The sequence below is a fragment of the Nocardia sp. IBHARD005 genome, from assembly GCF_052814245.1.
The window spans coordinates 2742731-2800401 of sequence record NZ_CP199935.1 but is presented as its reverse complement, the minus strand read 5'-3'; the positions used below and the strand labels follow the sequence as shown (position 1 = coordinate 2800401).

General features: G+C 68.2%; 57 protein-coding genes (2 of these 57 running past the window's edge). 28 read left to right on the top strand and 29 right to left on the bottom strand.

The genetic code is table 11. The features are described from left to right. Positions 1–992 carry the 3' portion of an AMP-dependent synthetase/ligase gene (locus ACTWPB_RS13105; protein WP_446225919.1) on the top strand. 805 nt of this gene lie to the left of the window's left edge, so only the last 992 of its 1797 coding nucleotides appear in the window; the start codon falls outside the window, past its left edge; the stop codon is at positions 990–992. Positions 993–1049: 57 nt separating this feature from the next. On the opposite strand, the gene ACTWPB_RS13100 is transcribed toward ACTWPB_RS13105, so the two are convergent. Further along, on the bottom strand, positions 1050–1760 hold the full coding sequence (locus tag ACTWPB_RS13100; RefSeq protein WP_446225918.1) for a cutinase family protein: 711 nt from the start codon (positions 1758–1760) through the stop codon (positions 1050–1052). Positions 1761–2127: 367 nt separating this feature from the next. Here ACTWPB_RS13100 and ACTWPB_RS13095 point away from each other — a divergent pair, with 367 nt between their 5' ends. From ACTWPB_RS13095 to ACTWPB_RS13085, 3 genes are all read left to right on the top strand, one after another. Then, positions 2128–2439: a hypothetical protein gene (locus ACTWPB_RS13095; RefSeq protein ID WP_446225917.1), complete on the top strand. Its 312-nt coding sequence runs from the start codon at positions 2128–2130 to the stop codon at positions 2437–2439. Positions 2440–2483: 44 nt separating this feature from the next. Beyond that, complete coding sequence (locus ACTWPB_RS13090; RefSeq protein WP_446225916.1) at positions 2484–4139, top strand: molybdopterin-dependent oxidoreductase; 1656 nt, start codon at positions 2484–2486, stop codon at positions 4137–4139. Positions 4140–4224: 85 nt separating this feature from the next. After that, positions 4225–4848 carry a Uma2 family endonuclease gene (locus ACTWPB_RS13085; RefSeq protein WP_446225915.1) on the top strand — a complete coding sequence of 208 codons (624 nt, stop codon included), beginning with the start codon at positions 4225–4227 and terminating at the stop codon, positions 4846–4848. A gap of 11 nt (positions 4849–4859) precedes the next feature. Here ACTWPB_RS13085 and ACTWPB_RS13080 read toward each other — a convergent pair whose 3' ends face one another. Further along, positions 4860–6332, bottom strand: coding sequence for a DHA2 family efflux MFS transporter permease subunit (locus tag ACTWPB_RS13080; protein ID WP_446225914.1), 1473 nt, complete (start codon positions 6330–6332; stop codon positions 4860–4862). 27 nt (positions 6333–6359) lie between these two features. Beyond that, entirely contained in the window at positions 6360–7034 is a 675-nt protein-coding gene (locus ACTWPB_RS13075) for a PadR family transcriptional regulator (protein ID WP_446225913.1), read from the bottom strand. A gap of 186 nt (positions 7035–7220) precedes the next feature. On the opposite strand from ACTWPB_RS13075, the gene ACTWPB_RS13070 reads away from it, so the two are divergent. Together ACTWPB_RS13070 and ACTWPB_RS13065 are read left to right on the top strand one after the other, a co-directional pair. Next, a complete protein-coding gene (locus ACTWPB_RS13070; protein ID WP_446225912.1) occupies positions 7221–7514 on the top strand; it encodes a hypothetical protein in 294 nt (97 codons plus the stop codon). Between the two features lie 37 nt (positions 7515–7551). Next, positions 7552–7695: a hypothetical protein gene (locus ACTWPB_RS13065; RefSeq protein WP_446225911.1), complete on the top strand. Its 144-nt coding sequence runs from the start codon at positions 7552–7554 to the stop codon at positions 7693–7695. A 26-nt stretch (positions 7696–7721) separates the two neighbouring features. Here ACTWPB_RS13065 and ACTWPB_RS13060 read toward each other — a convergent pair whose 3' ends face one another. Further along, positions 7722–8330 carry a hypothetical protein gene (locus ACTWPB_RS13060; RefSeq protein WP_446225910.1) on the bottom strand — a complete coding sequence of 203 codons (609 nt, stop codon included), beginning with the start codon at positions 8328–8330 and terminating at the stop codon, positions 7722–7724. A 247-nt stretch (positions 8331–8577) separates the two neighbouring features. Between ACTWPB_RS13060 and ACTWPB_RS13055 the strand changes: the two genes are divergently transcribed. Genes ACTWPB_RS13055 through ACTWPB_RS13040 form a run of 4 tightly spaced genes read left to right on the top strand, consistent with a single transcriptional unit; the run spans position 8578 to position 12010 of the window. Then, a complete protein-coding gene (locus ACTWPB_RS13055) occupies positions 8578–9462 on the top strand; it encodes an ABC transporter substrate-binding protein (RefSeq protein ID WP_446226324.1) in 885 nt (294 codons plus the stop codon). Positions 9463–9489: 27 nt separating this feature from the next. Further along, positions 9490–10638, top strand: coding sequence for an ABC transporter ATP-binding protein (locus ACTWPB_RS13050; protein WP_446225909.1), 1149 nt, complete (start codon positions 9490–9492; stop codon positions 10636–10638). Further along, on the top strand, positions 10635–11294 hold the full coding sequence (locus ACTWPB_RS13045; protein ID WP_446225908.1) for an ABC transporter permease: 660 nt from the start codon (positions 10635–10637) through the stop codon (positions 11292–11294). The genes ACTWPB_RS13050 and ACTWPB_RS13045 overlap by 4 nt, the downstream gene beginning before the upstream one ends. Further along, complete coding sequence (locus ACTWPB_RS13040; protein WP_446225907.1) at positions 11291–12010, top strand: ABC transporter permease; 720 nt, start codon at positions 11291–11293, stop codon at positions 12008–12010. Before ACTWPB_RS13045 ends, ACTWPB_RS13040 begins: the two co-directional genes overlap by 4 nt. 42 nt (positions 12011–12052) lie before the next feature. Here ACTWPB_RS13040 and ACTWPB_RS13035 read toward each other — a convergent pair whose 3' ends face one another. From ACTWPB_RS13035 to ACTWPB_RS13015, 5 genes are all read right to left on the bottom strand, one after another. Further along, positions 12053–12262 (bottom strand): hypothetical protein, encoded by a 210-nt coding sequence (locus tag ACTWPB_RS13035; RefSeq protein ID WP_446225906.1) that lies wholly within the window; start codon positions 12260–12262, stop codon positions 12053–12055. 69 nt (positions 12263–12331) lie between these two features. Then, positions 12332–13552, bottom strand: coding sequence for an NAD(P)-dependent malic enzyme (locus ACTWPB_RS13030; RefSeq protein WP_446225905.1), 1221 nt, complete (start codon positions 13550–13552; stop codon positions 12332–12334). A gap of 420 nt (positions 13553–13972) precedes the next feature. Continuing rightward, positions 13973–15529 carry an FAD-binding protein gene (locus ACTWPB_RS13025; protein WP_446225904.1) on the bottom strand — a complete coding sequence of 519 codons (1557 nt, stop codon included), beginning with the start codon at positions 15527–15529 and terminating at the stop codon, positions 13973–13975. Between the two features lie 51 nt (positions 15530–15580). Then, positions 15581–15838 carry a hypothetical protein gene (locus ACTWPB_RS13020; protein ID WP_446226323.1) on the bottom strand — a complete coding sequence of 86 codons (258 nt, stop codon included), beginning with the start codon at positions 15836–15838 and terminating at the stop codon, positions 15581–15583. A gap of 5 nt (positions 15839–15843) precedes the next feature. After that, complete coding sequence (locus ACTWPB_RS13015; protein WP_446225903.1) at positions 15844–16698, bottom strand: PHP domain-containing protein; 855 nt, start codon at positions 16696–16698, stop codon at positions 15844–15846. Between the two features lie 69 nt (positions 16699–16767). On the opposite strand from ACTWPB_RS13015, the gene ACTWPB_RS13010 reads away from it, so the two are divergent. After that, a complete protein-coding gene (locus ACTWPB_RS13010) occupies positions 16768–17853 on the top strand; it encodes a magnesium and cobalt transport protein CorA (RefSeq protein ID WP_446226322.1) in 1086 nt (361 codons plus the stop codon). Here ACTWPB_RS13010 and ACTWPB_RS13005 read toward each other — a convergent pair. From ACTWPB_RS13005 to ACTWPB_RS12995, 3 genes are all read right to left on the bottom strand, one after another. Continuing rightward, on the bottom strand, positions 17850–18431 hold the full coding sequence (locus ACTWPB_RS13005) for a suppressor of fused domain protein (protein WP_446225902.1): 582 nt from the start codon (positions 18429–18431) through the stop codon (positions 17850–17852). The genes ACTWPB_RS13010 and ACTWPB_RS13005 overlap by 4 nt on opposite strands. Before the next feature lie 4 nt (positions 18432–18435). Beyond that, on the bottom strand, positions 18436–18930 hold the full coding sequence (locus ACTWPB_RS13000; RefSeq protein WP_056813349.1) for a general stress protein: 495 nt from the start codon (positions 18928–18930) through the stop codon (positions 18436–18438). Positions 18931–19003: 73 nt separating this feature from the next. After that, positions 19004–19933 carry an HpcH/HpaI aldolase/citrate lyase family protein gene (locus tag ACTWPB_RS12995; RefSeq protein ID WP_446225901.1) on the bottom strand — a complete coding sequence of 310 codons (930 nt, stop codon included), beginning with the start codon at positions 19931–19933 and terminating at the stop codon, positions 19004–19006. A gap of 52 nt (positions 19934–19985) precedes the next feature. Here ACTWPB_RS12995 and ACTWPB_RS12990 point away from each other — a divergent pair, with 52 nt between their 5' ends. From ACTWPB_RS12990 to ACTWPB_RS12950, 9 genes are all read left to right on the top strand, one after another. Next, positions 19986–21287 carry a magnesium transporter MgtE N-terminal domain-containing protein gene (locus ACTWPB_RS12990; RefSeq protein WP_446225900.1) on the top strand — a complete coding sequence of 434 codons (1302 nt, stop codon included), beginning with the start codon at positions 19986–19988 and terminating at the stop codon, positions 21285–21287. A 2-nt stretch (positions 21288–21289) separates the two neighbouring features. Beyond that, entirely contained in the window at positions 21290–21880 is a 591-nt protein-coding gene (locus ACTWPB_RS12985) for a DUF1003 domain-containing protein (RefSeq protein WP_446225899.1), read from the top strand. Positions 21881–22060: 180 nt separating this feature from the next. Next, on the top strand, positions 22061–23371 hold the full coding sequence (locus tag ACTWPB_RS12980) for a lytic murein transglycosylase (protein WP_446225898.1): 1311 nt from the start codon (positions 22061–22063) through the stop codon (positions 23369–23371). A 96-nt stretch (positions 23372–23467) separates the two neighbouring features. After that, on the top strand, positions 23468–24331 hold the full coding sequence (locus tag ACTWPB_RS12975; RefSeq protein ID WP_446225897.1) for a lytic transglycosylase domain-containing protein: 864 nt from the start codon (positions 23468–23470) through the stop codon (positions 24329–24331). 73 nt (positions 24332–24404) lie between these two features. Next, a complete protein-coding gene (locus tag ACTWPB_RS12970; protein ID WP_446225896.1) occupies positions 24405–25541 on the top strand; it encodes an Mrp/NBP35 family ATP-binding protein in 1137 nt (378 codons plus the stop codon). Positions 25542–25661: 120 nt separating this feature from the next. Continuing rightward, on the top strand, positions 25662–25982 hold the full coding sequence (locus ACTWPB_RS12965) for a DivIVA domain-containing protein (RefSeq protein ID WP_446225895.1): 321 nt from the start codon (positions 25662–25664) through the stop codon (positions 25980–25982). Continuing rightward, complete coding sequence (locus ACTWPB_RS12960) at positions 25979–26611, top strand: DNA-3-methyladenine glycosylase I (protein ID WP_446225894.1); 633 nt, start codon at positions 25979–25981, stop codon at positions 26609–26611. The genes ACTWPB_RS12965 and ACTWPB_RS12960 overlap by 4 nt, the downstream gene beginning before the upstream one ends. A gap of 106 nt (positions 26612–26717) precedes the next feature. Next, on the top strand, positions 26718–26885 hold the full coding sequence (locus ACTWPB_RS12955; protein ID WP_011211259.1) for a DUF3117 domain-containing protein: 168 nt from the start codon (positions 26718–26720) through the stop codon (positions 26883–26885). After that, the gene (locus tag ACTWPB_RS12950) at positions 26882–27820 is read left to right on the top strand and encodes a putative RNA methyltransferase (RefSeq protein ID WP_446226321.1); all 939 of its coding nucleotides are present in this window, start codon (positions 26882–26884) and stop codon (positions 27818–27820) included. Before ACTWPB_RS12955 ends, ACTWPB_RS12950 begins: the two co-directional genes overlap by 4 nt. Before the next feature lie 4 nt (positions 27821–27824). Here the strand turns inward: ACTWPB_RS12950 and fxsT are convergent, their stop codons facing one another. From fxsT to ACTWPB_RS12905, 9 genes are all read right to left on the bottom strand, one after another. Next, positions 27825–30824 (bottom strand): FxSxx-COOH system tetratricopeptide repeat protein, encoded by a 3000-nt coding sequence (gene fxsT / locus ACTWPB_RS12945; RefSeq protein ID WP_446225893.1) that lies wholly within the window; start codon positions 30822–30824, stop codon positions 27825–27827. 2 nt (positions 30825–30826) lie between these two features. Then, positions 30827–32023, bottom strand: a complete 1197-nt coding sequence (locus ACTWPB_RS12940; protein WP_446225892.1) for an aKG-HExxH-type peptide beta-hydroxylase — start codon at positions 32021–32023, stop codon at positions 30827–30829. Positions 32024–32030: 7 nt separating this feature from the next. Continuing rightward, on the bottom strand, positions 32031–33647 hold the full coding sequence (locus tag ACTWPB_RS12935) for a chloride channel protein (RefSeq protein ID WP_446225891.1): 1617 nt from the start codon (positions 33645–33647) through the stop codon (positions 32031–32033). Continuing rightward, positions 33644–35980 (bottom strand): SAV_2336 N-terminal domain-related protein, encoded by a 2337-nt coding sequence (locus tag ACTWPB_RS12930; protein ID WP_446225890.1) that lies wholly within the window; start codon positions 35978–35980, stop codon positions 33644–33646. The genes ACTWPB_RS12935 and ACTWPB_RS12930 overlap by 4 nt, the downstream gene beginning before the upstream one ends. A gap of 3 nt (positions 35981–35983) precedes the next feature. Next, on the bottom strand, positions 35984–36997 hold the full coding sequence (locus ACTWPB_RS12925; protein WP_446225889.1) for an AAA family ATPase: 1014 nt from the start codon (positions 36995–36997) through the stop codon (positions 35984–35986). Further along, positions 36994–38877, bottom strand: a complete 1884-nt coding sequence (locus ACTWPB_RS12920; RefSeq protein WP_446225888.1) for a S1 family peptidase — start codon at positions 38875–38877, stop codon at positions 36994–36996. Before ACTWPB_RS12920 ends, ACTWPB_RS12925 begins: the two co-directional genes overlap by 4 nt. Before the next feature lie 13 nt (positions 38878–38890). Then, positions 38891–39241: a CU044_2847 family protein gene (locus ACTWPB_RS12915; RefSeq protein WP_446225887.1), complete on the bottom strand. Its 351-nt coding sequence runs from the start codon at positions 39239–39241 to the stop codon at positions 38891–38893. 87 nt (positions 39242–39328) lie between these two features. Further along, complete coding sequence (gene glgA / locus ACTWPB_RS12910) at positions 39329–40483, bottom strand: glycogen synthase (protein WP_446226320.1); 1155 nt, start codon at positions 40481–40483, stop codon at positions 39329–39331. A 126-nt stretch (positions 40484–40609) separates the two neighbouring features. Beyond that, on the bottom strand, positions 40610–42058 hold the full coding sequence (locus tag ACTWPB_RS12905; protein ID WP_446225886.1) for an RNA-guided endonuclease TnpB family protein: 1449 nt from the start codon (positions 42056–42058) through the stop codon (positions 40610–40612). A 114-nt stretch (positions 42059–42172) separates the two neighbouring features. On the opposite strand from ACTWPB_RS12905, the gene glgC reads away from it, so the two are divergent. Next, positions 42173–43390 carry a glucose-1-phosphate adenylyltransferase gene (gene glgC, locus ACTWPB_RS12900; protein WP_446225885.1) on the top strand — a complete coding sequence of 406 codons (1218 nt, stop codon included), beginning with the start codon at positions 42173–42175 and terminating at the stop codon, positions 43388–43390. A gap of 116 nt (positions 43391–43506) precedes the next feature. Here glgC and ACTWPB_RS12895 read toward each other — a convergent pair whose 3' ends face one another. Beyond that, positions 43507–44139 carry an O-methyltransferase gene (locus ACTWPB_RS12895; RefSeq protein WP_446225884.1) on the bottom strand — a complete coding sequence of 211 codons (633 nt, stop codon included), beginning with the start codon at positions 44137–44139 and terminating at the stop codon, positions 43507–43509. Between the two features lie 376 nt (positions 44140–44515). Here ACTWPB_RS12895 and sigE point away from each other — a divergent pair, with 376 nt between their 5' ends. From sigE to ACTWPB_RS12860, 7 genes are all read left to right on the top strand, one after another. Next, positions 44516–45178, top strand: coding sequence for an RNA polymerase sigma factor SigE (sigE, locus tag ACTWPB_RS12890; protein WP_446225883.1), 663 nt, complete (start codon positions 44516–44518; stop codon positions 45176–45178). Positions 45179–45397: 219 nt separating this feature from the next. Beyond that, entirely contained in the window at positions 45398–45766 is a 369-nt protein-coding gene (locus ACTWPB_RS12885) for a hypothetical protein (RefSeq protein ID WP_446225882.1), read from the top strand. 10 nt (positions 45767–45776) lie between these two features. Next, entirely contained in the window at positions 45777–47309 is a 1533-nt protein-coding gene (locus ACTWPB_RS12880; RefSeq protein WP_446225881.1) for a trypsin-like peptidase domain-containing protein, read from the top strand. Positions 47310–47342: 33 nt separating this feature from the next. Continuing rightward, on the top strand, positions 47343–47762 hold the full coding sequence (tatB, locus tag ACTWPB_RS12875; RefSeq protein ID WP_446225880.1) for a Sec-independent protein translocase protein TatB: 420 nt from the start codon (positions 47343–47345) through the stop codon (positions 47760–47762). 181 nt (positions 47763–47943) lie between these two features. After that, positions 47944–48801 carry a hypothetical protein gene (locus tag ACTWPB_RS12870; RefSeq protein WP_446225879.1) on the top strand — a complete coding sequence of 286 codons (858 nt, stop codon included), beginning with the start codon at positions 47944–47946 and terminating at the stop codon, positions 48799–48801. Positions 48802–48917: 116 nt separating this feature from the next. Beyond that, entirely contained in the window at positions 48918–49484 is a 567-nt protein-coding gene (locus tag ACTWPB_RS12865) for a hypothetical protein (protein ID WP_446225878.1), read from the top strand. Between the two features lie 91 nt (positions 49485–49575). Then, entirely contained in the window at positions 49576–50667 is a 1092-nt protein-coding gene (locus tag ACTWPB_RS12860; RefSeq protein ID WP_446225877.1) for an XdhC family protein, read from the top strand. Between the two features lie 268 nt (positions 50668–50935). Here ACTWPB_RS12860 and ACTWPB_RS12855 read toward each other — a convergent pair whose 3' ends face one another. The 7 genes from ACTWPB_RS12855 to dapE form a co-directional block, all read right to left on the bottom strand. Next, the gene (locus tag ACTWPB_RS12855) at positions 50936–51874 is read right to left on the bottom strand and encodes a glucosyl-3-phosphoglycerate synthase (protein WP_446225876.1); all 939 of its coding nucleotides are present in this window, start codon (positions 51872–51874) and stop codon (positions 50936–50938) included. After that, entirely contained in the window at positions 51871–52737 is an 867-nt protein-coding gene (gene folP, locus ACTWPB_RS12850) for a dihydropteroate synthase (RefSeq protein WP_446225875.1), read from the bottom strand. The genes ACTWPB_RS12855 and folP overlap by 4 nt, the downstream gene beginning before the upstream one ends. A gap of 6 nt (positions 52738–52743) precedes the next feature. Beyond that, positions 52744–54516, bottom strand: coding sequence for a long-chain-acyl-CoA synthetase (locus tag ACTWPB_RS12845; protein WP_446225874.1), 1773 nt, complete (start codon positions 54514–54516; stop codon positions 52744–52746). An 11-nt stretch (positions 54517–54527) separates the two neighbouring features. Beyond that, positions 54528–55079, bottom strand: coding sequence for an LOG family protein (locus tag ACTWPB_RS12840; protein WP_446225873.1), 552 nt, complete (start codon positions 55077–55079; stop codon positions 54528–54530). Continuing rightward, positions 55076–55867, bottom strand: coding sequence for an LOG family protein (locus ACTWPB_RS12835; RefSeq protein ID WP_446225872.1), 792 nt, complete (start codon positions 55865–55867; stop codon positions 55076–55078). Before ACTWPB_RS12835 ends, ACTWPB_RS12840 begins: the two co-directional genes overlap by 4 nt. Before the next feature lie 71 nt (positions 55868–55938). Then, on the bottom strand, positions 55939–56766 hold the full coding sequence (locus tag ACTWPB_RS12830) for a TIGR02452 family protein (protein ID WP_446225871.1): 828 nt from the start codon (positions 56764–56766) through the stop codon (positions 55939–55941). Positions 56767–56809: 43 nt separating this feature from the next. Then, on the bottom strand, positions 56810–57671 hold the 3' portion of the coding sequence (dapE, locus tag ACTWPB_RS12825) for a succinyl-diaminopimelate desuccinylase (protein WP_446225870.1). The gene runs 233 nt beyond the window's last position; only the last 862 of its 1095 coding nucleotides appear in the window; the start codon falls outside the window, past its right edge; it ends in the stop codon at positions 56810–56812.

Genomic DNA, 57671 nt, shown 5'->3' with positions numbered 1-57671 from the left:
CGGACTTCATCCTCTCGGTGCCGCGCGTGTTCGAGAAGGTGTTCAACTCCGCCAAGCAGAAGGCGCACGACGGCGGCAAGGGCAAGATCTTCGACGCCGCCGCGGAGACCGCCATCGCCTACAGCACCGCGCTCGAGACCAAGGGCGGTCCCGACCTGCTGCTCAAGCTCAAGCACTTCGTCTTCGACAAGCTGGTCTACAGCAAGCTGCGCGCGGCCCTCGGTGGCCAGTGCCTGGCGGCTGTCTCCGGTGGTGGCCCGCTGGGCGCGCGCCTCGGCCACTTCTTCCGTGGCGCCGGCGTGACGATCTACGAGGGCTACGGCCTGACCGAGACCACCGCCGCGTTCACCGTGAACACCCCCGCGTTCATCCGGGTCGGCTCGGTCGGTCGCCCGATCCAGGGCCACGCGGCCAAGATCGCCGAAGACGGCGAGCTGCTGCTCAAGGGTTCGGTCGTGTTCGACGGCTACTGGGGCAACGCCGAGGCCACCGAGGAATCCTTCGTCGACGGCTGGTTCAAGACCGGCGACCTCGGTGCCATCGACGCCGACGGCTTCGTCACCATCACCGGTCGCAAGAAGGAAATCCTGGTCACCGCGGGAGGCAAGAACGTCTCCCCCGCGATCCTCGAGGACTCCCTGCGCGCGCACCCGCTGATCAGCCAGGTCATGGTCGTCGGCGACGGCCAGCCCTTCATCGGCGCGCTGATCACCCTCGACCCGGAGGCCCTGCCGGGCTGGAAGGATCGCAACGGCATCGCCGCCGACACCGCGATCGAGACCCTGATCGAGAACCCGACGCTGGTGGCCGAGGTGCAGGCCGCGATCGACGAGACCAACAAGAAGGTCTCCAAGGCCGAGGCGATCAAGAAGATCCGCATCCTCCCGGTCGACTGGACTCAGGAGGGTGGCGAGCTCACCCCGAAGATGTCGCTCAAGCGCGCCGTCGTGATGAAGCAGTACGCGGGCGAAGTAGACAAGATCTACTCCTGACCCTGACCTGAGAAAGGCCGGTTGCACGTCGCAACCGGCCTTTCTTGTGTCTGGGGGCTAGAACCGTTGCGCCGCGAATTGTGCTGCGGTGATGGTCATTCCGTTGATGCCGTAGAGCGTGTGCACGGCATTGGGCTGGGCGAGTGGAGAACCGTCGCAGATGTTGTCCGCCTGGATACACAGGTCGATGGTCTTGTCCGCATACGGTGCGCCGATCGACACGGCAGGCGCGTCGGCATCGCGCATGAACCGATCCGACGGTTTACCGAACAGCGCGACCGCCGCGACGTGCTCGGCTACCTCGGGTGACATCGACTCGGGCAGATACGACTCGTACTCGGCCGGCACCCCTTCGGGCACACCGGTGCCGGTCGCGAACCCGGCCAGCGCCGCGCCCTGGGAGTATCCGCCGAGGACGATCCGGGCACTCGGGCAGTTCGCCGCTATGTACTCGACCCGCCGCTGGGCATCGCCGATCCCCCGCACAACGGTGTGGGCGAAAGCGAGCCGGTCGGCGAAGTCACTGCTTGCCGGGTAGTCGACGCCATACGCGCCGACCGAGCGACCTCCGGCGTTCGCGCGCAGCGCTTCGACGAAGGACATACCGGTCAGACCGAGTTCGCCACCAGGCTCGGCGGTCCCGCGAGCGAAGACCACCTCGATGTCGGAACAGGGCGCGGCGGTAGCGGATTGGATGGGCGATACCAGGGGAATCGCGGCTGCCAGGAAGACTGCAGACACGAATCGCGAGAAGGAACGTGCTGTCATGCCGCGCAGACTACCGACCGCGAGCGTTCACCAGCACCTTGGCCACCGGCGCGCCGATCACCCAAGCCAGTCGCATTACGATCGTGGTACGCTGTGTCGTGTTCGATGACATCCTGTGGACACCAGCGTCCGAAGCTCATATCGCTCGACACCAAGTCGAGCCGCACGAGGTGAGGGAGGCAACTGAGCGGCCGTTCCACACGATGTCCGGCCGAGAAGGCACCACACTGCTCCTCGGTCGCACGTATCACGGCCGGTACCTGCTGGTCGTGTTCGCGTCCGCCCAAGACGGTCGGGCCTATGTAGCAACTGCGCGCGACATGACCGATGCGGAGCGGCGGGCGTACACCCGGAAAGCGAGATGACCATGGGTGATGTAGACAAGGCACGCGACTACTACGACAGCAACGACATCGCCGACGAGATCGAAAAGGCCTATCTGACAGCGCATCCCGGCAATGCCCCCGGTAGTGCGATGGCTTCGTACAGCGTTCGCATGCCCGCCGCCGTACTCGAGGAAGCCCGCGAGATCGCGAAGGTCCGCGGCATGACGACTGGCGCGTGGTTGCGAGAAGCCATCGAGGCCATGATCTCGCGAAACCGCGACGACGAGGAATCGGTCCCGATCTCTGTGCTGCTGGCGGCCGCTGAGGAGTACCGGCACCGAAAGGCTTCCTGACCGCGACCCAGCCCGGCGATCGGGCCGCGACGTAGGCTCGGTCCATGGCGTTCTTGCGGGCAGTGGCCGGGATCGTGGCCGCTGCGCTGGTACTCGGCGTGGCGGAGTTGGTCGCGGTGTTCACCGGGGCCGGTAGTGCGCCCGCGTACGCACTCGGGGCGACGGTTGTCGACCACACACCCGATGGGGTCAGGGAGTGGGCGATCTCGACCTTCGGGACGAACGACAAGGCCGTGTTGTTCGTGTGCATGGGCATTGTCGCGGTCGTCGTCGCGGGGCTCGCCGGGGTCTTCGAGCGAACGTCTCGGCCGATCGGGTCGGTCGCGTTCGCGATTTTCGGGGTGGTCGCGGCCGTCATCGGCGCCGGGAGAGTTGGCGGGTTCGCCGGTGCGCTGCCCGCACTGATCGGTACCGCCGCTGGAATTCTCGCGTTGCGCGGGCTGACCAGGCGGATCGACGACATATCCGATTCGCCGCGCGCCGCAGCGGAATCCGCTGATGCCGGATCCTCATCGACGGTCGGTGGCGCAGCGAACTCCGGCGAAGTCACGGCCGGCTTCGGCGAGGCCACCGCGACGTCAAATGTCAGCAGCGATGAAAGTCCGTCCCACACCGGCGCATCGATCGCGGGGGCCGGGCGGCGGCGGGTGCTCGGCGGGATCGCGGCGACCGGGGTGCTCGCTCTCGGAGCCGGGCTCACCGGCCGGCTGCTCGGCGGTGCCCGCCGTGATGTGACAGCCGAGCGCGAGACCGTCGAATTGCCAAGGGCGGCAACACTGTTGCCGGAACTCCCGCCGGACGCCGACCTTCGGGTGCCCGGACTCACCTCGTACATCACCCCCAACAGCGACTTCTATCGCATCGACACCGCGCTGATCGTTCCCCAGGTATCCACAGACTCCTGGTCGCTGCGCATCCACGGCATGGTCGAACGTGAAATCCGGCTCAGCTGGGACGACCTGCTGCGCCGCACGCCGGTGGAGCACCTGGTGACGCTGGCCTGCGTCTCCAACCCGATCAACGGCGACCTGATCGGCAACGCCCGCTGGCTCGGCTACCGCCTCGACGAACTGCTCGCCGAAGCAGGCCCGCTCCCCGAGGCCGACATGGTGCTGTCCCACAGCAAGGACGGCTGGACCGCGGGCAGCCCGCTGTCGGTGCTCACCGACGGCCGCGACGCGATCCTGGCCATCGGCATGAACGGCGAACCACTGCCCGTCCAGCACGGCTATCCCGCACGGCTGGTCGTCCCCGGCCTCTACGGATACGTCTCCGCCACCAAATGGGTCACCGAACTCGAGGTGACCCGCTTCGACAAGGCCACCGCCTACTGGACCCGCCGCGGCTGGTCGGCGCAGGGCCCGATCAAAACCGGCACCCGCATCGACACCCCCCGCGGCCGCGGCCGAATCCCGCAGGGCCGCACCGTGATCGCCGGTGTCGCCTGGGCCCAGCATCGCGGCGTCACCGGCGTCGAGGTGCAGATCGACGACGGCGACTGGCGGCCCGCCCGCCTCTCGACCGAGGTCTCCACCGACACCTGGCGCCAATGGGTCTACGACTGGGACGCCACCCCCGGCCAGCACACCCTGCGCGCCCGCGCCACCGACACCACCGGCCAACCCCAAACCGCCGTCGAACAAGACGTCATCCCCGACGGCGCCACCGGCTACCCCACCCTGACCATCCAGGTCAAGTAAAGCCGGGAACGTGCAGGAAGATGCCGCATGGCCCTGGCAAGATGGGCCTTATTCGTGCATCACCGAGCACAACCCAGGAGCGCACGTGTCCGCCATCTTCGACTGGGCGACCAGTGGCAACCTGCAACCGGAGCCGGTGACCCTGGAGATCTGGCGCAAGCTGCCGGAGGACTACTGCCGCCAGGTCGAGGTGGTCAACGGCGACATCGTGCGGGCTGAATCACCGAATCGCGCGCACCAGAAAGCCACGCGACGACTGACCGATCTCATGGAGGCCGCCGCACTCGCACATGTCGGCCAGTACGGCGGCTGCCTGGATGTCGGCACGGACTTCGACGTGGTGCTGTGGGAGTTTCCGCGAGCCACCATCCGCAGACCCGACGTCGCACTGTTCGACTGCGCTCCGAACGACCTGCGCCCGCTCCCCGCATCGCTGGTGAAGATCGCGATCGAAGTGGTCTCACCGGGCACGGAAATGGTCGATATCGCCGACAAGAAGTCCGAATACGCCCTGGCGGGAATCCCGTGGTATTGGCTGGTGTGGGTGGCCGGCAACAGCGTCAGCATGATCAAGATCTTCGTCCTCGATCACGTACTCGGTCAGTACGTCCCACACCTCGAGTTGCGGCCCTCGGGTGACGAATCGGTCGTCGAGGCGCCGGTCCGCTGCCAGATCGATTGGCAGCGGTTGAGTGAGCTGGTGCGGTGACCTCGTCTGCATCAGGCCGAAGCGTCGGCCCTCTCCCGTGCAGTAGCCTTACCCGCCGACTTCCCATGGCCCACGAACAGGGCCGAGGCGATGATGCCGATCACCAGGATCGAGGCGGGCAGGATCATCGACTGGGCCAGTGCGGCGCTGAATTCGTCGACGATCTGGGGCGGGAGCGGGCCGGTGGCCGCGCCCTCCCCGACCGGGCCGCCACCGCCGAGACCGTTGGCGGTCAGGCGGGCGGCGATCAGGGCGCTGATCGCGGCACTACCGAGAACCGAGCCGACCTGGCGGGTGGTGTTGTAGACACCGGCGCCGGCACCTGCCCGGGCGACCGGCAGGTTGTGGGTGGCGGTGGTGGCCAGCGGCGCCCAGATGCACGCGTTGGCCAGACCGGCGACGCCTGCGGCGATCAGGAACCAGATGATCGACGAATCCGGCGTCATGAGCACGCCGAAGCTGAAGACCGAACCGGCGAACAGGGTGAAACCGATGCTCGGCAGCAGGCGCGGTGGCAGCCGGTCCGAGATCTTGCCGATGAACGGCGCGGCGAAGCCGGTGATGATCGCCATCGGCGCGAAGACCAGCGCCGAGACGGTCGGCGACATCTCGCGCACCGACTGCAGATAGAAGTACGTGGGCACCATCATCGAGGTGACCGCGGCGCCCATCGCGGCGATCGCCAGGTTCGACAGCGCGAAATTGCGGTCGCGGAACAGACTCAGCGGCACCAGCGGTTCACCGGAGTTGCGCGCCTGGTTGATCACGAACACGACCAGCATCACCACACCGAAGCCGATCAGCAGCCAGATCCGCAACGACCAGTCCTGCGAATTGCCCTCCTGGATACCGAAAACCAGAGCGAGCAAGCCGACGCCGCTGAGGATCACGCCGACGATGTCGAACTTGTGGTCGCTGGTCGGCAGCGCAGGCACCAGCCACACGGCCAGCCCGAACGCGATGATGCCGACCGGCACATTGACGAAGAAGATCCACTCCCAGCCCAGGTTGTCGACCAGCACACCACCCAGAATCGGGCCGATCAGCGTCGCCAGCCCCGCGACACCGCCCCACAGGCCCATCGCGGCACCGCGCTTGTCCGGCGCGAAGGTGCGGGTGATGACGGCCATCGTCTGCGGCGTCATCAGCGCGGCGCCGATGCCCTGGGCGGCGCGGGCGGCGATCAGCATGCCGATGCTGCCCGACAGGCCGCACCACAGCGAGGCGGCGGTGAAGATCGCCAGGCCGATCAGGTAGATGTTCTTCGGCCCGAATTTGTCGCCCAGACGGCCGGTGACCAGCAGCGGCACCGCGTAGGTGAGCAGGTAGGCGCTGGTCACCCAGATGACGTTGGAGATATCGGTGCTGAGCTCGGTCATGATGACCGGATTGGCGACCGCGACGATCGTCATATCCAACAGGATCATGAAGAACCCGACCACCAGCGCGAAGAGTGCTAGCCACGGATTGCGTTGGGCGGTCATCGAATTCGTTCCAATCGCGGGAGGGATTCAGCTTCGGGCAGCCCAGCGGGGCCGGGGCGCGGTGCGATCCCCCTCCGGCCATTCGTGGGCGTGATCGTCGGTGATCCGTTCGCCGGTGACGGCGTCGAATTGCTCCCATGGCACGGCTCCGCCGCCGAGCTCGGCGGCGAAGTCTTCGATCCACGTGAGTTCGGCGTGGACAGTGGCGCGAATGTATTCCAGGACAACGTAATAGCGGCGCGGGATGGCACGGCTGCGCGTCACGTCGAGCAGCACGTCCAGGTCGGTCCGTGACTGGCTCAGGTACGCCACGCGCTCATCGAGCAACGCGACGACCTGCTCCTGCGGGAGGGTGTGCGCCTCGGCCAACGCCACCCGGAAAATCGGATATTCCTGCACCGGCGTGCACAGCAGCTCGGCGATCCGCCCCCGCAGCGCGGTACGCCCGGAATCGGTGATCCGATAGGTGGTCCGCTCGGGCCGATTCCCGGCCCGGCCGACCCCTTCCGCCACCACCATCTCGTCGTCGCCCAGCCGGGCCACCACGTGATACAGCGACCCCGGCCGCACCTTGACCAGCAGATCCTCCCGCCGAGCGATCAACAGCTGATACATCTCGTACGGATGCATCGGCCGCTCATCGAGCAACGCGAGCACCGCGATAGCCAACGGCGTCATCACATTCCGCCCAGGCTGCCCCACCCCGCCACCTCCATTCAGCTCGCTATTCCAGACCGAATACTCCAGTAGGAATATACGGAGCGGAACATATGTCGGCAAGGTCGAAACCGGCAGATGTGCCAGAACCGCCGTAGACTTACAGCAGTCGAACATGACGATCTGGGGGATCAGATGGGGGCATATCGATTCCGGTCCACAGCCGCCGCGTTGCTGGCTGTCGCCATCACAACCACAGGCTGCGCCGATCTGGAACGAGCACTCAATCGCGGCGGCGACACCCTCTGCCACGACTACCTCGATCAGAACGCGGACGACCAGCGCATGACGATCACCAAGTTCATCCAGGAACGCCGCAACAACGACGGGGACCTGCCTCCGGCGACCATCGACGTCGCGCGAGGCGGCGTCAACATGCTGTGCTCGATCCCCTCTAACGCCGACGTCCCCATCGAGGACGCCACCCTGAAGGGTCTCGAAATCCGCATCATCCCGACCCGCTGAGGTCGCCGAAAGACCTGCCCGGGCGTTCTGGGGTTGGGTGGTTCCGATCGCCTCGCTGTGGTGCCCCGCTCTGTTCATCCACGATGTCGACAAAGCGTCGGCACTGCAGCCAGGGACTGATGGCGATCTGGTGGATCACCTGGGTCCGCGCCCGGATCGCTGGTCCAACACTGCTTCCTGACCCTGCCGCGTGTTCTGCGGGCTGCGCTACAGGCTGTGGGCGTCCAGCCAGGATCTGGCCGCGTCGGCGGGAGGGGTGCCGGTTTCGATCTGGTTGATCGACTCGATCAAGCCCTCGGTGGTCAGTTCGCCTGCTACGTAGTTGAGCTTTTTCAGCTGTTGACGGTCGAAGATGCCGGTGCGGTAGAGGGCGAGGATGTTCTGGGCGCGGAGGGTGTAGCCGGGGTCGGGGAGGGCGGCGCGGGGGCGCAGGTCGGTGCCGTCCGCCGCGTCGGTTACCGAAAGGCCCTGTGGGAGTGCGGCGTTGACTGCGGCGGCGACCTCGTCGGGTTTACGCGCGGGCGAGGTCGGGTTCCAGCGGTCCAGAAGGGCGCCGTTGCGGGCGGGCAGGACCGCGATGCGGCCTGCGTCGAGATCGGCGAGGGGGGTCGTCAATCCGGCCACGACAGTGGATTCGGTGCCCGTGCGAGCCAGTGCCTGGGAATAGATCTCGGCGAGCAGAACCGATTCCGTCGACGAATCCGCGCCGACCGCGACCACCGTCTTCGGGTCGTCGGATGCGCAGGAAATGGTGGTGAAAGCGCAGGCTGCGACCAGGATCGCGGCGGCGGTACGACGCACGGCGACCGAGTGCATCCGGCGACACCAACTTTCTGTATTTGCCGTCAACCCGCGCAATTCGGCCCGACGGCGGGCAGTATGAACTACCAGAATGTACCTGTGGCCCCCGGGTCGCACGCACCGCGCACTGCCCGCCTTTGCCGGAAGGACACCAGTGAAAACAGCCTTCGCCTCCTCATCACCAGGACAACGTCGGCCGGCACGCCGCCTCGCAGCGCGAGCGGGCCGGGTGCTGGTTGCCGCGGTGGCGCTGGCCGCCGCCATGATCGTCGCCGCCTGTGGCAACAGCGATCCGCTTGCCGCCAAGGGCGATTGCGCGAGCGATGCGTTGATCGTCGGGTCGGCCAACTTCCCCGAGTCCGAGACCGTCGCCAATATCTACACCGAGGTGCTGCGGATCAACGGCTTCAAGGTCGACACCAAGTTCGATATCGGCTCTCGCGAGGCCTACATTCCCGCACTGCGTCAGTGCGCGATCTCGCTGATCCCGGAATACACCGGCAACCTGCTGCAATACCTCGACAAGGACGCCACGGTCACCGCCGCGCCCGAGGTGAACGCCGCACTCGCCAAGGCGCTCGGCGACGACCTCGCCATCGCGACGCCAGCCCCCGGCGAGGATTCCGACGCGGTGGTCGTCACCCGCGCGACAGCCGACAGGTGGGGCTTGAAGTCCATCGCCGATCTCGCGCCGCACTCGGCGGAGGTGAAGTTCGGCGGGATGGCCGAATTCGCGCAGCGCCCAGGTGGACTGCCGGGTTTGGAGAAGACCTACGGCCTCGATATCAGCGACGCCAATTTCGTGCCGATCGCCGACGGCGGTGGCCCCGCGACAGTGCGCGCGCTGGTCGAGGGCCAGGTGAACGCGGCCGACATCTTCACCACCTCGCCGGCGATCGCGCAGAACGACCTGGTCGTGCTCGCCGATCCGAAGCACAATTTCGCGGCCCAGAACGTGGTACCGCTGTTCAATGCCGCGAAGAAGACCGACAAGGCCGTCGCCGTGCTCGACGCGGTATCGGCCAAACTGACCACCACCGAACTGATCTCGCTGAACACCGCCGTCTCGGGCGAGAGCAAGATCGAACCGAAGGCCGCCGCGCTCGCCTGGATCACCGCGCAGGGTTTGAACTCCCCCATCGGTTAGGAAACCTGCGCATCGAGGAGAAAAACATTGTCCGACATCGTATTCCGCGGTATCGACAAGACCTATCCGAACGGCACACACGCGGTGCGCGACCTGAACCTGCACATCGACTCGGGCTCGTTCACCGTCTTCGTCGGGCCGTCCGGCTGCGGCAAGACCACCTCGATGCGGATGATCAACCGGATGGTCGACCCCACCGCGGGCACCATCACCATCGACGGACGCGACATCGCGACGGTCGATCCGGTGAAATTGCGCCTCGGCATCGGCTACGTGATCCAGAGCGGCGGGCTGCTGCCCCACCGCAAGGTGGTCGACAATGTGGCGACCGTGCCGATCCTGCTCGGGCAATCACGCAAGGCCGCCCGCGCGGGGGCGCTGGAGGTCATGGACCGGGTCGGACTGGATCGCGCTCTGGCCGAGCGGTATCCGGCGCAACTCTCCGGTGGTCAGCAGCAGCGGGTCGGGGTGGCGCGGGCGCTTGCCGCGGACCCGCCGGTGCTGTTGATGGACGAGCCGTTCAGCGCGGTCGACCCGGTGGTGCGCGCCGAACTGCAATCGGAGATGCGGCGGCTGCAAGCGGAGCTGAACAAGACGATCGTGTTCGTGACCCACGACATCGACGAGGCGATCACCCTCGGCGACAAGATCGCGGTGTTCGGGCGCGGTGGGGTGTTACAGCAGTACGACACCCCGGAGCACGTATTGGCCCAGCCCGCAACGGATTTCGTCGCCGGATTCGTCGGAAGGGATCGCGGCTATCGAGGGCTGTCGTTCCGTAGTGCCGAAGCTGTTGCGCTGGAACCGATTCGGACGATCGAACCGGACGACATCGCCGAATTGCGCCTTGCCCAAGGAGAATGGGCACTTGTCGTCGACGCCTTCGGCAAGCCGGGCGGCTGGATCGACGTCACCGGCGTGGAGCGGGTGCGTGCGGGAAAACCCTTGGACTCCAGCGTTTCCGCCGGCGGCTCGCTGTTCACCCCGGACGGCGACCTCCGGCAGGCACTGGACGCGGCCATCTCCTCGCCCTCGGGCATCGGTGTCGCCGTCGACGAGGCGGGTGCTGTGCGCGGCGGGCTGCTCGCCACCGATGTGCTGACCCAACTCGCCGCACAGCGGGCAGCCGAAGACGCCGAACGCAATCAGGAGTTCTTCATCCAGGGCGCGTCGTGAGATATCTGATCGACAATTTCGCCGACATCATGATGATCGCCCGCACCCACCTGGTGCTCGCGCTGGTTCCCCTGCTGCTCGGCCTGGTGATCGCGGTCCCGGTCGGTGCGCTGGCGCGCGGAAACCGCTGGGCCCGGCGGATCACCACCACGATGTCGAGCCTGGCCTACACCATTCCATCGCTTGCGCTGTTCGTGATCATTCCGCCGCTGATCGGCATCTCCATGATCGACCCACTCACTGTGATCATCGCGCTCACCGTCTACTCGACCGCGCTGCTGCTGATCGCGGTGCCGATGGCGCTGGATACGGTGCCTGACAGCGTGATCGATGCCGCCGACGCGATCGGATTCGGGCGATTGCGACGCACCGTCACCGTCGATATGCCGTTGGCGCTACCGGTTTTCACCGCCTCGCTGCGCGTAGTGGTGGTCACCAATATCGCGATGGTGTCGGTCGGCGCGCTGATCGGCGTCGGCGGGCTCGGAAAGCTGTTCACACAGGGCTATCAGCGTGATTACCCCGACCAGATCATGGCGGGCATCATCGTCACCCTGGTGCTCGCGCTGATCTTCGATCGACTGGTGTTCGCGCTCGGCACCCTCGCGACCCCGTGGACCCGTGCCGATGCGCGGGGGAAAGGGGCGCGGTCGTGAACCTGTTCGCCGAAGCCTGGAACTACCTCAGCGACGGTGCCAACTGGGGCGGCCCCACCGGCATCGAACATCGCCTGCTGCAACATCTTTGGTACAGCTTCCTGGCGGTGGCGTTGTCGGCGGTGATCGCGGTGCCGCTCGGGCTGGTCATCGGGCATACGCGCCGCGGCAGCGCGGTGATGGTCGGCTTCGCCAATGCCATGCGGGCGCTGCCGACGCTCGGTCTGCTCACCTTTCTGGTACTCGGACTCGGGCTCGGGCTGATCCCGCCGCTGCTGGCCCTGATCACCGTCGGCATCCCGCCGCTGCTGGCGGGGGCGTACGCGGGGATCGCGAATGTGGGAGCCGATGTGGTCGACGCGTCGCGGGCGATGGGGATGACGCAGCGCCAGATCCTGTTCCGGGTCGAGGTGCCCAATGCGATGCCAGTGCTGCTGGGCGGCTTGCGCAGCGCCACTTTGCAAGTCGTCGCCACGGCGACCATCGCGGCCTACGTCAACCTCGGGGGGCTCGGCCGCTACATCTTCGACGGGATCGGGCTCTACCGGTACGACCTGGTGCTGGTCGGCGCTCTGCTGGTGGCGGCGCTGGCGCTGGCGCTCGACGGGCTGCTCGCGGTGGCGGTCTGGGCCAGCGTGCCAGGATCCGGCCGAGTCACGCGCCCTGCTGCCCCCGGCGTAATCGTGCAATCGAGCGCCGCACAATCAGAATTCTGACCGGAACGAGCCGTTTTGCACGATCAGACCGGTCCTGCAGCGTCAGTCGTCGCCGAGTAGTGCGCGCAGGTGCGGGTCGTCGGCCAGCACCTCCTGCATCCTGGCGCGACCGCGGGAACGCTGGGCTTGCGCGTGGATCCATTCCTGCGCAGCCAGCACCATCGCCACATTCACCGAAACCCCATCGGCCTCGGCCCCGGCGGCCAGCTGTTCGTAGACCTCGTCGGGGAGCTGCACGGTGATCGTGGTCATCGTTCGATGATCCCAGACGACGCGAAAGCGCCCCCGCTCCGGTGGGAACGGGGGCGCTGTCAGCAGAAACTAGGCGACACCCTCGGCGCGGGCGGCTTCCGCGACGGCCTCGGCCACAGCCGGAGCGACGCGCGGGTCGAGCGGGCTCGGGATGATCTTGTCGACGGCGAGCTCGTCGGCGACGACACCGAAGATGGCGTTCGCGGCGGCGACCTTCATGCCCTCGGTGATGCGGCGGGCACCGGCATCGAGGGCACCCTTGAACACACCGGGGAAGGCGAGCACATTGTTGATCTGGTTCGGGAAGTCGCTGCGGCCCGTCGCCACGATCGCCACGTACTTGGCGGCCACATCGGGGTGGATCTCCGGATCCGGGTTGGACATGGCGAACACGATCGCCTCCGGCGCCATCGACGCGATGAGCTCCTCGGGGATGGTGCCCGCGGACAGGCCGAGGAACACATCGGCACCGGCCAGCGCGTCGGCCGGGCCACCGGTCAGGCCGCGCGGGTTGGAGCGGGCGGCCAGGTCGGCCTTCACACCGTTGAGGCCGTCGCGACCGGCGCTGACGATGCCCTTGGAGTCGAGCACGACGACGTCGGGGACACCCGCGGCGATCAGGATGTTCGCACAGGCCACACCGGCCGCACCGGCACCGGAGACAACGACCTTGAGCGCCGACATGTCACGGCCCTGCACCGCGGCCGCGCCCTTGAGGGCGGCCAGCACCACGATGGCGGTGCCGTGCTGGTCGTCGTGCATGACCGGGCAGTCGAGCGCCTCGATGACGCGGCGCTCGATCTCGAAGCAGCGCGGGGCGGAGATGTCTTCCAGGTTCACCGCGCCGAAGCTCGGACGCAGGTGGATCAGCGTCTGGACGATCTCGTCGGGATCGGTAGTGTCGAGCACCAGCGGGATCGAGTTCAGGCCCGCGAACTTCTTGAACAGCGCGGCCTTGCCCTCCATCACGGGCAGCGAGGCGCGCGGACCGATGTCGCCGAGGCCGAGCACGGCGGTGCCGTCGCTGACCACGACCACGAGGCGGTCGGTCCAGGTGTAGGTCTTGGTGAGCGCGGGGTCCTCGGCGATCGCACGGCTGACCTGGGCGACACCGGGGGTGTAGGCGATGGACAGATCGCGCTGGGTCTCGAGGGGGGAGCTGAGCTCGACAGACAGCTTTCCACCGAGGTGACCCGCGAAGATCTCCTCCTGGGTGATCGCAGCGAGGCTCGCTGCGTCATCGGCCTTGGGCGCCGCGGTGGCATTCGGTGCGTCAGTCACAGGTGACACGATTTCACTCCTGCTCGAGTCGGGCTCAACCGGGGGACGGTTACCGCCGGGTATATCGGAACTACGAATTTCTGGGGCGCCGGATTGCTGCGACGCCGGATCGCTATCACGCTCATCGGGTGCGCGACCGCACGCGTTTCGCGGTGGCTACCGGGTATGCGTGGCGCGGCATTGATCCGCCGAGCGGAACCGGACGGGTGTGTCCGGGCGAGCAGGGTCGACCGACGCTGCGACGGTGCGTCGCACGGCGGAAGGTCGCCGATGTCCCCGATCCCGGCGGTGGCAAGGGAAGGGAATCCGCAATATTCTGCCAGCATGGTGCGTCGATTGCCAAACCGCGTCATGTATCGAGCGTAGCCGGGTCGAATTGCCATGGCGTAAGCGAAAACTCGCAGCGCAGCGGGTACATCCGGTGAACTTTCACACCGTGGCGGGGGTGGCCGCGGTGAGCTCGCCACCGAGTGGCTCCGGCCATTCCTCGCGACGAACCCACACGTCGTCGAGCCCACCACAGCGCAGCCGGACCTGCCAAGCCGGGCGCGCGTCGGGGTGGTCGATGCGACGGTGGATACCGCGGCTCTCGGCGCGCACCAGCGCGCTGTAGCCCGCCCACCGGGCGACGGCGAGCAGGGCAGCAGCCTGGCGTGCCCGCAGCTGCCCGACCCCGAGGCCACCGAGTTCGAACTGGGCGCCGGGCCACATGGCGTCCAGCTCGGCGATGCTGTCACCGAGGCTGCCCGCGCTACGCCGGTAGCTGCGGCGCAGCGGCAGCGTGTGTTCCTGCACCAGACCGACCACCGAACGCGGATCGATGTGGGCATGGGGGCCCAGGCCCGCGCCGGGCACGGGGCGCGCGCTGCTCGCCCGTTCGTTGGCGACCGCGAACGCGGCGGCACCCAGCCCCGCCCAGGTGCCCGAGGCCAGCGCCCACGCACCGTTGAGACCGCCCGCGGCGCCCGCCGCTCCGGTGACCACCTGCCTGCCCGTCACATCGCCCGCACCGAACAGGCCACGGATCGTCGTCGAGCAATCAGTGTCGGCGAGGGCGAGCCCGCCCGCGCCGCGGATGGTTCCCTCCAGCACGGCCCGCACGGGAACCCGTCCCGTGGCATCGATCGCACCGTGTCTGCTCAGCCAGTGCCGGACGGTGTCGGGCACCTCGTTCAGGGCGGCGAAGACCCGCCTGCCGTCGGCGATGGCGGTGAGGGCCGCCGGATACCGGTCGGGCAGTTCGGCTCCCGCTTCGTCGTAGAGCGCCGCGAAATGCACCGACAGACCGGGCGCGACCGCCGGATGCGGATGTACGCGGGAGAGCACCGGTGCCAGTCCATAGGCGCTGGAGAATTCCATCCCGCACAGTTCGGCACCGGCCTCGGCCGCCATCAGCAGGCCCTCACCGGTGCTCACCTCGGTGCCCGCGCCGCCGGACAGGAAGGCACAGCCACCCGTGGCGACCACGACCGCGCCCGCCCGGACGGCCCACGGCCGAAACTTGTTGTGGCGCTGAACCCCGGTGGCCCCGACCACCGTGCCCGCCGGATCGACGAGCAGTTGCAGCGCCGGATGATGATCGAGGATGCGCACCCCCGCCTCCAGCGCGCCGCGACGAAGTCTGCGCAGGTAGCTCGCGCCGTCGAAGTGCACGTGGGCCGGGTCACCGTTCGGGTCGGGCACGCGGTGGCGGGTGCCCGACCAGGTCTGCAATCGCCGGTGGGTCTCGTCGACGACGCGGTGCAGCCAGGCCCGGTCACCGAGACCGCCGCCGGACACGAACACCTTCTCGACCGCCTCGGCACGGCCGGGTCCGGGCGGAATGTCCCAGAGCACGGTGGTGCCGTACACGGTGGGACCGCTGGAACCGCAGCGGCTCTTGTCGACCAGAACCACCCGCGCACCCGTCGCCGCGGCCGAGACGGCGGCCCAGAGCCCGGCGGGTCCACCGCCGAGGATCAAGACGTCCGTTTCGATGCTGGTCACAGAGAGAATTATTCGGGCACAGTTCACCCGTCCGCAACCATTACGCGTCCGTCAACCCCACCATTGTGTCCAAAGCAATACACCGGCCGTGACCAAGATCGTCGCCGATCCCAGCAATGCCGGCATCCCGCGACGCCGGTCGGCGAAGACCTGCGCCACGACCACCAGCACCGCGGCCACGAAATGCCACGTCAGCGATTCAGCGCCCGGCCCGGGAAAGTCGCGGCGCGAGCCGATCACGGCCGCGCCGATGACCACGCTCAACAGCACGAGCACTCCGCCCGCGACGACGCCGCTGACCGTGCGCATCAGCGTCACGGGGCGATCACCGGCGTCCCGCTCGCCTTGTCGATGAGCGCTTCGTACTGCTCGGGATCGGTGGCGCACGCGCCGATCTCGATGGTCTTGTTGCTGCCGTGATAGTCCGACGAGCCGGTTCGGACCAGGCCCAATTCCCGCGAAAGTCCGGTCAGCACAAGGCGATCGGCGGTGCTGTGATCCGGGTGGTCGATCTCGAGCCCGCCCAGGCCCAGCTCGGCAAGCGCCCTGATCTCGTCGAGCGCCAGCAGTCTGCCCCTGGTGCGCGCGCGGGCATGGGCGATCACGCTGACCCCGCCCGCGGCCGCGATCAACTGCACCGCCCTGGTCAGCGGGGTGTCGGCCTTCTCGGCGTAGTACGGCCCGTGCGGGGCGAGCAGATCGACGAACGCGGCGTTCACGCTCTCGACCACTCCGGCCGCGACCAGCGCCTGCGCCAGATGCGGCCTGCCAACGGCGGGACCGGCGCTCGCCATCACCGCGTCGGGATCGATCGGCAGTCCGTCGGCCGCCATCTTGTCGGCCATCGCCCGCACCCTGGCCACCCGCTCGCCGCGCAACCGCTCGCGTTCGGTGGCGAACCCACGGTCGGTGGGGTCGAACAGATACGCCAGCAGGTGCACCGGCACCGGGTAGCCGTCCTCCCCCATGCCCGTGCACGACATCTCCATGCCACGCACCACCGTGAGCCCCGGCGGGCGGGCGGCCTCGGCCTCGGCCCAGCCTGCGGTGGTGTCGTGGTCGGTGATCGCGACGACGTCGAGTCCGGCCGCCGCGGCATGCCGCACCAGTGCGGCCGGGGTGTCGGTGCCGTCGGAGGCGGTGGAATGGGTATGCAGGTCGATGCGCACACCCTCAGTCTTACAGTGCGACCTCGGCCTGGCACGCGCTCGTCCGCCGAGACCGGTGATGGCCGTAGGATCGCGCTGGTGCCCTCCCTACCGCCGATACCGTCGTTTCGTGGCCCGGGCCGGGCCACGCATCCACGACCGCGGATCCCGGTGCCGACCGCGCGCGCCATCGTCGACTGCGGCGTCTATGTCGATGGCGTACGCACGCCGGGACATTTCACCCCGCAGGAGGCATTGCGCGAGGCGAGCAAGACCGAATCCGGCTTCGTCTGGGTCGGACTGCATGATCCCGACGAGACGCAGATGAACGAGATCGCCCGGATCTTCGACCTGCACGCGCTCGCGGTGGAAGACGCCGTGCAGGGCCGCCAGCGCCCCAAGCTGGAGCGCTACGACAACACCCTGTTCCTGGTGATGCGCACCGTCAGCTACGTCGAGCACGATATCCACGCCATCAGCGAGATCGTCGAGACCGGCGACATCATGGTCTTCACCGGCCCACATTTCGCGATCACCGTGCGCCACGGCGAACACACCGGCCTCGCGGGGGTGCGCCGGGAACTCGAGGGCAATCCCGATCAGCTGCGGCTGGGTCCGTGCTCGGTGCTGCACGCGGTCGCCGACCACGTGGTCGACTCCTACGTCGAGGTGTCGGAATCGGTGGAAGAGGACATCGACGAGATGGAAGAGGCCGTGTTCACGCCGTCGTCGAAGATCGGCATCGAGTCGATCTATCAGCTCAAACGTGAAGTCGTCGAACTGCGGCGGGCCGTCGGGCCGCTCGGATTGCCGTTGCAGCAACTGGTGCACAACCAGGACCTGCCGCTACCCAAGGAGATTCGCCGCTACCTGCGCGACGTCGCCGATCACCACACCAGCGTCTCCGAGCACATCACCTACTTCGACGAATCGCTCAACGCGCTGGTGAACGCGGCCCTGGCCAAGATCAGCGTCCAGCAGAACACCGACATGCGCAAGATCTCGGCCTACGCCGCGATGGCGGCGGTGCCGACGATGATCGCGGGCGTCTACGGCATGAACTTCGACCACATGTGGGAGCTGCACCAGGTGTGGGCCTATCCCGCCGTGCTGATGCTCATGGGGGCGCTGTGCGCGCTGTTGTTCCGCAGTTTCCGCCGCAACAAGTGGCTCTAGAGGTTCACCGCACCGCGTTCGGGGTCGCGCACGTCGATACCGGCCTCGGCCCACGCGTCGCGCAGCGCCTGCGCACCGCGGACCCGCACCCAGGCGGCCTCGGTCGCGGTCACCGGGGTGACGCTGAGATAGCGCACCGGGTCGGCGGGATCGGGCAGCGCGATCGCGGGGATGTCGCTCTCGCCCAGCACCACCGCGGTGAACTTCGCGTTGCGCCACAGCGGTTCGCCGAGGTCCAGGAGCGCGTCGGCTTGCAGCACAACACCTTCCACCGACGGCGAGGCGACCAGGACACCGAGGGATTTGGCCACCCCGACCTGCGGGTCGGCACTCATCAACAGCGTCAGGATCAGTTCGGCGCGCGGTCCGCGCACCGGGTCGGCCAGCAGGTCGGTCGGATCACCCATCGGATGACGTGAACCGCCCAGCGTCGCGTAGTGGACCGCGCCGTCGCCCGGGATCCGCAGGATCTCCACGGGTTCGAGCCCGAGGAAGGTCACCGAGGCCGAATCGACCTGTGCGCGTTCGACTTCGAAGTGATCCAGCACCGCGGTGCGGACCGTGTTCTCTACATCCATTGCGCTACAGGGCCAATCGGGCCAGCATGTCGCGGGCTTGTTCGGCGGACTTCGGGTCGCACAGCACGTCGTAGCGCCCCGCGACCAACTGCATGGTCGAGGCGAAATCGCGCTGGCCCTTGGTGGCCGCGTACGGGATCGAGGTGGTGATGACGCCGAAGACGATGCCGCCCAGCAGACCGACGACGAGCGGTCCGAGCGCGCCGCCGGTGGTGGTGAACAGGCTCAGCAGCAGGCCGAGGAACAGGCCGAGCCACGCACCCGACACCACACCGCCCCCGATGACCTTGCCCCACGTCAGCCGGTAGAGCACCCGCTCGACCTGCATCAGATCGACACCGACGATGGTCACATCCTGCACCGGGAACTGTCCGTCGGCCAGGTAGTCGACCGCACGCTGCGCCTCGGCGTAGGTGGGATAGGAGCCGACCGGCCAGCCCGACGGCGGCGTCGGCAACGCCTGCCGCCCGCGATTCGAGTTGCCCAAGGGATTCGTCATAGTCCTATTCTGCTATTCCTGGACCGGCTGTGCCGCAGTGAAACGCGTGATCGCGCGGCGATGACCTGAGGAATCAAGCGTCAGTCCTTGTCATTCCTGCTGCACGGCCCTTGTCTGCTACAACCTGAGCCATTTTGGCGCTGGCCTCGTCGATCATCTCATCTCCCAACATGACAGCGCCACGTGCGCCGCCTGCCTCGGAGGTGTGGAAGGCGTAGCTCTCCAAGATCAGCTCGGCGCGGTCGTAGTCGGCCTGACGTGGGCTGAAGATCTCGTTGGCCGCGTCCACCTGGCCCGGATGCAGCACCCACTTGCCGTCGAAACCCAGTGCGGCCGTACGGCTCGCGGCCCGGCGGAAACCGTCGACATCGCGAATCTGCAGGTAGGGGCCGTCGATCGCCTGTAAGCCGTGTGCGCGGGCGGTGAGCAGGATCGTCATCAGGATGTGGTGATAGGCGTCGCCGACGTCGTAACCCTGCGGCTGCTCGCCGACCACCAGCGTGCGCATATTGATGCTGGCCATGAAATCGGCAGGCCCGAACACCAGCGCCTGCACGCGCGGGCTCGCGGTGGCGATCGCATCGATATTGCGCAGGCCGAGCGCGTTCTCGATTTGCGGTTCGATGCCGATCCGCCCCACCTCGAGACCGCTCGCCTTCTCCAGCTGGGTCAGCAGCAGATCGAGCGCCCGCACCTGTCCCGCATCGGTGACCTTGGGCAGCAGGATCGCGTCGAGCCAGCTGCCCGCACCCTCGACCACGCTGATCACATCGGCGAAGGTCCATTCGGTCGACCAGTCGTTGACCCGGACCACCCGCAACTGCGCACCCCAGCCGGGTTCGTTCAGCGCGGCGACGATGTTCGCCCGCGCGGCGGCCTTGGCGCCGGGGGCGACCGCGTCCTCCAGATCGAGGAACACCTCGTCCACCGGCAGAGTCTTCGCCTTGGCGATCATCTTCGGGTTGCTTCCCGGTACGGCGAGCACCGAACGACGTGGCTTCATGAGGAGCGCCTCCTGACTGAGCGGGGAGTACCCGACCGATAACCTGATGGTCATGGCAACCACCAGGGTGTATGTCGCCCGGCTCGCCGGCCTGACGGTGCTGGGTCCGGACGGGGAGTCTATCGGCCGGGTCCGCGACGTGGTCGTCGCCGTCCGGCACGGGCGCCAGCCGCCACGCGTGCACGGGCTCGTCGTCGAATTGCTCACCCGGCGACGAATTTTCGTGCCGATGCTGCGAGTCACCGCGATCGAACCCGGCATGGTCACGCTCAATACCGGGACCGTGAGCCTGCGCCGGTTCGCCCAGCGCGCGGGTGAACTCCTCGCCCTGGCGCAGATCGTGGATTCGCAGGTGCGGGTGAACGACCCGGATCTGCCGGATCTGGCCGACGTCGATGTGCTCGTCGCCGATCTGGGGATGGAGCAGACCAGGACCCGGGATTGGATCGTCAGCCGGGTCGCGGTGCGCGGGCATCGGCGGATCGGGCGCAGGCGCGCGGTGCACGTCGTGGAGTGGTCACAGGTCGACGGGCTCACCCCGGCCGAGGTGGACCGGCCAGGCCAGGATGTGACCACTCTGCTCACCCAGTTCGAGGGGCTGCGCGCGGCCGATGTCGCGCATCGGTTGCGTGAGCTGCCGGAGAAACGTCGCATCGAGGTGGCGATCGCCCTCGATGACGAACGCCTGGCCGACGTGGTCCAGGAACTGCCCGACGACGATCAGGTGGACCTGCTCGGCCATCTCGAGGTGCGCCGCGCCGCCGACGTGCTCGAGGCGATGGACCCCGACGACGCCGCCGACCTGTTGGGCGAGCTGCCCGAGAGCGAAGCCGAATCGCTGCTGGCACTGATGGATCCCGAGGAATCCGAGCCGGTGCGCCGATTGCTCGCGCACTCCCCCGACACCGCGGGCGGTCTGATGACGCCGAAACCGATCGTCCTCGGGCCCGCGACAACGGTGGCCGAAGCGCTGGCTCGGGTCCGCGACCCCGACCTCACGCCCGCGCTGGCCTCGATGGCCTTCGTCGTGCGACCGCCGACGGCCACCCCGACCGGCCGCTACCTGGGCTGCGTGCACATTCAGCAGTTGCTGCGGGAACCGCCCGCGCATCTGGTGGGCGGGATCGTCGACAGTGATCTGGCGCCGCTGTCACCCGATCTGCCGCTCTCGGCGGTGACCCGCTATTTCGCTACCTACAACCTGGTGTGCGGGCCGGTGGTCGACGCGGAGAATCACCTGCTCGGCGCGGTGACCGTCGACGACGTCCTCGACCATCTGCTGCCAGAGGATTGGCGGGAAGAGGAACCACCGGCGCTCGGCCGGGTCGACGCGAGACTGGTGAACGGGAGTTAGGTGTGAGTGAGAAGAATCCGGCCAGGCAGCGGCTGGAGACCCCGGTCGGGTCGCGGTTGCGTTTCGACTGGGACTCCGACGCGTTCGCCCGCACCAGCGAGCGGGTCGCGCGGTTCCTCGGCACCGGACGCTATCTGGCGATGCAGACGGTGCTCGTCATCGTGTGGATCGTGCTCAATGTGTTCGTGGTGTGGCTGCGCTGGGATCCGTACCCGTTCATCCTGCTCAACCTGGCCTTTTCCACCCAGGCCGCCTACGCGGCGCCGCTGATCCTGCTGGCGCAGAACCGCCAGGACAACAGGGACAAGGTCTCCCTCGAAGAGGACCGGACCAGGGCCGCGCAGACCAAAGCCGATACCGAGTTCCTCGCCCGCGAACTCGCCTCGCTGCGCCTCGCGGTCGGCGAGGTCGCCACCCGCGACTACCTGCGCCGGGAACTGGAGGAGATCAAGGACATGCTCGACCGCATCGACGCGGTCACCACGCCCGACGGCGCGCCGAAGACGGACAAAAAGCGGAAAGCGGTCCGCAAGAAAACCTCCGGTCAAACGCCCTCTTCCGCCCCGATTTCGCCTGGCGCTCCAGACGTATGACCGGAAATGCTCAACAACTTCCTGACCGGTAGGTAGCCTGGATCACGTTGTTCCGGGCGGGCCGGAGGGGGACTCTGCGGCCCGCCGCTTTTCGACGAAAAGGGTGTGGCCGTGCGAATCTCTGCTCCGATAACGATGTCGGCCCTTGTCGTCGCAGGTCTCGTCGCCTCGGGGTCTGGGGTGAATACCATCGACTCGAGCACCGCGCCGACCGCACCGGAAGCCCTGCTGGCCGCCACCGCGAGCACCGCCGAGGACACGCCCGAAGTCGATCCGTCCGAGATCGTCGGCCTGCTGCCGATCGCGCAGGAGGCCCCGCGCCGGTTGCGCGCCCTCTCGCCCAACGCCAACAGTGCCGCGCCCTTCGCGGGAACCGTTCCGCTACAGAGCATTTCGCTACCCCTCGGCAGCGGCGCACTCGGCATCCCGGAGATCGTGCTCGCCGCCTACCGCAATGCCGAGCTGGCCATGGAATCGGCGCAGCCGGGCTGCGGGCTCACCTGGAACCTGCTCGCGGGCATCGGCCGGATCGAATCCGGGCACGCCAGCAGTGGCCGCACCGATCCCGCAGGCACGACGACGACGCCGATCTTCGGGCCCGCACTGGACGGCACGTTGCCCGGCAACGAGATCATCAAGGAAGCCGACGGCGGATTCGTGCGGGCGCTTGGTCCTATGCAGTTCCTGCCGAGCACCTGGGTGCACTACGCCGCCGACGGCAACGGCGACGGCGCCGCGGACCCACACAATGTCTTCGACGCCGCGCTGGCCGCGGGCAAGTACCTCTGCTCAGGTGGCATGAACCTGCGCGAGGCGGCCCAGGAACTGCGAGCGGTGCTGCGCTACAACAACTCCATGTCCTACGCGGCCAATGTGCTGAGCTGGTCGGCGGCGTATCGCACCGGCGGCGCCCCGAGCCAGGTGGCCATCTCGCCGGAGATCATCCCGCCGGGCAGCGGCCCACTGGTGGCGCCCAATGTGCTGGCCGCCTCGACCAACACACCAACCACCACCACGCCCACCCCGACCACCCCGAAGGTCACCACGCCGACCCAGGTGATGATCACGCTGCCCGGTCTGCCGCCGATTCCGTGTGGCATCTTCTGCCCGGCGCCGGTCGCACCGCCCGAAACCTGTGTGAGCGAGCCGGTGCCCGCGCAGATGCCGAACCCGCTCGAACCCGCGGGGCAGCCCGTCGACCAGCCCGCCGAGCAGACTTACGGCGCCGCGGCGCCGAAGGATCCGGCGGTGCCCGAGCAGCCAGTGGCCGAACCCGCCGCGTGCACCCCGGCCGCCGCCGAGCCCACCGAGAAGCCCGCTCCAGTCACACCGGAGAAGACACCGGAGAAGACACCGGAACCAGGTGTCGCGCCCGTTGAGGAACCCGCACCCGCCGAGCCCGCACCGGTGGCGCCGACCCAGCAACCCGGCATCACGCTGCCGTTCGGCATCGTCATCCCGCTGCCGCCCGCCCCCGCGCCGGCTCCGTAGAAATCAAACCGAAACTCAGATCACAGAGGGGTAACAAAAAGGTCTCGGGTGCGGTAATCTCTTCTCATCCAACACGGTTGAGGAGGGCACCACACAGTGGGTCGTCATCGGAAACAGCCTGCTACAACGGTTCGGCGTAGCTCGCTCATCGCATTGACCGGTTTGGTCCCCGCTGGATTGGTAGCCGTTACCGCGGCCGCCACCGAGGCGACCACAGCAACCAACGCAGCTGTCGAGCACGACCTGCTGCCCGGCGCCGAGCCGGAGGCGTCGGCCGAGCTGGTCGCGGCGCCGCAGGCCGATGTCGCCGAGGTCGTCCACGCGCAAGCGCGCCAGTCGGCCTCGGCCACGCCGGTCGTGAAAACCGTTGCGCTCTCGGGTGATCGCACATCCGCCGATATGCCCGCGGGTCCGCTCGGCATTCCCGGCATCGCCGTCGCCGCCTATCAGACCGCCGAACAGCAACTGGCCGTGGAGAATCCGACCTGCGGGATGTCCTGGTCGCTGCTGGCGGGCATCGGCCGCGTCGAATCCACCCACGCCTACGGCAAGGCCGACGCGCAGGGCAATCCGATCAAGGCGGTCTACGGGCCCGTCCTCGACGGCAGCCTCTCGGGCAACAATGTCATCCACGACAGCGACGGCGGCGAGCTCGACGGCCTCGGCGGCTACGACCGCGCCATCGGCCCGATGCAGTTCCTGCCCGAAACCTGGCACCGCTACGCCGCCGACGGCAACGCCGACGGCATCTCCGACCCCCAGAACCTCTTCGACGCGGCCCTCACCGCGGGCCGCTATCTGTGCGACGGCGGCCTGAACATGCGCGATCTCTCGCAGCAATCGAAGGCCATCCTGCGCTACAACAACTCGATGGCCTACGTCGCCAACGTGATGGCCTGGTCGGGTTCGTACTCCAGCGGCCTCGCCCCCAAGCCCCAGGACCTCCCCCGGATCCACTAGGAACCGGCCCCACCGGCCATCGACTGTCGTCCCCGTATCGTCGGCCGATCCGGGGACGCATAACATCGAGGGTATGTCAGTGATTACGGAAGCGGATGTGCGGGCGGCGCTCGCGAAGGTCGACGATCCGGAGATCCGCAAACCGATCACCGAGTTGGGCATGGTCAAGTCCATCGCCATCGCCGACAGCGGTGATGTGCACATCGAGATCTACCTGACCACCTCCGGGTGCCCGTTGCGGACCGAGATCATCCAGCGGGTCACCAAGGGCGTCGCCGACGTCAACGGGGCGGGGGCGGTGACCGTCGACCTCGATGTGATGAGCGATGAGCAGCGCACCGAGCTGCGTAAATCGCTGCGTGGCGATTCGGCCGAGCCGGTCATCCCGTTCGCCCAGCCCGGTTCGCTGACCCGCGTGTACGCGGTGGCCTCCGGCAAGGGTGGCGTCGGCAAGTCCAGCGTCACCGCCAACCTGGCCGTCGCGCTGGCACAGCGTGGGCTGTCGGTCGGTGTGCTCGACGCCGATATCTACGGCCACTCCATCCCGCGCATGCTCGGCTCCGACGCCAAGCCCACCCAGGTCGAGCGGATGATCATGCCGCCGGTCGCGCACGACGTGAAGATGATCTCGATCGCGCAGTTCACCCAGGGCAATACCCCCGTGGTGTGGCGCGGCCCGATGCTGCACCGCGCGCTGCAGCAGTTCCTCGCCGACGTGTTCTGGGGCGACCTGGACGTGCTGCTGCTCGACCTGCCGCCCGGCACCGGCGACGTCGCGATCTCCCTGGCCCAGCTCATCCCCAGCGCCGAGATCCTGGTCGTCACCACCCCGCAGATCGCGGCCGCCGAGGTGGCCGAGCGCGCGGGTGCGATCGCCCTGCAGACCCGCCAGCGCATCGCCGGGGTCGTGGAGAACATGTCCTGGCTCGACCTGCCCGACGGTTCCCGCATGGAGCTCTACGGCTCCGGCGGTGGCCAGGTCGTCGCCGACCGCCTCACCCGCGCCGTCGGCTCGAACGTGCCACTTCTCGGCCAGGTCCCGATCGAACAGGCGCTGCGCGAAGGCGGCGACGACGGTAACCCGATCGTGCTCTCCGACCCGGAGAACCCGGCCGCCGTCGCCCTGCTCGGCATCGCCGACAAACTCGCCGTCCGCAAGCGCGGCCTGGCGGGCATGTCCCTGGGGATCGACACCACCCGGCACCTGTAAGAACATGGGTAACTCACCGGGTACGGGCGAACCTGATCACTACGAGAGCCGTCGGCCGCCAACGGCACGCGAGTCCGCGCACGAGTCCGGCCTGAATTCCCGGAGAGGCGGGGGAGCTTAATGCTGACGCTGCTTCTTTACGTGCTCATCGTCGGGTTGGTCGCGGCGATGCTGTTTCTCGTCGCCAGTGCGGTGTTCGGGCGGTCCGAGGAGCTCGGGTCGTTGCCCGAGGGGACCACCGCTACCGTGCTGCCCGCCGATGGGGTCACGGGGGCCGATGTGCGGGCATTGCGGTTCCAGCAGGTGGTGCGCGGGTACAAGGCCGGTGAGGTCGACTGGGCGCTGAGCAGGCTGGCCGAGCGGATCGATGAACTCGAGTTCGAGCTGGCGCAGGCTCGGCAGTGGCAGGCGCAGGTGGCGGCGGGCCAGGATCGCGGGTGAGCGAGCTCGCCGACGACGGCCTCGTTCGCTGCGACTGGTCGACCGGCTCACAGCTGTACCGCGATTACCACGACACGGAGTGGGGCAGGCCCCTGCACGGCGACGACGCCATGTTCGAACGGCTCTGCCTCGAAGCTTTCCAGTCCGGGCTGGCCTGGATCACCGTCCTGCGTAAGCGACCGGCGTTTCGCACCGCGTTCGCCGGTTTCGAGATCGCGAAGGTCGCCGAATTCGGTGATCACGACCGTGCGCGGCTGCTGGCCGACGTCGGCATCGTGCGCAACCGGGCCAAGATCGACGCGGTGATCAACAACGCCCGAGTTGCTCGCGACCTGCCGGTGAGCCTCGACGAGCTGGTGTGGTCCTTCGCACCCGCGCCACGCCCACGGCCCACCTCGATCGCAAATGTGCCCGCCACCACACCCGAATCCGTTGCTCTGGCAAAGGAATTGAAGCGTCGCGGGTTCGCTTTCGTCGGCCCGACGACGGCGTATGCCCTCATGCAGGCCACCGGCATGGTGGACGATCACCTGGATGTTTGCTGGGTGAGCGCGGCACCGAACGGAACCGACTCGGCAGTCACATTTCGCACTCAGGTGTCCGCTCGCGACGGCAATAGGGAAGAATAGGACCAGTGTGGCCCGCCGAACACCCGGCGAGCCCGCTGGTTGGCGACAACCGGCAGACGAGAAAACAGTGCGCAGAACCACCGCGCAGATCTGGAGGGAGCAGAGGATGGCGGCCATGAAGCCCCGTACCGGGGACGGTCCCCTCGAAGCAACCAAGGAAGGTCGTGGAATCGTCATGCGGGTTCCACTCGAGGGTGGCGGGCGTCTGGTCGTCGAACTCACACCGGACGAGGCTGCGGCGCTCGGTGACGAACTGAAAAGCGTCACCAGCTGAATGCGCTGACCGAGGTTGCCGCACTTCTGGCCTGCCCGGAGTGCGGCGATGAACTGCAACCGCACGATCGTGCGCTGCGATGCGGTACCGGTCACAGCTTCGACATCGCCCGCCAGGGTTATGTCGGGCTGCTGACCGGCGCATCGACGAAAATGACCGGCGATACCGCCGACATGCTCGACGCCCGCGCCGCTTTTCAGGGTGCGGGCCATTTCGCCCCGATCGCCGCGGCGATCGCGCACGCCTTCGGCACCGCGGACGGCCACCGAACTCGTGGCATCCCCGCCCGCGACGACACGACCGAACTCGCCGCAACACCACCGCACGCCGACGCGATGCCGCTCGTGCGCACGACCGCATCGGCTGGCACCGTGCTCGAAATCGGCGCGGGCACGGGCTACTACCTAGCCGACGTCCTCGACGCACACCCCGGCCTTTTCGGCATCGCCTTGGACGTGGCCAAACCCGCCGCGCGCCGAGCCGCCCGCGCGCACCCTCGCGCCGCCTCGGTACTGGCCGACGCCTGGCGCGGCCTGCCCCTGCGAGAGGACACCCTCACCGGCGTCCTCTCGGTCTTCGCCCCGCGCAACCCGGCCGAAGTCGCCCGCGTCCTCGCACCGGGCGGGCGCTTCGTCGTCGTCACTCCCACGGCCCGGCATCTGGGCGAGCTGATCGGCCCGCTCAGCATGGTCAGTGTCGACCCCGACAAGGACCGCCGCCTGGCCGACTCCCTGGCAGGCACCTTCACCCGCGCCGAGCACACCGCCGTCGAGTTCCCGATGAAGCTGTCCCGCCCTGACGTCACCCACGTCGTCGCGATGGGCCCGTCGGCCTTCCACGGCACCCCCGCCGATGATCCACGCATCGCGGCCCTACCCGAGATCACCGAGGTGACGGCCTCGGTGACCGTGTCGACCTACCTACCGATTTCCTGAGCGGCTACATCGGCGGCGGTTCGACGTCGCAGGTGCCGCGCCGCCGCTGCGTCGCCTGCACCGTGTCCGGATGATCCGGGCCAAGCGTCGCGCGATACCTGCTCAGCGAATCGGCCTCGAGACGGTCGGCTTCGGTGACCCGGCCCAGCGCCCGCAGGTCAAGCGCGTAGTTGGTCGCCGCCTGCACGGTGTACGGGTGGTCGGCGCCGCGCGTCTCGGTCGACCGGTCCAGCACCGCCGCGCCGATCTCGGCCGCCTCCGCGTATTCGCCGAGCCCGGCCAGATCGCCGGCGATCCCGGTGCAGGCCGCGAGAGTGTACGGGTGGTCCGCGCCGAGGCGATCGGTGAAGATCCGCACGGCCTGCCGGTCCAGGTCGAGCGCGGCGGTGAAGTCGGCGGCGTTGCGTAGTGCCGCGGCGAAGTTCACCGCGCAGGCGGCGGTGTAGGGATGGGCGGGGCGCACGGCCGCGCACCGCTGATAAGCCTCCTCGGCCAGTTCGAGCGCCTCGTCGTGCCGGTCGAGCAGGCGGCAGTCGTTGGCCAGGTTGGTGCGCGCAGCCACCGATTCGGGGTGGTCGGGCCCGTACACCCCGACGTGGTGGTCGAGGGCACGCAACTGCAACCGGTAGCCGTCGGCGAAGCTGCCCGCCTTGCGGTAGGAGACGGCCAGGTTCTTCTCCGCCCGCAGCACGTGCTGCTGACGCGGGTCACCGAGCAGGGTGAGCATGTCGCGCACCACCTCCTCCTGAACCCGCACCGATTCGGTGTATCGGCCGAGTTCGCGCAGATCCCGGGCGACGTTGTTGCGTGAGTGCAGCGCGAAGATCTGGTCCTCGTCGTCGGGGTCACCGCGCCGGCTCGCGTAGACGGCGCTGTCGAGCTCGAGCGCCTCGGCGAAGCGGCCCATCATGCGCACCGCGACCGCGAAATTGTGCTGAGCGCGCAAGGTCTCGCGATGCTCCGGCCCGAGGACCGCGCGCACCGTCGCGTAGGAGGCCTCGTTGTAGCCCACCGATCCGGCCCAGTCCCCGGACGAGCGAAGGCAGGCCGCGATCAGATCCGAGGCAGCGGTGTACTCCTCGGGATATCGGTCCCGGTTCGGCGTCACCCCTGCCAGTGCTCGCTGTGCGATCTCGTGTGCCTTTTCCCAACGGTCCAGCTGCCACAGCACATTGCCGGTGGTGGTGCACAGCCGGACGATCCCGATGTGGTCCGCACCCAGATGCGGTGCCCACGCGTCGGCGGCGCGCTCGCCGAGCGAGGCCGACGCGGTGAGTTCGCTGCGGTTGCGCAACGCCTGCACGATGTGGCCGGTAAGGCCGAGCAAGCCACCGCAGGAGTGCCTCGGATCGCCGAGCCGGTCACAGGCCAGCGCGCCGCTCGGATCGAGTTGACGCCACAGCCAGTGGTAGCGCTCCCAGTGTTCGGGAAGGTCGGGCCTGCGCGGGTCGGCGGCACACAGGATGCGATGGGCTTCGTGCCGGATGCTCCGCACGCGGCCATCGGACAGATTGACCTGGATGCCCATGGTGATGACCGAGTGCAGCACCACCCCGGTCGCCGCGACAGCCACCGCGCTCGTCAAGGTGAGCGTGTCGGCGAGCGATTCGGTGCGGATGAGTTCGAGCAACCGCGCGCGCCGGTCCTCGTCGCGCAGACTGCGGCGGATCGTGTGCTGCCAGCCTGGATCGACGGTGTCGGCCACGGGGACACCGTCGGGCTCTGCCTCGAGCAGGACCAGCGGGATCGGCATGTTCGGCGCGAAGTAGGCGAGCAGTCGCAGCAGGTAGCCGGCGGCGCGCTCGTCGGATCCGGCGGGTGCGTCGATGAGCCGGCGCAACGAGTTGCCGAGTATCCGCTGTACCGCCCGATATTCGCGGGCATCGGCTTTGTCGAGTATGAATGGCTTTGCGGTGAAGGCCTTCTCGCGGAGGTCGGCGGCGAGACGGGCCGCGTCCTCACGGCCGCGGCGCGCCATCGTGTGCAGCAGCAGCGGGCTGCCCGCCGACGCCCGCACCGCTAGTTCGATCAGGTCGCCGGCCAGGTCGGGCACGTGATAGCTGAGGAATCGGGCGCCGTCGTCGTCGGTGAACAGCGGGACCGTGACGGTGTGGGGCCCCTGCCAGCGCTGGACTTTCGAGGTGAACAGAATGTGCCCGTTGCCGCCCCACGGGACGACTTCGGCCAGCGGCGCGGGCTTGGAACCCACCGCCTGTTGATCGCCTGCCGAATCGGGGCGCGCGTCGTCGTAGACGAGCAGGAAGCGCTGCGGCATCCCGACCAGATGCTGCACGACCAGCCGGTGCGCGTCCTGATTTTCGACGACATGCTCGATGCCGAGCGGCCCGGCGAGACGGACGAGGTCATGGCGCAACGTCGTCGGATTCCCCGCGTTCACCCAGGCGATCAGGTCGTATTGGGAGCGATGCCGGTCGAGGTAGGTCTTGGCCAGCGAGGTCTTGCCCGACGCGGTGGTACCGACCAGGACCACCGACCCGGTGACGGCCAGTCCGGCCCGGATGCCGTCCAGTTCGCCGTACCGCCCGTAGAACCAGCGCGGTTCGGTGAGCGACTCGGGCACCACCCTCGGCGCACCCGTCGTCGACCCGGGGAAACGAACCCGGTCCCCGCGCAATGGCAGCGCGCCGGTGGCGGGCGGTAGGCCGAGCCGCGCGCGTACATGATCCTCGTCCGCGGCCAGGTCGACCAGCGGCAGGCCGGCCAGCGCCGCAGGCAGCACCGCCGCATCGACCCCCCGCAGGCACACCGTGACCGCGCGATCGGCGACCGCGGCGACCAGCTCGGCCCAGTTCGACGACTCCCTATCCCACACCTCCAGCAGTACCTCGCTGACGATGACGATCAGATCCCCCGCCGGTGGCACCACATCGACGACTTCGATGCCCGGCACCATCCGGGTGACCGCGAGCCGGTCGATCCACTCCTGGCGCAGCCAACGCACCCACACCGAGTCCTTGGCGACGTGAACGAGCGTGATCGGCACAGTCACTCCTTCCCCATCGCGGCAACCGCGCGCGCATCGTCGTCGACGGTCCGGCGCAGCACCGTGACGAAGGTGTGCCCGATCTCGGTCAAGGTGCCGGAATCCAGCAGTGCCGCACAGGCATTCACGGTCTGCCGATGCGCGGTATCGGCGCGCTCGGCGAGTTCGGCCGACCCGGTCGAACTCGCGAGCCCGCGGGTGAAGCGCCCCACCGCGAGGTGCGCGTACACCCCGTGCAGTACCGCGCTGGGCGGGCGGGGCCCGGTACGCCACGGCGACGGCAGCGATACCTCGGTGTCGCAGGCGATCATCGGTACCAGTTCCAGCACGATTCCCAGCTTCGAATGCTGGAATTCGTGCAGCAATCCGGTGGCCAGGCCGATGCCGTCGACCGGCGTGATCATCGCCGCCGCGCCGAAGGCGTCGACCAGGGTGGAGGTCACGAAGCCGGTGTTCTCGTGCGAGCGCGGCACCACGGCGCGCATGCCGTGTGTCAGCGGACGGGCGAGTTCGGGAACGGTGTCGTCGAGGAGCTGCCGCGCGGTATCGAAACACCCCTTCCACCAGCCGTATTCGGTATCGGCGATCGGCATCCACCGTGGTGCGACGGCCTGATCCGGCCAAGCCGACGGGGTGGGTGGCAGGTCGTCGAATTCGAACGTCGAGTCCCCGGAGCGCCAGGTGCGCACGGGATTCCACGTCTGCCCGCCGTCGAGTTCCAGCCTGCCGTGGCGCCCCTGAACGGGCAGGTAGGCGCCGTCGGCCCCGCTGACAGTGCCGAGGCCGGGGACGACGCCTACGCCGCCGACCACCGGAATCGGCAGCGCGAACTCGATACCGGCGCGTAGTGCGGCGGCGACAGCGAACGAGGCGGCGAACCCGATCGGGTCGGCGAACTGCCCGCGGCCGGGTGCCGCCGTGGCACAGTAGGCCGCCCACGCCCCGAATCTCGGGTGCGTCAGCACACTGTCGACCGCCGCGCGATCGACCCGCTGGGCGCGAATGAGGGTGTCCAGCGGCGATTGCCCGTTGCCGGTCGAGCTGACCTGCGGTGCGGTGGACAGGGCGGCGAAGAAGGTCAGATTTCGGCTCAGCCACGCCCGGCGCAGCAGCGACGCGATGCCGGGGTGATCGCGGCCGCGGGCCAGCGAGGTCAGCTGGTCGGCCGAGATGCCGAGGTAGCGGGCGGGGGCTGGCATCGAACGATCACGCCCCCGAGTTGCTGTTGTGCCCGGCGAAGACGATCCCGGCCGCCGCGCGGCGCTCGACCGCGCGATCGATGAGCGCGGTCATCACCGGATCATCGGGTGGCGCGAGCTCTTCGAGATCGACAGCGGACAGGTCGGTGACCTGCCCTACCGTCGGCGATTCGGTTCTGTGCGCGCAGCCGATGGCTGTGCTCACGCCCGCTCCGGACCGTCCGCTGAAACCCGATTCGCGCATTCCCCCCGGGTCTCCCTTCCCGCTCTTTCGTTTCCACAGTACCGATATCGGCTGGTGCGGCGGCCTCGTTCGTTCGCAACCGTCCGCCTGGCTCGGAAACAGCATCACGCTGCGCGTCACCAGGGTTGCCACGACGACCGCTAGCACGAGCCCGGCGGGCGGTACGGTCGCGCCCACCGATTCGGTGGCGAGCGCGATCGCGGTCAGCGGTACCCTGGCCGCGGCTCCGACACAGGCCGCGAGCCCGGCGACAACGAACACGGCGGGGGCACCGACGGGCAAACCGGCCTCGTTCGCGAGCCGCCACGCCAACGCGCCGGTGAATGCGCCCGCTACCATCGCGGGCCCGAAAACGCCGCCGGAGCCGCCGGTATTGAGCGTCACCGCCGTCGTCACGATCTTGGCCACCGGCGCGAGGGCGAGCATCCACAGCGGTGCGGCCAGTACCACCGCCGCCGTCATGGTCGCGCCCGCCGCCGAATACCCGGTGGACAGCGACGCGGGAACGACCAGCCCGACCAGCCCGACCACCGCGCCCGCCGACAGCGCGACGAGTACCATCCGCCCGGGCCGCGCGGCGCGCACCGCACTGCCCGTCCGCAATGCCGCCACATACACACACGCCACCACCGCGCAGGCAAGACCGACGGCGGCGAGCAAACCGGTGATCACCGGATCGAACAGCGGCCCCAAAGCCACCGTGCCGAACATCGGATGCCTACCGTGGATCGCGACGAACACCGCGAACGCGATCGGCGCGCAGACCGCCGCGGGCAGGATCATTCGCGGCGAGAGACCGCGCCGCCGCAGGATCTCCGCCGCGAACAGCGCACCGCCGACCGGGGTCTGGAACAGCGCTGCCACCCCGCTGCCCATGGCACAGCCGACCAGGACGGCGGCCCAGTACTCGGGCAGCCGCGCCCACCGCGTGACGACCGCGCCCGCCGAGGCCGCGATCTGCGCGACGGGCCCTTCGGTGCCCGCGGACCCACCGGTACCGAGAGTGAGCACCGTGCTCACCAATTTCGTTGTGCCACCCCGGGTATCGAGCCCGGTCAGGTCGCGGCTGTTCACCGCCGCGATCACCCCGTCGGTTCCGTTGACGGTGCCGCGCCCGATCCGGCCGACCCACGCGGTGGCCAGCAGCCCGGCGGCGACCACCGCGGGCAGCAGCCAACCACTGCCCCGAGGTATCGGCCCGGCCCAGGCGGACGCCGACATCGGCAGCGCGACAAGTCTTTCCAAGATCAGCTTGGTGGCCGCATCGAGCAACCACTTCAGCACCGCAGCCGACAGCCCCGCCGCGACAGCGACCCCGACGGCCACCACCAGTACATGCAGCGCGGTGCGGACCCGTGGCCATGCCGCGGCGGCTGTCACCGCGCGCCGCTCGGCCGGGCGGCACGCAACTGCGATATCACCTCGGTCGGTACCGGTACCGCGCTGCCGGCCAGGATCGAGACCAGCGAATCCGCGTGCCGCGGTGCGAGTTTGCCCGCGCCGATCGCGGTGATCGCGGCGGCTACCGCGGCTCGGAGCGCGATCTCGAAAGCCGGATCGGTGACCGTCGCCGAGGAATCGGCGGTAGCGGCCAGGAACAGCGCGGTGACCTGCTCGGGCACCTCGGCATCCGGGTAGGCCGACACGGTCGCCGTCACCAGCTGAGCCTTGGCCAGCCCGAGCTGGACGGTGCGGCGCCGCTGGCCGGAATCGGTTGTCTCCAGCGCGTTCTCGTAGAGGTCGATCGCGTCCCAGCCGAAGATCGCCTCCTCGGTGGCGAGGCAGCGCAGGATGGTTCCCTCGGCCAGCCGATCGATCAGCCGGGCATATCCCTCGTCGGCGGGGTCAGCGGATTCGTAGGCGGCCCGCAGCAGCCGGGTGGCGTCGGCGAGATGGTCGAGCCCGCCGAAGCGCGAATACCGTTGCACCAGAAGATCTCCCAGCGCGGCAAGGCGCGCCGGATCATCGGCGCCTGCTTCGCCGATCGCCAGCTTCGCCACCCCGATCGCCTCGTCGAGCGCGTCGGCACTGTCGCTGTCGGTGGCCAGCAGTGCGCTCAAGGTGTCGAGCAGCGAGATCCGCGACGGGTGCCGCACGGGCACCGCGGCCAGCGCGATCCGGTGCGCCGACACCGCCGCTGCCCGGTCGCCGGACCGCACCGCCGCCGCGGCCGCCTCGATCAGCCGATCTCCGGCGTCCACGTCGACAGCCGCCCCCTCGGCCGCATAGTGCGGGGCCAGCACGCGCAGGACCTCCGGTGACAGATAGGCGAAACCCTCGCCCTCGCCGGTATACGACAGCGTCGCCCGGAATACCACGCCCGGCACGTCGTAGTGCGCGCACAGGTGGTCCGACACGGCGGCCCGCACCCGCAGCACCTCGCTGCGCGCCATCGCCGCCCGCAGCACATCGGCCACGCCGGGCCGGAACTCGAACGCGCGACTGTCCTCTGGCACGCCGTAGGGAGCCAGACCGGGCACGGCATCCAGGATCAACCCACCCGCGAGCACCTCAGCCAGGACGCTCGACCCGCTGCCCGGCAGCAGCACCCGCTGGACCAACCGAATGATGGGTAGCCGCAACGGAAATTGGGCGAGTCCGGCCGCCAGCCGGAACGCCTCCGGCGACGATCCGGCCCGGAAACGGCGGACCCGTTCGACCGGATTCGCGCCGAGTTCGTCATCTTGGCGCCGGCCCAGCGGCGGCGGCTGCGCGGGCACCGACGGCGCGCGCAGCAGCGGATATTCGGCCGAGAGCCGCTCGCCCGCCAGCACCTGCGCCCATGGGCTGAACCAGCCAGGGCCCAGCTCGAGGACCGGAATCGGGTGCACCGCAGGGTCGGTGCCCGCGACGACGCGCAGGGGCGAAGGGCTTGGCCCGATCACCGAAGCGATTCGTCCCCTCTCCCAATCCAGACCGGTCCGCCGCCACAGAAAGTTCGGCAACGGCTGCAACAGCACCACCGGCGAGAACCTGGCCAGCTCCGCCAGCTGCGCGGCGCCGGTGCCGCGCCCCCACGTATCGCCGAGACAGGCACTGAGCACGAAGATGACCCGTCGCCCCGACGGGTCACGCAGGTCGCTCAGCGGCTGTCGCGGCTCCTGCTGCGGCCGGGTCGACAACCGCAACGCGCCGTCGGCGCGCTCGGCCATGAATCGCACGGTGAACGTGCGGAATCCCGCCGACTCCAGCAACGCCCGCGCTTCCTCGGCCAGCCTGCTCCACACAACCATCGCCGAGTTCAGATCCAGCACAAGGACCGCGTCGCGTTCGCGGCCCGGCCGCGGCCCGGTCACCGCCCACGGCCTGCCGATCCGCGCGCTGCGCTCCGCCGAGGCCACCTCGTCGAAGCTCTCCCGCCGACCGGGGATCGGCCGGGTGACAGGGCGCAGTTCGCGCAGCACCGTGCGCCAACCTGTCAGCGCACGCGGCGCGACCAGCCGGACCGGACGATCCCCGCGCGCGGCGGCGCTCGACGCCTGCGCGGGCCGGTGCACATCGACCGGCACGCCCCGCTCCGGTGCGCGTTCGGCCGCGACGGCCGGATCATGGTGGGCGACCACATCGGTACGGTGTTCGGCGTACTGCTCCGAGGCGGCGGGACCTGCTTGCTGCTCGGTGATGTGGGCTGCCAGCCAGAGCGCGTCAGCCATCGCGGGCGCGTCGAGCTCCAGCGCGTCGACAGCCGCCACGAACTCGCCCAGCTTGGACATGTTTCAGTCTCCCGGCCCGATCGGTTGCAACAGTGTGCGCGCCAGGCTCTGCCGGTCCAGCGTGGCGTCGCCGCCCGCGTGGGTCAGCACGTGCAACGCGGTGAGCAGGCGGTCGGCGGGCAAAGCCCCCAGATCGGCTCGCCGCTGCAGGAACGTGGCGATGATGTCGTCGTATTCGCGCGGGACCTCGCTGCCGAAATGCGAGGCAACCAGCCGCTCGAGCTGATCACGGTCGGGCTCTTCGAGTTTCAGCATCAGGCAGCGGCGCAGGAACGCGGGCGGGAACTCACGGTCGCCGTTGCTGGTCATCACGACGATCGGGAAGGCGTGACAGCGCACGAAGCCGTCGGTGATCGGCACCTGCCTGCCCGCGTCGTGCGCGACCACCGACACCTGCGGACGATACGCGCGAATGCGGCGCAGTTCGTTGATCGTGTACTCGCCGTCCTCGAACACGTGCAGCAGATCGTTGGGCAGGTCGGCGTCGGCCTTGTCGATCTCGTCGATGAGCAGCACCCGTGGCCGGCGGCTTGGCAACAGCGCGGTACCGAGCGGACCGAGCGTGACGAAATCGGCGACCCCGGCCCGCGGATCACGCCACCACCGTCGCGAGAGCTGCGCTTCCTCGAAACGACGCATCGCGTCATAGGTGTAGAGCCCGTCACCGAGGGTGCTGCGGCTGGTGATCGGCCAGTGCAGGACCGGGCCGAGCGCCAGTTCCCTGGCGATCAGATAGGCCAGCGACGACTTACCGAGACCGGGGGCGCCGGTGACGAGCAGCGGGCGCCTGCACAAGATCGCCGCGTTGATCACATCGAGGTCGGCGGGCCGGAGTTGATGCGCGCCGATGCCCTCGGTGCCGAGCCTGCGTTCGGTCTGCGGTACGGCGCCGGCCGGGGTGTAGTCGAGCGGCGTGCCGTCGAATGCCCGCGCCGACAGAGGTTTCGGCACTGCGTCCCAGGCCTGAGGGCGCGGTTCACCCCCACCGAGGAACACGTGCCAGCTCGGTGCGTTCATCGAAATCCTCCTGACACGGCGGGTGGCCCCGCCAGCGGGTGTGGCTTCCTTCTGCTGTGCCCCGGAATGTCGAGGACGTACACGACGCGCAGCCAGAAATCATTGTCCCGCTGCGCCTTTGCCGAGCGGCACTGCTCGCGCCAGATCACCGGATGCCCATCGATCCAGCCGTTGTCACCGAGCTCGGTGACGAGCCGGTCGACGAAATACTGACCGCCGCACTCGGGGTGACCGGGTGACCGATCCGGGCAGCTCTCGTCGCGCCAGATCAGGACGGGCAGCGCGTTGGCGCCCGCCGCGGCGAACACGGCCGGAGTCGGTGGTTCGGCGATGCCGAGCGCGTCGACGGGGGCATCGAGTCCGTCGGCCTCGACGAGTGCGTGCAGCGCGCGCAGATCACCGGAGCGGTCGTCGGCGCAGGCCAGCCAGGCCAGCGCCCCGCCCGCGCGCAACCGGTTCCAGCGCTGCTCGAGTTCCCGGATCTGCTCGGCCGGCTTCTCCCAGGTCGCGCTGCGCCGCAACCGCATCATGAACTGGCGGAACGGGCGCTCATCGGGTCGCAGCCACCGGCACAGCAGGTCGGCGGTGAGGTAGTCGTCGGGCAGCGCGACCACGATCTCGATCTCGGCGCCGTCGGCGTCCAGGTGCTGGAGCTGGTCGTCCAGCGCGACTTTCACGGCCGCCTTGGCCGCGGTGAAACTCGGCATCGATGTCGCCGACCGCACCCCGATGATGTCGCCGGCACCGGTGCGGCGATGAATTTCGTAGCGATGCCCCTGCTCGGAACCCGCCGGCGTACCGGGCGTTTCGTCGGGGGTGATGATGGCGAACAGGGTGATCGGCACGCCGCCCGGCCGCGGGGGCTTCGGCGCGAGCCTGCCGAAGCGGTCGCGCATCGAGCGGTCGAGGCTGACGAATCGTCGACCGGCCGCGCGCCGGGCGATGGCCGCGATCGCCTCGCGATCCGGGGCAGCGGCCGCGCGGCTGCCGATGAGCCAGGCGCACCGCGCCAGATTGAGACGGTCGTCGCCGGGGGCCTCGATCGCCACGTACTCGGCGAGATCACGGATCAACCGCCAATCGGTCGGCACCTCGAGGTGATTGGCGAGGATGACCTCGGTGAGCTCGGCCCGCAATTGATCCTGGACCGCGGCGGGCAGCCCGGTGCACACGCCGTTGAGGTCGATGAGCAGGCGGCGGATCGTGGCCTCGCCGCCGACGACATCCGACCAGCGCATGTCGGCCCGGTGATACCGATCGTGCGAGCCGACGACGTCCCGGTACAGCCCCGGCGGGCACAGCCGGCGCAACCCGGCGAGCAACCGCACAGCCGCACCACCCGTCGGATCGCGGTTGTTGTACTGCTTGACCAGGCCGATCACGCCCTGCCCCGGCAACACCACCGGCCCGCCGGACATCCCGGCGAGCAGTCGCTGATCGCCGGTGAGCTTGATATAGGTGGCGCCGACCTCGCCCGCTTGATGCGCGGAGAACTCCAGCGCGGTGGTCGCCCCGAGATCGAGGAAACCCGCGTAGTCGGCGTTGTAGGCGCACAGTTGCAGCGGGGTCCTGCGGCCGATCACCGCTTCGACCATCAGCGCGCAGGTCGCGTCGTCGGGCGCACCGTCCAGGCGGAGCACCGCGAGGTCGTCGAAGCCGACGCCCGGCTCGGTCGCGGCGGCGACATCGGCGCCGAACCGCGTACCGTCACCGAATTCCACCTCGACCCGGCCACCGGCCGCGATCACGACATGCGCGCAGGTCACCACGAACTCGGGCGCGATCCGGCAGCCGGTGCCGTTGGCCTTCCACTGTCCCGCCTTGTTACGGACCCAGATGAGGCAGGCCGCCGCGGTCACCAAGTTGTCGACGTCGTCCATCGCCTGTCTTCCGTCAGGTTTGCGGCTGCTCCGCGTCATCGTCACCGCGCAGATCCCAGTCCAGCCGGACCTTGACCGAGGTCTTCGCGCCACCGGAGGCGATCACCGCGATGATCCCGCCTGTGCCCATGGACAATTCGATGCCGAATTCCACCGACACCGAGTCGGCCGAGAGACCGGCGACGCTCGCGTGCACCGACGAGGCGACACCGCGAATGGTCGGGCCGAGATTCTCCAGGCGGCTGCCGAGACCGATATTGGTGACGCCCGGCGTCTCGGCGTCGCCTTCCGCACCGTCGAGCCCGTCTATCCGGGCGAACACCTCGGTGCCGTCCGGCAGTTCCAGCTGCTCGATCCTGGTCATGCTCACCCCCATGCGTCCTGAAGACCTTGTGGGACAAGGCTACCGGCGGGCTGGGCGCCTGGCTATGCGAACGGTGATGCCGACGGCCTACCTGAGCACGCCGCGATACACCTCGACTGTGCGCTCGGCGATCCGCGCCCAGTCGAACTCCGCGATCGCCCGCGCCCGTCCGGCCTCGCCGTAGCGCACGGCCAGCGCCGGATCCCCCGCGACCTCGTTCACCGCGGTCGCGAGCCCCCGCTCGTACTCCCCCGTCGCGTCCGGGTCGTAGTGCACCAATCGGCCGGTGACCCCGTCGACGACCACCTCGGGAATCCCACCCACATCGGAGGCGACGACGGCGGTCGCGCTCGCCATCGCCTCCAGGTTCACGATACCGAGTGGTTCGTATACCGACGGGCACACGAATACCGAGGAGGCGGACAGGATCTGGCGGACCTGCTCGGCGGGCAGCATCTCCTTCACCCAGAAAACGTTGCCGCGCCGCCGCAGCAATCCGTCGACGGCGGCGGCGACCTCCACCTCGAGTTCCGTGGTATCGGCCGCGCCCGCGCACAGCACCAACTGGATATCAGGGTCGAACGAGGCGGCCGCCGCGAGCAGATGCCCGACACCTTTCTGCCGGGTGATCCGCCCGACGAACGACACGATCGGCAGGTCGGCGCGTACCCCGAGCCGTTCCAGCACCGGCCCCTCGGCACCGGCGGGCGGGCCAGGATGCCACACGCTCGCGTCGATACCGTTGTGCACCACATGAACTCGATCAGGGTCGATCGCGGGATACGCGTCGAGCACGTCGTGACGCATGCCTTCGCTCACCGCGATCACCGCGTCGGCATGCTCCATCGCATTGCGTTCCGACCACGACGAGAGCCGATATCCACCACCGAGCTGCTCGGCCTTCCACGGCCTGCGCGGTTCCAGCGAATGCGCCGTGAGCACATGCGGAATCCCGGACAGCATCGAGGCGAGGTGCCCGGCCAGCCCCGCGTACCAGGTGTGCGAATGCACCACGTCCACCCCGCCCGCGGCATCGGCCATCCGCAGCTGCGCCGACATCATCTGCAACGCGGCGTTGGCGGCATACAGCTCGGGGTCGGGGCGGTGCACCACGGCACCGTCGCGCGGCGCGCCTATGCAGTGCACGGTCACCTCGCACAGCTCACGCAGCCGGGCGGTGAGTTCGGTGACATGCACTCCCGCACCGCCGTACACCTCGGGCGGATACTCCCGGGTCAGCATCGCGACCCGCCTCGGTTGCTCCAGCGTTTGCTCGCTGTCACTGCCATCACTCACCGGTCCCAAATTACAGCGTGTCCGGAAACTCTGATAGGTGTCCGGACACCGCCCTTCCCGGGCGTCCTCAGCTCACGCCACAAGTATGGAGTGAGCGTCTGTTCCCGCGTCAACCGGGACGGTTTCACCGATACCCACAGGGCTTCGGCCAGCGCCTTCCCGTCGGCGGACTTTGGTAACCCGGCCCCGTGCTCGGGGGTCCGGGGATCGTGAAAAGTCTTGTTGAATCGTCGGCCACACCGCGAGATTGATCGCTGCGTTGTGGTCACGGTCGGCACGGAACCCACATCGACAGACGAACACCCGATCCGCCAACGACAGGCTAGGTTTGATCGTCGCGCAGGCTGAGCACCGTTTACTCGATGGATACCAACGATCCGCGATCGTGACCGCACCCCTACGCCATGCCTGCTTGTAAGTCAACAGCCGAGCGAAATCTGCCCACCCGGCGTCGCTGATTGCGCGTGCCAATCGGTGGTTAGCCAGCATCCCCGCCACGTGCAGGTCTTCGATCACGAGCCGGTCGTGGTTTTTGACCAGCCTGTTGGCGACCTGATGAGCGAAGTGACGGCGAATATTCGCGAGGTGATGATGGTGGCGTGCCAACCGGGCGGTGGCTTGTCGGTGGTTGTGTGACCCAGCCTGTTTGCGCGACACCGACTTCGCTAGGCGGCGTTGCCTGTCCAGTGCGGTGGTCAAGGGCTTGGGTGCGGTGATTCGGGCGATTTCGGCGCCGTCGGCGGTCGCAGCAACAGCGAAGACGCTCAGTCCACGGTCGATCCCGACCCAACCCAGGTTATCGCTGTGACCTCGCGGGAGGTGATGGTGAGCCGGATGCAAGTCTGCGGCCTCGCAGGTCACGCTGATCCACCACCGCTTCGCCCGATACGAAACGGTGGCGGACAGGATTTTCGCGCGGTCTTTGGTGAGTAGGCGCCGCAGCCGACGGGTGTCATCGAGTACCCGGAGCGCACCGATCCCGGGCAGGGTCACCGACCGTGCGGTGTCGTTGTCACCGACCCGGATCCCTGCCCGCCCCGCCTTGGTGCATTTGTTGCGGATCCGGAACGACGGGGTGGTCTTGGTCTTCTTCTTGAAACGGGGAAACCCAACCCGTCTGCCCGCGCGTTTACCGGTGCGGGAATCCGAGAACGCCGCCAGGGCGCGTCCACAGTCGACGGCAGCTTCTTCGAACACCTGCTGACAGACCTCGGTCCGCCACGCCAGCCCGGTCGCCCTGATCTCGGCTGTCCTGTCCGCGCCGACAACGATCACCCGTCCGGCGGCTTCGGTCTTCTTCCAGGAGTTGAACGCGTTGATCAGATCGAACCCGGTCCACGGCACCCGATGGCCAGGGTTGATTGTGCGGTGGGCGAGGGCGGTTTTGACGACACCGAGGCTGTGGTTGAACGCGAACCTGGCCGCACCGGCGTGGCGTGTGAGCACCTCGGACTGCTCGACCGTGGGGTCGAGGCTGTACCGGAAGCTGGTGTGGCGGCTCATCATCGGAGAGTCTGACACAGGCCACCGACACTGGACCGGATGCGGCACCCGGTCGAGTTCTCAGACACACGCTTCAGACCCTCGGGTCGACATGGACCACCGTAGCCGCGCTGGCCCTGTACTTTGAGCAGGGTGAGGAGCCAGCCGCACGTACTCGGGATCGTGCTCGCCGGTGGCGAGGGCAAACGACTGTTTCCACTCACCGCCGACCGGGCCAAGCCCGCGGTTCCGTTCGGTGGCGCGTACCGGCTGATCGACTTCGTGTTGAGCAACCTCGTGAACGCGGGATACCTGCGCCTGTGCGTGCTCACCCAGTACAAGTCGCATTCGCTCGATCGCCACATCTCACAGACCTGGCGGCTGTCCGGTTTCACCGGTGAGTACATCACCCCGGTGCCCGCGCAGCAGCGGCTCGGGCCGCGCTGGTACACCGGCAGCGCCGACGCGATCATGCAGTCGCTCAACCTGATCTACGACGAGGACCCCGACTACATCGTGGTGTTCGGCGCCGACCACGTGTACCGGATGGACCCGGAACAGATGGTGGCCAGCCATATCGCCTCGGGCGCGGGCGTCACCGTCGCCGGGATCCGGGTGCCGCGAGCCGAGGCCGGCGCGTTCGGCTGTATCGACTCCGACGAGTCCGGCAAGATCACCCAGTTCCTGGAGAAACCCGCGCACCCGCCGGGCACCCCCGACGACCCGAACGTGACCTTCGCGTCGATGGGCAACTACGTGTTCACCACCCGCGTGCTGGTCGACGCCATCCGCGCCGATGCCGAGAACTCCGATTCCGACCACGATATGGGCGGCGACATCATCCCGACGCTGGTCGCCGCGGGCCAGGCCGCCGTCTACGACTTCGCCGACAACGACGTCCCCGGCGCCACCCAGCGAGACCGCGGCTACTGGCGCGACGTCGGCACGATCGATGCCTTCTACGAGGCGCACATGGACCTGGTCTCGGTGCACCCCGTGTTCAACCTCTACAACAAGCACTGGCCGATCCGCGGCGCCGCCGAGAACCTGCCGCCCGCGAAATTCGCCCAGGGCGGGCTCGCCCAGGAATCGATCGTCGGGGCTGGCTCGATCCTGTCGGCGGCGACGGTCCGCAATTCGGTGCTGAGCTCGAACGTGGTGATCGAGGACGGCGCCACGGTCGAGGGCAGCGTGTTGATGCCCGGTGTGCGGATCGGGCGTGGCGCGGTGGTGCGCCACGCGATCCTGGACAAGAACGTGGTGGTCGGCGAGGGCGAGATCATCGGCCTCGACCTGGACCGTGACCGGGAACGTTTCGCGGTCAGCAACGGCGGCGTGGTCACCGTGGGCAAAGGGATCTGGGTCGGCTGAGTTTTTGGCGGCTGGTGCCGCGGGTTCTCGGCCTGTTCCCTCGATCTTCCCTCCCGCCGGGCACTCCTTCGTCGCACCCTCTGGTCAGTCCAGATCGAGGCGGCCGAGAACCGCAATCAGCCCCGCGACGCGCAGAGCAGTCCGTCGCCGATCGGGATCAAGACGCTGGTGAGTTCCGGATTCTCCGCGATCGCGCGAGTCGCCGCGCGCACCGCCTGCGTGGCCGGGTCGCGCTGATCCTGATCGGGCACGCGCCCACCGAGCAGCGCGTTGTTGAGGATGAACGCGCCGCCCTCACGCAGCAACCGCACACCCTGTTCGACGTAATGGGGGTGTTCCATCGGCGCCGCGTCGATGAAGACCAGGTCATAGGAGCCATCGGCCAGCCGGGGGAGCACATCCAGCGCGCGCCCGTTGATCAGGCGCGTGCGTGACGGCGTGATCTCGGCGGTCCGGAACGCCTCTTTTGCCGCGCGCTGATGCTCGGGTTCGGAGTCGATCGTCGTCAGCGTCCCGTCTTCACGCATCCCGTCGAGCAGCCACAGCCCGCTGACACCGGCCCCGGTGCCCACCTCGACGACCGAGCGCGCGCCCAGCATCTGCGCGTACATGCTCAGCAGCGCACCGACCGCCGCAGGCACCGGCGCGGCACCCAATTCGGTGGCCCGCTCGCGCGCTTCGAGAAGAACCTCGTCCTCGACGACGGACTCCTCCACATAGGCCAGGTTCCGCTCCACGTTCGATGCCACAGCTATGAGGCTAGGCCACCGGAGGGGTCTGTGTATTCAGCAAAGGGACGGATCCGGCACTGTGTCGCACCGATCCCGAACAATTGCCGCAAGTTTGCTGATCGGTCAGAACGGTCCCGGAACTGCTAGTTCTTCGTTGCCGACGGGACTAGGGTCGATTCTGACCAGAATTCTCAGGTCACACTCAGGATCTCCACATCTGACCCATATCAGGGCACGAAATAGTTGCCCTACGCAAGGCCAGCCGATCGCGGCGGGCACGAGACCAGGGAACAACCGCACACAGTTGCTGGTTGATTGTCGATAAGCAAGGTTCGCTGACCCGGACCAGCCAGGTTTCGTGCCAGCGGTCCCGAGTAGGAGGTGTCCCATCCCGATGGTAGACACGGCGCGTCAAGACGCCACCGACCAGACTCTGCCCGCAGTTCTCATCGCGGCAGCAGCCGAAGAACTCGACGCCGAACTCACCGGCACCGCCGCTTTCGACGCGACCGGCGATCGCGCCGCCATGCCTTCCTGGGACGAACTGGTCCGTGAGCACGCCGACCGGGTCTATCGCCTGGCCTACCGCCTCTCCGGCGACGCCCAGGACGCCGAAGACCTCACCCAGGACACCTTCATCCGGGTCTTCCGCTCGTTGCAGAACTACCAGCCCGGCACCTTCGAGGGCTGGCTGCACCGCATCACCACCAACCTGTTCCTCGACATGGTCCGCCGTCGCAACCGCATCCGCATGGAAGCGCTGCCAGAGGACTACGACCGTGTGCCGGCCGAAGGCCCCACCCCCGAGGACGCCTACCACGACTCCCGACTCGACCCCGACCTGCAGAAAGCACTCGATTCGCTGGCGCCGGAGTTCCGCGCCGCGGTCGTTCTGTGTGACATCGAGGGCCTGTCCTACGAGGAGATCGGCGCCACGCTCGGTGTGAAACTGGGCACCGTGCGCAGCCGGATCCATCGTGGGCGTCAGGCACTGCGCGAGTACCTTGCGCATAATGGAAGTGAGCAGCGGTACTCCGCTGAAGCCCCATCGGTGTGACGGGAAGTTCGACGTCACCCGGTGGCTCAGGTGATGTCGGTCGGAAGGAAGAACTCCGCATGAGCGAGCGAAGCGAGCGGCAGACAAGTACAGCCGTGACCACGGTCATGCCGGAGCCGAGCGCCAGCGAGGCGCAGGCATGAGCGAGCGAAGCGAGCGGCAGACAAGTACAGCCGTGACCACGGTCATGCCGGAGCCGAGCGCCAGCGAGGCGCAGGCATGAGCGTGGACCCCAGTGCCGCGGGTCGCCCGCCGCGCTTTCAGCCCACCGAGCATCTGGCCAGTGAGGCTGTCGCCGCCTTCGTCGACGGCGAGCTGCGAATGAACGCCTATCTGCGTGCCGCCCAGCATCTTTCGGTCTGCCCCGAATGCGCGGCCGAGATCGATGCCCAGCAGCAGGCGCGGATCGCGCTGCGCCGGGCCGCCGAGGTGGCGATTCCGCGCAGCCTGCACGACAGCCTCTCGCGCATCCCGCTGGCCGATCTCCCGGGCAACGCACCCGAGCCGCAACGCCGTAACGAGGCATTTCTCGGATTCATCACAGATTCCTTCACCGCGACCCGGTGGACAACGTGGCGGCGCAAGTAGAGTCTGCGACGTGACAGGCGAATCGACGAATTCCGGATCGGCCGAGCACTCGGATTCAGGAGACAACCGGGGCACTCTGCGCCCTTCCGACGCGCCGAGCCTCGGTCCGCGCCCGGTCTACCGGCCGCACATCGACAGCCATACCGCGCGTGCGTTCCGCCGCCCGAACGGCCAAGCCGGTTCGTTCGCACCGCACGATCCACAGCGCGCGGCCGGTAAAGGCGCCGACGAAGGACTCGTGCAGCGCCCGCCGGACGGTGTGCTCGCCGAGGCCTTCGCCCGCCCCGAGGGCTCCTCGGAGCTGATACAGCGCGAGCCCGGCGCCGACGAGCCGAAGACGGTCATCGCGGGTCCGGTCGACCCGTGGCGCGATCCCGACGCGGCGGCCAGGCTCGGTGCGCCCGCGGTCGACACGCCCCCGCCCGCCCGGCTGCCTGTCGCGGACAAGCTGAGCGCTCGCGAGGTGCTGTTCGGTTCGCGGGTGGCGCCCAAGGCACTGGCGATGCTGGCCGCGCTGGCACTCGGTATCGCCGTCGTCGGCGGGCTCGTCGGCCGGGTCACCGCCGAGAACGCGTCCACGCTCACCTCACGCAAGGTGACCCTGGATCAGAGCGCGGGTGTCGAGACACCGCACAGCCAGATCGCCGCGGTCGCCAATGCCGTACTGCCCTCGGTGGTCTCGATCCGGGCCACGGTCGGCGACAACGGCGCGACGGGTTCCGGTGTGGTGATCGACGGCGGGGGTTACGTCGTCACCAACAATCACGTGATCTCGATGGCCGCGACCGACAAGTCCAACCGGGCCGCCATCCAGGTGCAGTTCTCCGACGGCACCCGGGTGCCCGCGCAGATCGTCGGGCGCGATCCCAAGACCGACCTCGCGGTGCTCAAGGTCGAGGCGAAGAACCTGACGGTGGCCAATCTCGGCAAGTCCGTCGATGTGCAGGTCGGCGACGACGTGCTGGCGGTCGGCTCGCCGCTGGGCCTGAGCAAGACCGTCACTTCCGGCATCGTCAGCGCCCTGCACCGCCCCGTGAAGCTCGCGGGCGAGGGCAGCGACACCAACGCGGTGATCGACGCCGTGCAGACCGACGCCGCGATCAACCCGGGTAACTCCGGTGGCGCGCTCGTCGACATGCAGGGTCGGGTGGTCGGCATCAACACCGCCATCCGCAGCGAGACCGGTGGTTCGGTCGGCCTCGGTTTCGCCATCCCGGTCGACGTGATGACCACGGTCACCCAGACCCTGATCCGCGACGGCCAGATGCACCACCCGGTGATCGGCCTGAGCGCGCGCACCAAGACCGTCGCCAACGAGGTGATGAGCGGTGCCGCCGTCGCCGATGTGGTGCCGGGCAGCCCTGCCGACAAGGCGGGCATCGTCGAGGGCGACGTGGTGGTTCGGGTCGGCGACCGCGAGGTCACCGGGCCCGACGAGCTGGTGGTCGCCGTGCAGTCGCGCAAGATCGGCGAGACGGTGAACGTGCAGTTGATCCGCGATGGCAGGCAGGTGGACGTGCCCGTCACCCTCGAATCCGACTGACCTGCGGGCGCGCGCGCCGGGTAGCCTGGATTCGTGTTCAGCAACATCGGGTGGAGCGAGATGATGATCCTGCTCGTCGCCGCCCTCGTGATCCTCGGCCCGGAGCGTCTGCCCGGTGCTGTCCGCTGGACCACGGGCGCGCTGCGCCAGGCTCGCGACTACGCCAGCGGCGCCACCTCCCAGCTGAAGCAGGAGCTCGGACCGGAGTTCGACGAGCTACGCAAGCCGCTCGCGGAGCTGAACGAGCTGCGCGGCATGAGCCCGCGGGCCGTGGTCACCAAACACCTACTGGGCGGTGACGATTCGGTGCTGCGCGATCTGGAGAGCGCGGTGCCCGACAAGAAGCAGCTGTTCGGCACCAGCAGCGGCATGCCAGGCACCCCGTCGGCACCCGCGCCGCAGAAGTCGCTGGAGCACAACGAGCGCCCCCCGGTCGACTACGACGCGACCTAGACCACCGAACACACCGCACGGTCGGCATTTGCTACGAGATCGCGCAGGCCGAACACCGCGGCGGCGACCTCGATTCTCGGTGATTTGCCGATAATCGGTGTTCGAGAGTGTTGTCTCGCAAGACAGTTCGATGTCAACGGTTATAGACACACAATGCTGTCGAGCTGTCTAGACTTCGCACATGTCGGCCGATGACGTGGCACGAGTTTTCGCGATCGAGGACAAGGTCGAGAGACTCAAAGCAGCCACCGACGGGGTGGCGGCTGCCCAGCAGACCATCAACGAACTAACCAGGATCCGGCGAGCCGTGATCCGAGAACTCCATGCCGACGGCTGGACGTTCGCCCGGATCGGCGCCGCCGCCGGATTGTCGCGGGCGCGCATCCACCAGGTGAGCACCCAGGGCCCCGTTCCCGAGGGACTGTTCTTCGGCCACGGCACGCTGACCGTGCTCGCCCCCGAGGTCCGCGCGGGCAGGCTACTCGGCGCACCCGACCCACAGGCCGCCCAGCGCCTGGCCGAGCTGCTGCGCCAGCTCGGCTTCGCGGCGAACATCGAGACGTTCATGCCGGGCAGGCCGATCGACCTCAATCGCGACGGGCTGGTGATCCTCGGCGGCCCCGAGCTCTCGCCCAGCCTGCGCCAGCTGGTGGTGGCCGATCCGCGGCTGCGCCGGACCGTCACCAGAGCCGGCGATACCCGGCGCGGCATCGAGGACAGGGCCGCGCGCCGTGTCTACCGGCCCGGCGGCACCGAACCGCACGACATCGCCTACCTGGCCCGGCTCCCCCGGCCCGACCGCCGCGGCAGCATCATGCTGATCGATGGCCTGCATCCGCCCGGCTCACTGGGTGCGATCCGATTGCTGGCGACCCGATTGGCGACCCTGCACGAGCGGGCGAGCAGTCATTTGTTCTCGGTCCTCATCGCAGTCCGGTACGACCGCGCTACCGGCGAACCGGTTGATGCCGATCTCCTCACCCCGGTTTACCGCCATGAAACCGACCCAAAGTTGGCTACGACCCGGGTTCGTCCCTAGGCTGATCTAAACTTGCCACACTTAGTGATCTGCATCACTGTACTGTTATGGATCACAAGTTGTCCGCGATGTTTAGATTGCTAGCGAGTAACCGAGTGTGAGTAGGTGAGCATCACATGTTCTCGTCTCCAGAGGCCGGCGCATGCCGGGTTCTGCCCGTACGCGCGGCAGGCCACCCACAGCCCGTTCCGCCCTTCGAGGCGGAGCCGGCCACCGGCGACGTCATCGTCACCACCCACCGCGTGACCTACAGCGACCGCTTGAAGGTTTTCATCGGCCCGCACGAGGACGTGGACAGCTTTCTGCGCCCGTTGCGGCGGATGGACGGCCATCAGCGCTACGCGCTCGATCTGACCGTGCTGTCCGAGCCGGTGCCCGCCACCGAGGTCACCACGACGGTGAGTTCGGCGCGCGGCGATCTCGCACTCGGCTGCGCCGGTTCGGCGGATGCGATGACCCTGCAACTGCGCAGGAAGGTCGATCACGTCACCCGGCGCTTCACCCTCGGGCTACCCGGCGGACGACTCGGCCTGCCGACGGTGTACCTCCCGCACGGCGACGAGGACACCTACGTCTACCCGGAAGAGGTGTTCACCGCCGACAGCGCGATGGCGATCTTCCGCGACTTCTTCCACGCCGGTACGGTCTCCGCCGGTTTGCAGCAGCGCGAGATCCTCGACTGAGAGCTTCTCGCCGCGCGCGCATGCTCGACGATAGCTAGGCTGGTCAGACGGTCACAACGCCTCGACGGCGACCGTGGAGAGGCTGTGCGTGATGCGTGATCTCCTCGGACAGATACTCGAACTGCTGCCCGATCAGGCCGTGGCACTGGCCAGGATCATCGACCGAACCGGTGCCGGTCCGCGCGAAACCGGGGCCGCGATGGCGGTGACCGAACAAGGACGCGTGCTCGGCTCACTGTCCGGCGGCTGCGTCGAATCAGCGGTGCTCACCACCGCAGGCCAGGTTCTCCTCGACGGCCAGGCGAGCCTCGAGCGGTTCGCGGCCGCCGACCAGCTCACTGTCGGCCTCCCATGCGGTGGCGAGATCGAAGTCTTCGTCGAACGCCTCGACCACACCGATCTGCCCGCCTTGCGCACACTCCACACCGCACTCGACGTCCACCACCCGGTCGCCTACGCCACCACCCTCGAGTCGACCCCCGACCGGAAACTCCTGCGCCCCGGCGATCGCACCCCATGGCGCGGCCTCGACCACGACGCCGCCGCCCTCCTCGCGGCAGGCCACAACGGACTCATCGGCGCCCAGGAATGCACGCCAGGACTGGCCGAACGCCCCCGCACCTTCGTCCAGGTCTTCCGCTCCCCCGCTCGCATGATCCTAGCCGGCGCCAACGACTACACCCGTGCCTTGACCGTCGCGGCGGCGAATCTCGGCTACCACGTCACCGTCGTAGACGCCCGCGAAACCTTCACCACCCCATCCCGTTTCCCGGCAGCCGACGACGTGGTGGTCGACTGGCCCCACCGCTATGTGGAAGCCGAACAGAGCGCGGGCCGCATCGACGAGCGCACCGTCCTCTGCGTCCTCACCCACGACCCCAAATTCGACGTCCCCCTGCTCGCTTCAGCCCTGCGACTCCCAGCCAGAGGTTTCATCGGCGCCCTCGGCTCCCGTCGAGCCCACGCCGACCGCACCACCCGCCTACGCGAATCGGGTCTCACCGAGGCCGAAATAGCCTGCATCAGAAGCCCTCTCGGCCTCGATCTCAATGCCAACACACCAGAGGAAACCGCGATCTCCATCCTCGGCCAAGTCCTCGCCGAGCGGAGCGGCGCCACAGCAAAACCCTTAGCAGCACTGGACGGCCCGATCCACCGCCGTGGAGATAGTGCCAGAATCTAGCAACCGCGCTACAGAGGACATCCGAATAGCCAAGGGGGACAGTTCTTTCGCGTGCCGCGGACAGCATTCATCATGAGCCCAACGCTGACCTCCACCGGCCGAAACCGCACCGCGGATCGCATGCGGAGTGCGCCGCACATGGTCAACCAGAGATGCCGCATATGGCCAATTGCTCGTGCCGCAAATGGTCAATATGCCTGACACCGGCAACCACACACGTCGGGCGCCGCCGCGGTCTCCCGACCGAGGCGGCGCCCAATATGGACAACTAGGCCGCGACTTGTTCGGGCCGAAGGGTTTTCATCGGCGGCCGATCTTCGAGCGAGACCGCGGTGGTGTGGGCGATGAATTCGCCTTCGATCAAGGGGAATTGGGTCAGCGGAGCGCCGGAGTCGGGGACTCCGCTGCGACGCAGCGCGGTGCCGAGGATCTGGCGGCTCATCACACCGAGGTCGGCCAGGGGGCGGTTGCGGTGGGTGCGCACGCCCAGGTTGACCTGGGTGATGGCATCCATGCCCATGTGGTCGTAGGTGTCGAGGAGCAGGCCGATCTCCACGCCGTAGCCGGGAGCGAAGGGGACCGAGGTGAGCAGTTCGCGGGTGCCCGCGTATTCGCCGCCGAGCGGCTGGAGGACCTGGGCCAGTTCAGGGCGCAGGGCCGCCAGCAGGGGGCGGGCGACGAGTTCGGTGACGCGGCCGCCGCCGTTCGCGTCGACGGACTCGCCTTGGCGCAGCGGGCGGCGGTAGTAGGCCTTGGACAGGTGCGTGCCCTGCATCATCAGCAGCGGGCCGAGGAGCTTGGGCACGAAGTCGGGGTCGGGGTCGATCAGGTCGGAGTCGACGAAGGCGATCAGGTCGCCGGTGGTGGCCGCCAGCGATCGCCACAGCACCTCGCCCTTGCCGGGGACCGGCTCGAGTTCGGGAACGGCTTCCTCGCGCGAGATCACCTCGGCGCCCGCCGCGCGTGCGCGTGCGGCGGTGGCGTCGGTGGACCCGGAGTCCAGCACGATCAGTTCGTCGACGAGCGTGCCGAGCAGTGGCCGGATACTGGCCACGACATCGGCGACGGTGTCCTGTTCGTTCAGCGCGGGCAGCACCACCGAAACGGTGCGGCCGGCTTTGGCGGCGACGAGTTCGCCGACCGTCCAGTCAGGGGTGTCCCAGGTGTGGGTAGTGGCCCAGGCGGGCTCGCGGTGTTGGATTTTCATGCCAGACCTCGCAGAGTTCGTGCGGGGGGACGGATGCCCTGGATCGCGGCGATCATGTCCACGACCCGCCGGGTTTCGGCGACTTCGTGAACCCGGAAGATCCGAGCGCCCGCGGCGGCCGACCATGCGGTTGCCGCCAGTGTGCCCTCGACCCTTTCGGTAAGACCTACATCTAGAGTCTCCCCGATAAAATCCTTGTTGCTCAGTGCCATCAGTACTGGCCATCCGGTTTTTACAAGACCGTCGATTCCGCGCAACAACTCGAGCCCGTGATAGGTGTTTTTTCCGAAATCATGGGTGGGATCGATCACGATCCCGTCGGCTCGCACCCCCGAGGCCGCAGCATTTTCGGCTGCGGCGACGACGGTGGCGGTCACCTCGGCCACCACATCGGCGTACCGAACCCGATGCGGACGGGTACGCGGCACGGCGCCACCGGTGTGGCTACAGACGATGCCCGCGCCCGTCTCGGCGGCGACGTGCACGAGGTCGGGGTCGGCACCGGCCCAGGTGTCGTTGATCAGGTCGGCACCCACGGCGACCGCCGCCCGCGCGACCGCACCGCGCCAGGTATCCACACTGATCAACAGGTCTGGATACTTCGCCCGGATCGCCGCGACGAACGGCACCACCCGCTGCGTTTCCTCGGCCGCGTCGACAGTGATTCCCGGCCCCGCCTTCACGCCGCCGATATCGACCAGATCGGCGCCCTCGTCGACCGCGCGCGAGACCCGTGCCATCGCGGCCTCATCGCTGAAGGTGGCACCACGGTCGTAGAACGAGTCCGGCGTGCGATTCACGATCGCCATCACCAACGCGCGATCGGCCGCCACCTCGCGCCCACAAAAAGTCGACATGCTCATGCGGAATCAGCCATTCAGGGGCGCTTTGCCAGCGGCTACGTCAGCCGCGTAAGCGTCGTACGCGGGAATGTAGCCGTCTGCCGGACCGGACAGCACATACAGCTGACTGTCGGCATCGGGCGCGTATCCCTGCTTGCGCAATTCCACCTTCCGGCTCTTGAACGTCGAGGTCTGCTCGAGCTCGGCGACCACCCGCACATACAGCGGGACCGCGTACAGCGGCAGCCGCCCGTAGGCGGTCGCCGCCAGGGTCTTGCCGTCGAAGGTGGCTTCGGCCGACAACGTGATCGCCGCCATGCCCGCCTTGCCGTCGGTGCCGGGGATGTCGACACCGTAGACAACGGCCTGCTCGATGCTCTCGTGGTGCCCGAGCGCGCCCTCGACCTCGGTGGTCGCCACGTTCTCGCCCTTCCAGCGGAAGGTGTCGCCGAGCCGGTCGACGAACGCGATATGCCAGAGATGCTGATCGCGGACGAGGTCGCCGGTGTCGAACCAGCAGTCGCCCTTCTTGAAGCCGTCGCGCACCAGCTTGGACTCCGACGCCAACTTGTCGGTGTAGCCGTCGAAGGGCTGCCGGTTGTTCACCTTCGCCAGCAGCAGCCCGACCCCGCCGGACCGCACCCGGCGCAGCTTCCCATCGCGACCGCGGCGGGCGTGGCCGGTCTCGTCGTCGTACTCGACGACCGCGTACGGCAGCGGGCACAGGCCGGCGGTCCGGTCGACACCGAACGCGTTGACGAACGCCAGCGGCGCCTCGCTCGACCCGTAGAACTCGACCACCCGGTCGATCCCGAACCGGCGACGGAACTCGTCCCACAGTTCGGGCCGCAGCCCGTTGCCGACGGCCAGCCGGACCCGGTTGCCCTTCTCGGCCGGCCGCACCGGCTGGTTGATCAGGTACCGGCACAGCTCACCGATGTAGATGAACGCGGTGGCCCGCTCGCGCGCGATCTCGTCCCAGAACCCCGACGCCGAGAACTTGCGGCTGAGCACATAGGTCGATTCGCCCGCGAGCACGGCCGACAGCGCGACCGTGAGCGCGTTGTTGTGATAGAGCGGCAGGCAGCAGTACAGGGCGTCGTCGGCACGCAACCGGACGCCGAGCCCGCCGAGCCCGGACATGCTCTTGGTCCAGCGCTGATGGGTCATCACGCTGGCTTTGGGCAGACCGGTCGTGCCGGAGGTGAAGATGAGGAACGCCCGCTCCCCGGCCCGGACCTGCTCGCACACGGCGGGATCGGAATCGACTGCGGTGCGGGCGGATTCGTCCAGTTCTTCGGCGGTGAGCACGTTCGCCGCGGGCTCCGGCAGTGAGTCCAGTGCCTGCGAGCACTCCTCGCCGACGACAGTGAACACACTGCCGAGCAGACCGATGCTGTGTGCCAGCACCTGATCTCGCTGGTTGTAGTTGAGCAGGCCGACCGTGGCGCCGAGCTTGAGCACGGCCAGTACCGTGAACAGGGTTTCGGGGCGGTTGGTCATCAGCACACCGACCACCTCACCGCGCTTGGCCCCGCGCGCGGAAAGCACCGCGGCATACCGGTTCACCTCGCTGTTGGCGGCGCGGTAGGTGTAGGAGCGGCCTTCGAAACGCAGGAACACCCGGTCGGGCCTGCGGTGCGCGACCCGCTGGAAATACAGCCCGATGGAGGCTTTGTCCTTGGGCCCCACCAGCATTCCGCGCGCGTTGCGCAGCATGCCGGGGGCGTCGAGCGCCATGGCGGGCAGGGCTTTGGCCAGGTCGAACACGCTAACCGTGTCGCGGGCGTCTGTGCTCACGTCGATCTCTCCTACTGTGCGGCCGCGGCCGGATCCAGCGCGGCGAACGCTGAGGGCAGGTCGGTGGCCACGATGAGTCGCTCACGTGCCTGCCGCGGCACAATTGTGCGCTCGGACAGTTCATCGATCCAGCGGAACAGGCCGTCGTAGAAGCCGTTCGCGTTCAGCAGCACAACCGGTTTGGTGTGCTCACCGAGGTAGCCGCCGGTCCAGGTCTCGAACAGTTCCTCGAGTGTCCCGATGCCGCCCGGCAGGGCGAGGAACGCGTCGGCGCGGGCTTCCATCAGCTGTTTGCGCTGGCGCATCGTGTCGGTGACGAGCAGTTCGCCGGCGTCGACATCGGCGACTTCCTTGTGCACCAGATGTTTCGGGATCACCCCGATGGTGTGCGCGCCACCGGCCCTGGCCGCGGTAGCGACCGCGCCCATCATCGACACATGCCCCCCGCCGGAGACCAATTGCCAACCGCGCCGGGCGATTTCGGTGCCGACGCGCGCGGCGACGCTGATCAGGTCGGGATCGGTGGTGCTGGCGGAGCAGTAGACGCAGATGGAGTAGCTCACCACTGATCCTCGGTGCCGAGACGCTCGATGTCGGCGTGGTTGCCGGTTTCGCCCTGGATGATCCGCACGACCTCGTCGACGCTGTCGGTGACCTGGATCAGATCGAGATCGGTGGGCGAGATCTTGCCCGAGCCCGCCAGCGAACTGCGCATCCAGTCGACCAGACCGGACCAGTAGTCGGTCCCGAACAGGATGATCGGGAACCGGGTGATCTTGCGGGTCTGCACCAGGGTGAGTGCCTCGAACAGTTCGTCGAGGGTACCGAAGCCACCGGGCAGGCAGACGAAGGCCTGGGAGTACTTCACGAACATCGTCTTGCGGACGAAGAAGTACCGGAAGTTGATCCCCAGATCCACCCACTCGTTGAGCCCCTGCTCGAACGGCAGCTCGATCCCGAGCCCGATCGAGTAGCCGCCCGCCTCGGAGCAACCACGATTGGCCGCCTCCATCGCGCCCGGCCCGCCGCCGGTGATCACCGCGAAACCGGCCTCGGACAGCGCCGTGCCGATCGCCTTGCCCGCCACGTACTCGGGATGACCGGGGCTGGTGCGGGCCGATCCGAACACCGTGACCGCGGGCGGGATCTCCGCGAGCGCGCCGAAACCCTCGACGAACTCGGCCTGGATCCGCAGCACCCGCCACGGATCGGTATGCACCCAATCGCTGTCCTGCCGGGTGTCGAGCAGGTTCCGGTCAGCGGTCCGCACGCCGGGCTTGCGCTCCCGGCGGAACATCACCGGACCACGGAACTTCGGTTTGACCTTCCCAACCTGTTCATCAGCGGACATGACCCCAACTTACTGTGTCGGATTCCGGGCACGGGCGCGCGCTTCTCGATGACCCCTACCCGCACTCGGATCTACTCTGCCGCGAAGACGGTTCGGAAGGTAGTGCGGATGGTCTCGCCACGGGTCCGGTCCAGTATTGCGAAGGTGATCTCATCGAAGTGCCCATTGAACCGCCCACCATCGGCTAGCAGTGCATGGAAGGCACTGGCCACCATGCCTGGGTCGTTGCCGTAGGCGCCGCAACCCCAGGCGCCCAGTACCAAACGCCGGTAGCCGACCGCTGTTTCGAGAATGCGCTCGGCACGGGTGGCCAGCACTGCGGGTATTCGATACGCCTCGCTCGCCAGCTCCCGCATGATCACGGTGGTCCGGGGCGCCGGGCAAGTGAGGAAGCCGACCGTATAGGGGCTGTCGAGCAGGACGCCCGTGTCGTCGCGGAAGACAGGCACAGCGGGAGACAGGATCACGCGGTCGCTGTAGAAAGGGTCCGGTGTGCTTCGGTGGTGCTCGTAGTATTGCGGCACGGCCAGCAGGGTGGTGTACAGCGCCGACGCTCGGCACAGGGCTTCTTCTTGGGTGCGAGCGCCGGCGAGGTAGTGGCCGCCGGGATTACGTGCGGACGCGAAATTCAGGACGGCGACCGGCTCCGGATCGGTATCGTGCATCCGGAGCGCCGCAGCGAGGCTGCTCTCCCCGGTCACCGTGATGACGGTGGTGGCCTCGCTGCGGGTGATGACCGGGACCGGGTCGGGGCCGTACATCCGGGTGCCCTGGACGGCGGCTTGCACCCTCGATGTCAACGAGACATAGTGTCCGCCGGGCGTCAGGTAACCGCCGGCTGCGATGATCCGCTCGTTGTCGGCAGCGATGGCTCGCAGGCGATCTTCTTCTGCGGTCATGAATGTGTGGTTCCTCTGATTCAAGGTTTCCCCGTCATTGCCCTCAGGCGCGCGACAGGTAGGTCCGCAGCATCGCGGTGACGGCGGTGATCTGGCCGAGCGGGACGTGCTCGTCGCGTTTGTGGGCGAGGTTGGGGTCGCCGGGGCCGAAGTTGACGGCGGGGATGCCGCGGGCGGCGAAGCGGGAGACGTCGGTCCAGCCGTATTTGGCGCGCACGCCGCCGCCACCGTGGGCGTTGACGGAGTCGATGAGGGTGCGGGCGGCGGGGGCGGTCAGGCCGGGGAGCGCGCCGGGTGAGGAGTCGGTGATGTCGAAGGCGATGTCGAGTCCGTCGAAGACCTCGCGGACATGCGCGATGGCCTGCTCGACGGTGCGGTCGGGGGCGAAACGGAAGTTCACATCCACCTCGGCGACATCGGGCACCACATTGCCCGCGACCCCACCCGAGACCCGCACGGCCGACAGACCCTCGCGGTACACGCAACCGTCGATATCGACCTCGCGCGCCGCATAGGCCGACAACCGCGCCAGCACCGGTGCGAGACCGTGAATCGCGTTCTCCCCCAGCCATGCTCGCGCCGAATGCGCGCGTACACCCGAGGTGGTCAATCGCACCCGCAAGGTGCCCTGGCATCCGGCTTCGATCCAACCGGCCGATGGTTCACCGAGAATCGCCAAATCACCTTCGAGCCATTCCGGCAATTCGCGCTCGATATGTCCGAGGCCGTTGAACTCCGCGGCGATCTCCTCGCCGTCGTAGAAGATCAGCGTCAAATCGTGGGCCGGATCGGCGATCGTGGCGGCCAGGTGCAGGAATACCGCGTCGCCGGACTTCATATCGACTGTGCCACAACCGAACAGCACCGCTTCACCGTCGACTTCATCCGGCCGGCTCGGCAGATTG

What these genes read in the sequence shown, in the direction of transcription:
- ACTWPB_RS12870 (WP_446225879.1), top strand. Translation starts at nt 47,944, where the DNA reads ATGTCGGCCGATGACGTGGCACGAGTTTTCGCGATCGAGGACAAGGTC.
- ACTWPB_RS12920 (WP_446225888.1), bottom strand. Translation starts at nt 38,877, where the DNA reads ATGGACGACGTCGACAACTTGGTGACCGCGGCGGCCTGCCTCATCTGG.
- folP (WP_446225875.1), bottom strand. Translation starts at nt 52,737, where the DNA reads ATGAGCATGTCGACTTTTTGTGGGCGCGAGGTGGCGGCCGATCGCGCG.
- ACTWPB_RS12965 (WP_446225895.1), top strand. Translation starts at nt 25,662, where the DNA reads ATGCTGACGCTGCTTCTTTACGTGCTCATCGTCGGGTTGGTCGCGGCG.
- glgA (WP_446226320.1), bottom strand. Translation starts at nt 40,483, where the DNA reads ATGCTGACCCGGGAGTATCCGCCCGAGGTGTACGGCGGTGCGGGAGTG.
- ACTWPB_RS13100 (WP_446225918.1), bottom strand. Translation starts at nt 1,760, where the DNA reads ATGACAGCACGTTCCTTCTCGCGATTCGTGTCTGCAGTCTTCCTGGCA.
- ACTWPB_RS13020 (WP_446226323.1), bottom strand. Translation starts at nt 15,838, where the DNA reads ATGCGCACGGTCAGCGGCGTCGTCGCGGGCGGAGTGCTCGTGCTGTTG.
- ACTWPB_RS12925 (WP_446225889.1), bottom strand. Translation starts at nt 36,997, where the DNA reads ATGAACGCACCGAGCTGGCACGTGTTCCTCGGTGGGGGTGAACCGCGC.
- ACTWPB_RS13095 (WP_446225917.1), top strand. Translation starts at nt 2,128, where the DNA reads ATGGGTGATGTAGACAAGGCACGCGACTACTACGACAGCAACGACATC.
- ACTWPB_RS13080 (WP_446225914.1), bottom strand. Translation starts at nt 6,332, where the DNA reads ATGACCGCCCAACGCAATCCGTGGCTAGCACTCTTCGCGCTGGTGGTC.
- ACTWPB_RS13055 (WP_446226324.1), top strand. Translation starts at nt 8,578, where the DNA reads ATGATCGTCGCCGCCTGTGGCAACAGCGATCCGCTTGCCGCCAAGGGC.
- ACTWPB_RS12970 (WP_446225896.1), top strand. Translation starts at nt 24,405, where the DNA reads ATGTCAGTGATTACGGAAGCGGATGTGCGGGCGGCGCTCGCGAAGGTC.
- ACTWPB_RS12885 (WP_446225882.1), top strand. Translation starts at nt 45,398, where the DNA reads ATGAGCGTGGACCCCAGTGCCGCGGGTCGCCCGCCGCGCTTTCAGCCC.
- ACTWPB_RS12830 (WP_446225871.1), bottom strand. Translation starts at nt 56,766, where the DNA reads ATGACCGCAGAAGAAGATCGCCTGCGAGCCATCGCTGCCGACAACGAG.
- ACTWPB_RS12930 (WP_446225890.1), bottom strand. Translation starts at nt 35,980, where the DNA reads ATGTCCAAGCTGGGCGAGTTCGTGGCGGCTGTCGACGCGCTGGAGCTC.
- ACTWPB_RS12865 (WP_446225878.1), top strand. Translation starts at nt 48,918, where the DNA reads ATGTTCTCGTCTCCAGAGGCCGGCGCATGCCGGGTTCTGCCCGTACGC.
- ACTWPB_RS13060 (WP_446225910.1), bottom strand. Translation starts at nt 8,330, where the DNA reads ATGCACTCGGTCGCCGTGCGTCGTACCGCCGCCGCGATCCTGGTCGCA.
- ACTWPB_RS12990 (WP_446225900.1), top strand. Translation starts at nt 19,986, where the DNA reads ATGGCAACCACCAGGGTGTATGTCGCCCGGCTCGCCGGCCTGACGGTG.
- ACTWPB_RS13005 (WP_446225902.1), bottom strand. Translation starts at nt 18,431, where the DNA reads ATGGATGTAGAGAACACGGTCCGCACCGCGGTGCTGGATCACTTCGAA.
- ACTWPB_RS12860 (WP_446225877.1), top strand. Translation starts at nt 49,576, where the DNA reads ATGCGTGATCTCCTCGGACAGATACTCGAACTGCTGCCCGATCAGGCC.
- ACTWPB_RS12915 (WP_446225887.1), bottom strand. Translation starts at nt 39,241, where the DNA reads ATGACCAGGATCGAGCAGCTGGAACTGCCGGACGGCACCGAGGTGTTC.
- ACTWPB_RS12835 (WP_446225872.1), bottom strand. Translation starts at nt 55,867, where the DNA reads ATGTCCGCTGATGAACAGGTTGGGAAGGTCAAACCGAAGTTCCGTGGT.
- sigE (WP_446225883.1), top strand. Translation starts at nt 44,516, where the DNA reads ATGGTAGACACGGCGCGTCAAGACGCCACCGACCAGACTCTGCCCGCA.
- ACTWPB_RS12995 (WP_446225901.1), bottom strand. Translation starts at nt 19,933, where the DNA reads ATGAAGCCACGTCGTTCGGTGCTCGCCGTACCGGGAAGCAACCCGAAG.
- ACTWPB_RS13000 (WP_056813349.1), bottom strand. Translation starts at nt 18,930, where the DNA reads ATGACGAATCCCTTGGGCAACTCGAATCGCGGGCGGCAGGCGTTGCCG.
- ACTWPB_RS12955 (WP_011211259.1), top strand. Translation starts at nt 26,718, where the DNA reads ATGGCGGCCATGAAGCCCCGTACCGGGGACGGTCCCCTCGAAGCAACC.
- ACTWPB_RS13090 (WP_446225916.1), top strand. Translation starts at nt 2,484, where the DNA reads ATGGCGTTCTTGCGGGCAGTGGCCGGGATCGTGGCCGCTGCGCTGGTA.
- ACTWPB_RS12855 (WP_446225876.1), bottom strand. Translation starts at nt 51,874, where the DNA reads ATGAAAATCCAACACCGCGAGCCCGCCTGGGCCACTACCCACACCTGG.
- ACTWPB_RS13035 (WP_446225906.1), bottom strand. Translation starts at nt 12,262, where the DNA reads ATGACCACGATCACCGTGCAGCTCCCCGACGAGGTCTACGAACAGCTG.
- ACTWPB_RS12940 (WP_446225892.1), bottom strand. Translation starts at nt 32,023, where the DNA reads ATGCCAGCCCCCGCCCGCTACCTCGGCATCTCGGCCGACCAGCTGACC.